At 62.8% G+C, this 55,984-nt stretch carries 57 protein-coding genes and 1 pseudogene (2 of these 58 only partly in view); 24 read left to right on the top strand and 34 right to left on the bottom strand.

Annotated features, from left to right (window positions below):
- A protein-coding gene (locus CO664_RS12295; RefSeq protein ID WP_097538904.1) for an NAD(P)/FAD-dependent oxidoreductase crosses the window boundary here: on the top strand, positions 1–83 show its final stretch. The gene continues 826 nt to the left of window position 1, outside the view; only the last 83 of its 909 coding nucleotides appear in the window; the start codon falls outside the window, past its left edge; it ends in the stop codon at positions 81–83.
- Between the two features lie 26 nt (positions 84–109).
- On the opposite strand, the gene CO664_RS12290 is transcribed toward CO664_RS12295, so the two are convergent.
- The 8 genes from CO664_RS12290 to CO664_RS12255 form a co-directional block, all read right to left on the bottom strand.
- On the bottom strand, positions 110–595 hold the full coding sequence (locus CO664_RS12290) for a GNAT family N-acetyltransferase (protein WP_097538903.1): 486 nt from the start codon (positions 593–595) through the stop codon (positions 110–112).
- 36 nt (positions 596–631) lie between these two features.
- A complete protein-coding gene (locus tag CO664_RS12285) occupies positions 632–1,105 on the bottom strand; it encodes a DUF2269 family protein (protein ID WP_037425522.1) in 474 nt (157 codons plus the stop codon).
- Positions 1,105–2,388 (bottom strand): SDR family oxidoreductase, encoded by a 1,284-nt coding sequence (locus CO664_RS12280; protein ID WP_097538902.1) that lies wholly within the window; start codon positions 2,386–2,388, stop codon positions 1,105–1,107. Before CO664_RS12280 ends, CO664_RS12285 begins: the two co-directional genes overlap by 1 nt.
- A gap of 117 nt (positions 2,389–2,505) precedes the next feature.
- A complete protein-coding gene (locus tag CO664_RS12275; RefSeq protein ID WP_097538901.1) occupies positions 2,506–4,965 on the bottom strand; it encodes an adenylate/guanylate cyclase domain-containing protein in 2,460 nt (819 codons plus the stop codon).
- 84 nt (positions 4,966–5,049) lie between these two features.
- The gene (locus CO664_RS12270) at positions 5,050–6,144 is read right to left on the bottom strand and encodes a branched-chain amino acid ABC transporter substrate-binding protein (protein ID WP_037425513.1); all 1,095 of its coding nucleotides are present in this window, start codon (positions 6,142–6,144) and stop codon (positions 5,050–5,052) included.
- 91 nt (positions 6,145–6,235) lie between these two features.
- Complete coding sequence (locus CO664_RS12265; protein WP_097539187.1) at positions 6,236–6,670, bottom strand: GFA family protein; 435 nt, start codon at positions 6,668–6,670, stop codon at positions 6,236–6,238.
- A 5-nt stretch (positions 6,671–6,675) separates the two neighbouring features.
- Positions 6,676–7,083, bottom strand: a complete 408-nt coding sequence (locus tag CO664_RS12260) for a VOC family protein (RefSeq protein WP_037425510.1) — start codon at positions 7,081–7,083, stop codon at positions 6,676–6,678.
- A gap of 231 nt (positions 7,084–7,314) precedes the next feature.
- The gene (locus CO664_RS12255) at positions 7,315–7,794 is read right to left on the bottom strand and encodes a cupin domain-containing protein (protein WP_097538900.1); all 480 of its coding nucleotides are present in this window, start codon (positions 7,792–7,794) and stop codon (positions 7,315–7,317) included.
- A 103-nt stretch (positions 7,795–7,897) separates the two neighbouring features.
- Here CO664_RS12255 and CO664_RS12250 point away from each other — a divergent pair, with 103 nt between their 5' ends.
- Entirely contained in the window at positions 7,898–8,848 is a 951-nt protein-coding gene (locus tag CO664_RS12250; RefSeq protein ID WP_097538899.1) for a LysR family transcriptional regulator, read from the top strand.
- Positions 8,849–8,850: 2 nt separating this feature from the next.
- Here the strand turns inward: CO664_RS12250 and CO664_RS12245 are convergent, their stop codons facing one another.
- On the bottom strand, positions 8,851–10,143 hold the full coding sequence (locus tag CO664_RS12245; protein ID WP_097524666.1) for a cation:proton antiporter: 1,293 nt from the start codon (positions 10,141–10,143) through the stop codon (positions 8,851–8,853).
- Between the two features lie 244 nt (positions 10,144–10,387).
- Between CO664_RS12245 and CO664_RS12240 the strand changes: the two genes are divergently transcribed.
- Both CO664_RS12240 and CO664_RS30950 read left to right on the top strand, forming a co-directional pair.
- Positions 10,388–10,615, top strand: a complete 228-nt coding sequence (locus CO664_RS12240; RefSeq protein WP_176536570.1) for a hypothetical protein — start codon at positions 10,388–10,390, stop codon at positions 10,613–10,615.
- Between the two features lie 446 nt (positions 10,616–11,061).
- Entirely contained in the window at positions 11,062–11,238 is a 177-nt protein-coding gene (locus CO664_RS30950; protein ID WP_245426450.1) for a GcrA cell cycle regulator, read from the top strand.
- 12 nt (positions 11,239–11,250) lie between these two features.
- Here CO664_RS30950 and CO664_RS12230 read toward each other — a convergent pair whose 3' ends face one another.
- The gene (locus CO664_RS12230; protein WP_037425494.1) at positions 11,251–11,451 is read right to left on the bottom strand and encodes a hypothetical protein; all 201 of its coding nucleotides are present in this window, start codon (positions 11,449–11,451) and stop codon (positions 11,251–11,253) included.
- Positions 11,452–11,611: 160 nt separating this feature from the next.
- Between CO664_RS12230 and CO664_RS12225 the strand changes: the two genes are divergently transcribed.
- Together CO664_RS12225 and CO664_RS12220 are read left to right on the top strand one after the other, a co-directional pair.
- Positions 11,612–12,604: a YihY/virulence factor BrkB family protein gene (locus CO664_RS12225; protein ID WP_037425491.1), complete on the top strand. Its 993-nt coding sequence runs from the start codon at positions 11,612–11,614 to the stop codon at positions 12,602–12,604.
- A 115-nt stretch (positions 12,605–12,719) separates the two neighbouring features.
- The gene (locus tag CO664_RS12220; protein WP_037425488.1) at positions 12,720–13,343 is read left to right on the top strand and encodes a hypothetical protein; all 624 of its coding nucleotides are present in this window, start codon (positions 12,720–12,722) and stop codon (positions 13,341–13,343) included.
- 180 nt (positions 13,344–13,523) lie between these two features.
- Here CO664_RS12220 and CO664_RS12215 read toward each other — a convergent pair whose 3' ends face one another.
- The 8 genes from CO664_RS12215 to uxaC are packed head-to-tail and all read right to left on the bottom strand — an operon-like array spanning position 13,524 to position 20,627.
- Positions 13,524–13,859, bottom strand: a complete 336-nt coding sequence (locus tag CO664_RS12215) for a cupin domain-containing protein (RefSeq protein ID WP_097538897.1) — start codon at positions 13,857–13,859, stop codon at positions 13,524–13,526.
- 9 nt (positions 13,860–13,868) lie between these two features.
- Positions 13,869–14,633, bottom strand: coding sequence for a 2-dehydro-3-deoxy-D-gluconate 5-dehydrogenase KduD (gene kduD, locus CO664_RS12210; protein ID WP_097538896.1), 765 nt, complete (start codon positions 14,631–14,633; stop codon positions 13,869–13,871).
- The gene (kduI, locus tag CO664_RS12205) at positions 14,630–15,478 is read right to left on the bottom strand and encodes a 5-dehydro-4-deoxy-D-glucuronate isomerase (protein ID WP_037425482.1); all 849 of its coding nucleotides are present in this window, start codon (positions 15,476–15,478) and stop codon (positions 14,630–14,632) included. Before kduI ends, kduD begins: the two co-directional genes overlap by 4 nt.
- Before the next feature lie 34 nt (positions 15,479–15,512).
- Complete coding sequence (locus CO664_RS12200) at positions 15,513–16,280, bottom strand: FadR/GntR family transcriptional regulator (protein ID WP_176536569.1); 768 nt, start codon at positions 16,278–16,280, stop codon at positions 15,513–15,515.
- Between the two features lie 7 nt (positions 16,281–16,287).
- A complete protein-coding gene (locus tag CO664_RS12195; RefSeq protein WP_097524657.1) occupies positions 16,288–17,571 on the bottom strand; it encodes a TRAP transporter large permease in 1,284 nt (427 codons plus the stop codon).
- 4 nt (positions 17,572–17,575) lie between these two features.
- Complete coding sequence (locus tag CO664_RS12190; RefSeq protein WP_097524656.1) at positions 17,576–18,136, bottom strand: TRAP transporter small permease; 561 nt, start codon at positions 18,134–18,136, stop codon at positions 17,576–17,578.
- A 53-nt stretch (positions 18,137–18,189) separates the two neighbouring features.
- On the bottom strand, positions 18,190–19,167 hold the full coding sequence (locus CO664_RS12185; RefSeq protein ID WP_037425474.1) for a TRAP transporter substrate-binding protein: 978 nt from the start codon (positions 19,165–19,167) through the stop codon (positions 18,190–18,192).
- 50 nt (positions 19,168–19,217) lie between these two features.
- Entirely contained in the window at positions 19,218–20,627 is a 1,410-nt protein-coding gene (uxaC, locus tag CO664_RS12180; RefSeq protein ID WP_097538895.1) for a glucuronate isomerase, read from the bottom strand.
- 194 nt (positions 20,628–20,821) lie between these two features.
- Between uxaC and CO664_RS12175 the strand changes: the two genes are divergently transcribed.
- Positions 20,822–21,841, top strand: coding sequence for a Gfo/Idh/MocA family oxidoreductase (locus CO664_RS12175; RefSeq protein WP_097524654.1), 1,020 nt, complete (start codon positions 20,822–20,824; stop codon positions 21,839–21,841).
- Between the two features lie 65 nt (positions 21,842–21,906).
- On the opposite strand, the gene CO664_RS12170 is transcribed toward CO664_RS12175, so the two are convergent.
- Positions 21,907–23,157, bottom strand: a complete 1,251-nt coding sequence (locus CO664_RS12170; RefSeq protein WP_037425465.1) for a D-amino acid dehydrogenase — start codon at positions 23,155–23,157, stop codon at positions 21,907–21,909.
- A gap of 21 nt (positions 23,158–23,178) precedes the next feature.
- Entirely contained in the window at positions 23,179–24,306 is a 1,128-nt protein-coding gene (gene alr / locus CO664_RS12165) for an alanine racemase (protein WP_097538894.1), read from the bottom strand.
- A 123-nt stretch (positions 24,307–24,429) separates the two neighbouring features.
- Between alr and CO664_RS12160 the strand changes: the two genes are divergently transcribed.
- Together CO664_RS12160 and CO664_RS12155 are read left to right on the top strand one after the other, a co-directional pair.
- A complete protein-coding gene (locus CO664_RS12160; protein ID WP_097538893.1) occupies positions 24,430–24,894 on the top strand; it encodes an Lrp/AsnC family transcriptional regulator in 465 nt (154 codons plus the stop codon).
- Between the two features lie 170 nt (positions 24,895–25,064).
- Positions 25,065–26,220, top strand: a pseudogene (locus CO664_RS12155) (ISNCY family transposase).
- 214 nt (positions 26,221–26,434) lie between these two features.
- Here the strand turns inward: CO664_RS12155 and CO664_RS12150 are convergent.
- Entirely contained in the window at positions 26,435–27,574 is a 1,140-nt protein-coding gene (locus tag CO664_RS12150; protein WP_176536584.1) for an NAD(P)/FAD-dependent oxidoreductase, read from the bottom strand.
- Positions 27,575–27,905: 331 nt separating this feature from the next.
- On the opposite strand from CO664_RS12150, the gene CO664_RS12145 reads away from it, so the two are divergent.
- A complete protein-coding gene (locus tag CO664_RS12145; RefSeq protein WP_097524651.1) occupies positions 27,906–28,103 on the top strand; it encodes a hypothetical protein in 198 nt (65 codons plus the stop codon).
- A 50-nt stretch (positions 28,104–28,153) separates the two neighbouring features.
- On the opposite strand, the gene CO664_RS12140 is transcribed toward CO664_RS12145, so the two are convergent.
- Positions 28,154–30,055, bottom strand: coding sequence for a potassium transporter Kup (locus CO664_RS12140; protein ID WP_097538892.1), 1,902 nt, complete (start codon positions 30,053–30,055; stop codon positions 28,154–28,156).
- A 222-nt stretch (positions 30,056–30,277) separates the two neighbouring features.
- Positions 30,278–31,198: a GGDEF domain-containing protein gene (locus CO664_RS12135; RefSeq protein ID WP_097538891.1), complete on the bottom strand. Its 921-nt coding sequence runs from the start codon at positions 31,196–31,198 to the stop codon at positions 30,278–30,280.
- A gap of 265 nt (positions 31,199–31,463) precedes the next feature.
- Between CO664_RS12135 and CO664_RS12130 the strand changes: the two genes are divergently transcribed.
- Positions 31,464–31,673, top strand: a complete 210-nt coding sequence (locus tag CO664_RS12130; RefSeq protein WP_037417303.1) for a hypothetical protein — start codon at positions 31,464–31,466, stop codon at positions 31,671–31,673.
- Positions 31,674–31,703: 30 nt separating this feature from the next.
- On the opposite strand, the gene CO664_RS12125 is transcribed toward CO664_RS12130, so the two are convergent.
- A complete protein-coding gene (locus CO664_RS12125) occupies positions 31,704–31,949 on the bottom strand; it encodes a hypothetical protein (protein WP_037417300.1) in 246 nt (81 codons plus the stop codon).
- A gap of 262 nt (positions 31,950–32,211) precedes the next feature.
- Here CO664_RS12125 and CO664_RS31200 point away from each other — a divergent pair, with 262 nt between their 5' ends.
- Both CO664_RS31200 and CO664_RS12115 read left to right on the top strand, forming a co-directional pair.
- Complete coding sequence (locus tag CO664_RS31200; RefSeq protein ID WP_234820242.1) at positions 32,212–32,655, top strand: hypothetical protein; 444 nt, start codon at positions 32,212–32,214, stop codon at positions 32,653–32,655.
- Between the two features lie 511 nt (positions 32,656–33,166).
- Positions 33,167–35,233, top strand: a complete 2,067-nt coding sequence (locus tag CO664_RS12115) for an ATP-dependent helicase (RefSeq protein WP_097524648.1) — start codon at positions 33,167–33,169, stop codon at positions 35,231–35,233.
- Between the two features lie 45 nt (positions 35,234–35,278).
- On the opposite strand, the gene CO664_RS12110 is transcribed toward CO664_RS12115, so the two are convergent.
- The 5 genes from CO664_RS12110 to CO664_RS12090 form a co-directional block, all read right to left on the bottom strand.
- Positions 35,279–35,902, bottom strand: coding sequence for an alpha/beta hydrolase (locus CO664_RS12110; protein WP_097538890.1), 624 nt, complete (start codon positions 35,900–35,902; stop codon positions 35,279–35,281).
- A 179-nt stretch (positions 35,903–36,081) separates the two neighbouring features.
- Positions 36,082–36,756 carry an HAD family hydrolase gene (locus CO664_RS12105; protein ID WP_037417295.1) on the bottom strand — a complete coding sequence of 225 codons (675 nt, stop codon included), beginning with the start codon at positions 36,754–36,756 and terminating at the stop codon, positions 36,082–36,084.
- Positions 36,757–36,845: 89 nt separating this feature from the next.
- Positions 36,846–37,505 carry a metallophosphoesterase family protein gene (locus CO664_RS12100; RefSeq protein WP_097538889.1) on the bottom strand — a complete coding sequence of 220 codons (660 nt, stop codon included), beginning with the start codon at positions 37,503–37,505 and terminating at the stop codon, positions 36,846–36,848.
- A 273-nt stretch (positions 37,506–37,778) separates the two neighbouring features.
- A complete protein-coding gene (locus CO664_RS12095) occupies positions 37,779–38,159 on the bottom strand; it encodes a hypothetical protein (protein ID WP_097538888.1) in 381 nt (126 codons plus the stop codon).
- A gap of 162 nt (positions 38,160–38,321) precedes the next feature.
- Positions 38,322–40,031, bottom strand: a complete 1,710-nt coding sequence (locus CO664_RS12090; protein ID WP_097538887.1) for a phosphoethanolamine--lipid A transferase — start codon at positions 40,029–40,031, stop codon at positions 38,322–38,324.
- 191 nt (positions 40,032–40,222) lie between these two features.
- Here CO664_RS12090 and CO664_RS12085 point away from each other — a divergent pair, with 191 nt between their 5' ends.
- From CO664_RS12085 to CO664_RS12050, 9 genes are all read left to right on the top strand, one after another.
- On the top strand, positions 40,223–40,897 hold the full coding sequence (locus CO664_RS12085; RefSeq protein WP_037417285.1) for a response regulator transcription factor: 675 nt from the start codon (positions 40,223–40,225) through the stop codon (positions 40,895–40,897).
- Positions 40,894–42,246 carry a HAMP domain-containing sensor histidine kinase gene (locus CO664_RS12080; protein ID WP_097538886.1) on the top strand — a complete coding sequence of 451 codons (1,353 nt, stop codon included), beginning with the start codon at positions 40,894–40,896 and terminating at the stop codon, positions 42,244–42,246. Before CO664_RS12085 ends, CO664_RS12080 begins: the two co-directional genes overlap by 4 nt.
- Before the next feature lie 162 nt (positions 42,247–42,408).
- A complete protein-coding gene (locus tag CO664_RS31195) occupies positions 42,409–42,909 on the top strand; it encodes an HPP family protein (RefSeq protein ID WP_234820240.1) in 501 nt (166 codons plus the stop codon).
- A 59-nt stretch (positions 42,910–42,968) separates the two neighbouring features.
- Positions 42,969–43,577 carry a CBS domain-containing protein gene (locus CO664_RS31190; protein WP_234820238.1) on the top strand — a complete coding sequence of 203 codons (609 nt, stop codon included), beginning with the start codon at positions 42,969–42,971 and terminating at the stop codon, positions 43,575–43,577.
- Positions 43,578–43,728: 151 nt separating this feature from the next.
- The gene (locus CO664_RS12070; RefSeq protein WP_097538885.1) at positions 43,729–44,433 is read left to right on the top strand and encodes a CerR family C-terminal domain-containing protein; all 705 of its coding nucleotides are present in this window, start codon (positions 43,729–43,731) and stop codon (positions 44,431–44,433) included.
- Positions 44,430–45,434, top strand: a complete 1,005-nt coding sequence (gene hlyD / locus CO664_RS12065; protein WP_097538884.1) for a secretion protein HlyD — start codon at positions 44,430–44,432, stop codon at positions 45,432–45,434. Before CO664_RS12070 ends, hlyD begins: the two co-directional genes overlap by 4 nt.
- Positions 45,431–47,176 (top strand): ATP-binding cassette domain-containing protein, encoded by a 1,746-nt coding sequence (locus CO664_RS12060; RefSeq protein ID WP_097538883.1) that lies wholly within the window; start codon positions 45,431–45,433, stop codon positions 47,174–47,176. The genes hlyD and CO664_RS12060 overlap by 4 nt, the downstream gene beginning before the upstream one ends.
- Entirely contained in the window at positions 47,173–48,324 is a 1,152-nt protein-coding gene (locus tag CO664_RS12055) for an ABC transporter permease (protein WP_097538882.1), read from the top strand. The genes CO664_RS12060 and CO664_RS12055 overlap by 4 nt, the downstream gene beginning before the upstream one ends.
- Positions 48,325–49,437, top strand: coding sequence for an ABC transporter permease (locus CO664_RS12050; RefSeq protein ID WP_037417267.1), 1,113 nt, complete (start codon positions 48,325–48,327; stop codon positions 49,435–49,437).
- A gap of 3 nt (positions 49,438–49,440) precedes the next feature.
- Here the strand turns inward: CO664_RS12050 and CO664_RS12045 are convergent, their stop codons facing one another.
- From CO664_RS12045 to CO664_RS12030, 4 genes are all read right to left on the bottom strand, one after another.
- Positions 49,441–49,827, bottom strand: coding sequence for a type II toxin-antitoxin system VapC family toxin (locus tag CO664_RS12045; protein ID WP_097538881.1), 387 nt, complete (start codon positions 49,825–49,827; stop codon positions 49,441–49,443).
- The gene (locus tag CO664_RS12040) at positions 49,824–50,063 is read right to left on the bottom strand and encodes a type II toxin-antitoxin system prevent-host-death family antitoxin (protein WP_097539185.1); all 240 of its coding nucleotides are present in this window, start codon (positions 50,061–50,063) and stop codon (positions 49,824–49,826) included. The genes CO664_RS12045 and CO664_RS12040 overlap by 4 nt, the downstream gene beginning before the upstream one ends.
- Before the next feature lie 74 nt (positions 50,064–50,137).
- Complete coding sequence (locus tag CO664_RS12035; protein WP_097538880.1) at positions 50,138–50,740, bottom strand: alpha/beta hydrolase; 603 nt, start codon at positions 50,738–50,740, stop codon at positions 50,138–50,140.
- Between the two features lie 112 nt (positions 50,741–50,852).
- Positions 50,853–51,785, bottom strand: coding sequence for a VOC family protein (locus tag CO664_RS12030; protein WP_097538879.1), 933 nt, complete (start codon positions 51,783–51,785; stop codon positions 50,853–50,855).
- 234 nt (positions 51,786–52,019) lie between these two features.
- Between CO664_RS12030 and CO664_RS12025 the strand changes: the two genes are divergently transcribed.
- Together CO664_RS12025 and CO664_RS12020 are read left to right on the top strand one after the other, a co-directional pair.
- Positions 52,020–53,840 (top strand): sensor histidine kinase, encoded by a 1,821-nt coding sequence (locus tag CO664_RS12025; protein ID WP_097538878.1) that lies wholly within the window; start codon positions 52,020–52,022, stop codon positions 53,838–53,840.
- Positions 53,837–55,180: a sigma-54 dependent transcriptional regulator gene (locus CO664_RS12020; protein ID WP_037417253.1), complete on the top strand. Its 1,344-nt coding sequence runs from the start codon at positions 53,837–53,839 to the stop codon at positions 55,178–55,180. Before CO664_RS12025 ends, CO664_RS12020 begins: the two co-directional genes overlap by 4 nt.
- A gap of 140 nt (positions 55,181–55,320) precedes the next feature.
- On the opposite strand, the gene CO664_RS12015 is transcribed toward CO664_RS12020, so the two are convergent.
- A protein-coding gene (locus CO664_RS12015; protein WP_097538877.1) for an AGE family epimerase/isomerase crosses the window boundary here: on the bottom strand, positions 55,321–55,984 show its 3' end. Its footprint extends 1,646 nt past the window's final position; only the last 664 of its 2,310 coding nucleotides appear in the window; its start codon lies beyond the right edge, outside the window; it ends in the stop codon at positions 55,321–55,323.

Raw genomic sequence — 55,984 nt, 5'->3', positions numbered from 1 at the left:
AGATGGGAGTCGCCATGGCGCAGGGAGAGATCGCCGCGGTCACCGCGCACAACGATCTGTCGGAGGCTTTCGGCAATCCTTGAGCGGGGTACTCGTCAGGGCCTCGCGCTCACGCGGGTGAAAGACGCCGCGCCAGGCCGATCTTCTCGAGTGTCGTTCGCAGCACCGCATCAAAGGCGACCTTCCTCCAAAGCTGCCGGTAACCGAGGCGTTGATAGAGTTCGAGCGCTCTCGCATTCGCAGCGGCCACTTCGATGTGCGCTTCGCAGTATCCGCGCTCCAGGATTTGTCTTTCGAGCGCTCTCACAAGCGCCGATCCGGCGCCTCGACCCTCGAATGCCGGAGCCACCCAGATGTCGCTGATCGTATTGTCCGCGTGTTCGCAGGCCCCGATGCCGGCAGCCTGGCCTTCGACCTCGGCTACCAGGACCTTTGACCGCATGTCCCGTAGAAATGGCAGGAACGGGTTATTCTGCTCGACCGCCAGCGCAACTTCCGGTGGGATGAGCGGCTTTATCCCCTTACACCAGGCCGAGAGCCCCAGCCGGGCAAGAGCCTCCACTTCGTCCGCTAAAGCCGGGCGCACGACAATCATGTGGTCTGTCCCTCCCGATAAGCGCCACGCCGCCGCTCACCACTCTATAGCGGGCCGGGCGATCATCAGCCAGAAAATCCCGAGGACCGCAGCAAAGGCCGGAAAACCGAAGGCGAACCACAGGTGAAAGAGCCGATAATAGCGTTTGGGCAATGGCTGCCCACCCTTGCTCGCGGCCTCGGCGAGCCTGCGCATCTCCATCTGCATCCAAACGACCGGCAGCCAGAATGCACCGGTGATCAGGTAGAGGAGGATCGACAGCAGGATCCAACCTTCCGTCAGGGAGTAACCGACATGCCAGGCGAGCGCCACCCCCGTTATCGGCTGCAGGACGACGGCGGTGGCGGTGAACAGGAAGTCGGCCAGGACAACGATGCGCGCAACCGAAGCGATCGTCTCGGCACGACCGGTGCGATGCGCCACCAGCATGAAAAACGCGATGCCCGCGCCCGTGCCCAACAGCACGGAGGCCCCGATGATGTGCAGGTACTTGAGAACGAAATAGAGCATCAGCGCTCCTCCAGGATCGCCAAGGCGGCGAGGTGCAGCACGATGATCGGCCAGATCTTCATCAGCGGGCCGAGCGGTTCATTCCACAACTCAGGGAGTAGTATCGTCCCGGCCAAGGCGTAGAAAAGGGAGAGGCCGATCGCACCGTAGAGCCCGGCGCGGCTCGTTCGACGAACCGCAATGGCAAGTCCGATGACGATGTCTGCGATCGCTCCGGCGACGACGCTGGGGCCAGCAAGCACCCCCGCGCCGGTGCGCTCCATCAGGTCGATGCCGATCTGGTAACCGGTCGTCAGCGATACGACGCCGGTAGCGATCCAGAACAAGGACAACACGACGAAGATGACCGGCTTCAGGAGGTAGAGCCTGGCAAACCATCTTTCCTGAACCGTAACCGGCGTTCTCGCCAGCGCCACCGAGAGCGCGGTCGGTTCTATCCCGGTATTCTCCGACCACGCCCGGATGTCGCCCACGGCACCGCGGGTGATCTCCTTCTGCGCCGTGCTGCGCGTCGGCGGAAGCCAGCCGAGTGCCCCGGCGAGATCGCTGAGCTTATAGAGGAGGCCTGCGAGCGGAGCGGGTACGTTGAGGATGCGGGCAGGGCTCCAGCCAAGCCAGTGCCGGTAGGTTCTCACGACATCTTCGAAGGAGAGGGGCTCCGGCCCTGCTATCTCCAGGATCAGTCGCTTGGGGGCACTCGGATGGACGAGCATCTCGACGGTGCGTGCCACGTCTTCGAGGCGCACGACCTGGAGCAGCCCGGTATTCGGCATGATCGGCAGGACGGGCAAAGCCGCCAGCCCACGGATGAGCGCACTGGCGCCAAAGGCGCCGGGGCCGAGCACAACGGAAGGGCGCAGAATGACCCAGTCGAGGTCCCTGGCCATCAGCGCCTCGTCGCCTTCGAGCTTGGTGCGCGAAAAGGGGGAAGGTTGCTGCTTTTCTACGCCCATGGCCGAGAAATGGATGACGCGGCGGACACCGGCCTGTTCGCAAGCTTGAAACAGGGCGGAGGGACCGCGGATATGGACGCCGGACGTATCGTGACCCGGCCCGTCCTGGAGTGTGCCTGCGCAATTTACAACGGCGGCTATGTTCAACAGATGCGGCAGCCAGTCTTCGGGCCGAACCGCTCGGGCAAGATCGAGTTCCACGGTTTCGCCGGGCTTTGACAGCGAAAAGCCCGGTCGAACCACGCGTACGACCGTCATGCCGCGCTCGAGAAGCTTCGCGCAGACGGCAGAGCCGATCAGCCCCGAAGCCCCTATCACAAGGACTCTCATCCTTCCCCCTTCTGTCGCCGGCGATTACCGTAATACCGCAGCCATTGCCGGCGCGTTGCACCTTACTGCTCCAACAGGCGCCGGGTGGAACATGTTCCGCGGATGGTGAACAGCGGATTATCGAGAGAGCCGGTTCAGTGCCTCGCGAAGCGTCGCGGCGGCCTCTTCCCGCTCGCCGGACGACATGAGGTCGGGCTCTGCATCAAGCTTCAGATGCGGGAGTTCCTTGTGAATCGCGTCGCAAGCGACGCTGAGATTGGCCCTGAAGTCGACGACTCGGAAGGTAGCGACCGGGTAGGCTAGGCCCTTGACCCGGACGCGTCCCACCTCCTCGCAATGGATCACATCCTGCACCTGCGCGAAGGTCTCGTAGGAAATCAGCACCGCGCCAGGCTCCGCTTCCTGCTCCAGCCGGGCGGTGAGATTCACGGCCCCGCCGATGATGGTATAGTCCATTCGATCTTCGCTGCCGAAATTGCCGACGGTGCAGTAGTCCGTGTGAATGCCGATTCGGCAGCGCAGGGGCGTCTCTATTCCGGCGCCGCGCCAGGCTTCGCCGAGTTCGGCCATCCGCTTCTGCATGGCAAGTGCCATCGAAACGCAGGCGATGGCGTCCTCCTTCACGCCGCTCGTCTCCGGATCGCCGAAGAACATCAGGATGGCGTCGCCGACATACTTGTCGATCGTGGCGCCGAAGGACAGGGCGATCTTCGACATTTCTGTCAGGTATTGATTGAGGAGCTGAGTGAGTTCCTCCGATTCCATCTTGTCGGTCGTCTCGGTGAAACCGGCGATGTCGGAGAAGCAGATCGTCAGTTTCTTGCGCTGGCTCGCGATGCTGACATCCTGCCGGCCGCTGAAGATCGAACTGTAGACCTGCGGGGCGAGGTATTTCGCCAGCTTGCTCGACAAGGCTTCGAGGGCGGCCGATTTTTCGGAAAGGTCCTGCTCGCGACGTTTCAGCTCCGTCACGTCGGAATAGACGGCGACCGTGCCGCCGCCCGAAATGCGGCGTTCGCTAATCTGCACCCAGCGATCCGGACCGCGCTGCTGCAGGATCGTTCCGACGGGATTGCGGTGCGCCGCGAGGCGCCGGGCGATCCACTCATCCTCCCGTCCGATGGCATCCTCGATCAGGCCGCGCTCCGCCGCGGCACGGATGATCGCCTCGAAATTCGTGCCGGAGACGACGGCGTCATCCATGCCCGGATAGAGTATCTCGCGATATCGGCTGTTGCAGAGGAGGAGCCGGTCCTCGCCATCATAGAGCGCGAAACCTTCGGAAATGCTCTCGATCGCGTCGATCAGGCGCTGGCGGGCTTCGGCGACGTCGCGCAGGTTCTTCTCTTCGACCTCGATCGCTGTGTCGCGGAAGACGCGCAACGCCTTGGCCATCCGGCCGATCTCGTCGCGCCCGGTATCCGGCAGCGTCACACGCAGGTTGCCGGCGGCAATGGCGAGCATGCTGTGGCTGAGCCCGGCAAGACGGGCAAGCAGGTTACGGTCGACATAGAGCCAAACGATCATTACCGAACTCAGCAGGCTGAGCAGGGCGGAGCCGAGCACGATCGCGGTGCCATAGCGCCGCACGGTCGCGGCTTCGGCACCCGCTTCGGAAATATCCCGTTTCGCCGCCGCCACGAGGCGATCCACGGCAAGCGTCAGCTTGCGCGAAAGCTGATCGTTTTCCGCCACCAGCTTCTCGCCCTTTGCCAGGAGAGCAAGTTCTTCGCCGCGCGCGCCCGGAATGCTTGTTGGCCCGTCGATCAGCGCCTTGAACTCGTCGACGAGCTGACGGAAGCGCTTGCGCAATTGCTCGTCGAATTCGGGCGTGACGGCCTCCAGCGCGTTGACCGAGCGGTGCAGGGGAAACGAAAGCAGCGACAGGTCGCCCGGGGCCGGCACGACGGCAGCCTGCAAAAGCGTGTCGTTGATCGCCGCTATCTCGCGTTGCGCCGTTTGCTGCGGAATATAGGCGGCGATTGCCCGGGCGAGATCTCGCGTCGCCGCAGCTTCCGCTTCCGGCGACAGTGTCGGATCGACAGTCGCGGCCCGCCACCGCGGCACCTTGGAATTCATCACGAGAATGCCGGGCGCGACGAGCCGCTGGCTGGCATTGGTCGTCGCCGACAGGCGGCGCAGAAGCTCCTCCTTTCGGGCCACGGCGTCGAGACGCGCGGTCACGAGACCATTGAGGGCGTTCAGGTTGCGCCGCAGCCCCACTGCCGCCGCTTCGATTTCGGCAACGACCGCCGAGCTGAGCGCCGTTCCCCTCAAGGCGGCAAGCAATTCCTCCAGGCGCGTCATCTCGCTGCCGATCGCCGCCGATACCTCGGCGTGCCGGGCCTGGCTGCTCGATGCAAGCACGGCGGGAGCGGTGGCGGCGACGCGCTCGGCTTGGCGGGAGAGTTCGAGAGATAGAAGGGCGGACGGGGCCCGGCGCTCCGTTACCCGTTCGAGCACCTGGCCGAGCTGGAGAAAGGCGTATAGCGCGCCAGCGGTCGCAAGCACGGCGAAGGCACTGATGCCGAAGAAGGCGAGCAGCAGACGACCGCGAATGCCGAGACGATCAAACATCGCGGCCCCTCGCTCCGGCTGAGGCGGTCAACATCGTCCGCACGGATTTCTTCTCAGATGCGTGCTGCTGCGGTGAGCCGCCAGTTACTCCAGCGGCACGTACTCGCCACCCTTCCAAATATACCATACCCAGTTCTGAACGGTGAGGTCGCCCTTCTCGTCGAAATCGATCCGGCCGAGCACCGTATCGAACGCGTGGTTGCGCAGCGCCGCGATGACTTTCGGCGGTTTCAGCGACCCCGCTTTACGGACCGCCTGCGCCCAAACTTCGGCGGCGCCGTAGCTGTGCAACGTCCAGGAGTCGGGCTCGAAATTCTCCGCCCGGAAGCGCTCGACGACCTCAGCCGCCTCGGCATTGCGACGCGGGTCGGCGACGAAGGTAAAGAGTGTTCCTTCGGCAGCGGGGCCGGCGATCAGGCCGAAGGCCTCGGTTGCAGTGTCGTCACCGGAAATCACCTGCACCGGAAAGGCGCGCTCGCGCGCTGCACGAACCATGAGCGCCGCTTCCGTGTGATAACCGCCGAGATAGAGCACCGTGATACCTGCCCTTTGCAAATCCGCGATCTCGGCCGAGTAGTCGTCCTTCCCCGGTTCGTAGCTCTGATAGATCGCCTCGTTGACGCCGCGCTTATTCAACTGCTTCTTCGTCTCTTCGGCGAGACCCTTGCCGTAGGTCGTGTCGTCGTGAAGGATTGCGATCTTTTTGGTTCCCCACTGATCGGCCAGGTAGTTGCCGGCCTTCAAGCCCTGGGCATCGTCCCGACTGCAGACCCGGAAGACGTTGGCATGGCCTTGCTCGGTCAGGGCCGGATTGGTCGAGGACGGCGAAATCTGCAGCACGCCGGCCGCGGCGTAGATTTTGGAGGCGGGGATCGAAGCGCCCGAGCAGTAATGGCCGACGACGAAGACCGCACGGTCGGCGACGAGCTTCCGGGCGGCCGCAACGGCCTGCTGTGGATCGCAGAAATCATCCGCCACGATCAATCGAACCTGCTCGCCGAGGACGCCGCCGGCGGCATTGATCTCCGCGACTGCCATCTCCGCGCCGCGCTTCAACTGGGTGCCGGTCCAGGCGAGTTTGCCACTCATCGGGCCGGCAACACCGATCAGAACTTCCGCTTGAGCCGGAAAGCTGAGAGCAAGGGCAACGGCGGCAGCAAGGGCGAGAGGTCGGCGCATGAACACCTCCGCCTGCAATATACTCTTGATGCGCCGGTGCGGCTACGTGTGGTGGCGAAAGGTTGCGTGCCGCTTGAGCATGCCGGGACGTTCAGCAGTTGATCGGCGTCCCGTCCGCAACGTGAGCCCAATATTGCGGCAGCTCATCGTTGATCGTGTACCAGGGTGCCTTCGAGCCGACGAAAATGTGCTCGCTCGGCCGGATTGCCGGTTCGTCGGCGAGCGGACCGAGCGCGACATGCACATAGGCGCCATCGCGGACCACCGAATAGAGAAAGGAGCCGCATTTGCCACAGCGGGCGTTGTGCGCGTTCTCCTCGCCGTAGGTTTGGAGATGGTCTGCCCCTTTGGTGACGGTGAACTTCTCGCGTTCGATGCCGGCAAACGGCTTGAAGGCGGACCCGGTCGCCCGCCGGCAATCCGCGCAATGGCAGTTTGCGGCATAGCGGAATTCGTCGGCGACGACATAGTGGACGGCGCCGCAGAGGCACCGTCCGGCTAGCATACGAACGCTCTGGTCTGTCATGATGATCAAATGGCCTCCTGGCTCGACGCAAGTTCCTGAGCGATCTCCCAAATATGGCCCGACGGATCCGCAAAGGCGGCGGTGCGGCGTCCCCAAGGGCGATCGATCGGGCCGTTAAGCAGTCTCACGCCTCGACCCTCCAGGCTGGCGCAGGCGGCGTCTACATCAGCGACCTTGATCGTGAGCAGGATACGCGCGCCCGAATTCGCCGACGCCACCGGCAAAGGTTCGATCAGTTCCGGCGCCTGCGACACATGAAGCAGATTGATCATGGCGCCCCCGAACTTAAGGACGCAGGAGACGTCATCCTGGTACACGATTTCCGGCTCAAAAACCTTCCTGTAAAAGGCTTTTGCCTCGCCGAGATCATCCACAAACAGGGTTACGACTTCGAGCGCAACATGCAATGACAATTGTTCCTCCTTTCATGCACTTGGCAGCGCCGACCTGAATGTGATTGGTCGGCGGCTCCAAGACGCAGCCGCAGCATCCATTCCGACAAGGAGAGTGAAATCTTTCGCAAAGAAGGGCGGAGTTCAAGGCTGCAGATGTGAGGAAAACTTCGTCAGATCAGGACGCTTCGCGCGGGGCAGGGGTGCGCGGCCAGCCGAAGGACCGGTGCGAGGCGGATGCGACCTTTCCAATCAGACCAGCGGCGTTCCAATGATATCGATGCCGTTTTCGCTGCAGCACCGTGTCAGGGCCTCGATGATTTCCGGTGTCGGCGCCGACTGCGGCGGCAATTCCGGCCGATCGGCCGGGCGGCCCATCTGGCGCAGCAGTGTTTCGAAGTCCGAACCGCGCGTGATCGTCAGGCACCGCGCCCCACCACTCGATTCGACGCGGAAGGTGTGGGCGAGGCCCTTTGGCGCGACAACCGTTTCGCCGGTAACGGCAATCCGCTCGCGGCCATCGATATGGAAGCGCATCCTGCCTTCGAGGATGTGAAAGACTTCGTCTTCCCGGTGATGCACGTGCAGTGGCGGAGAATCCCAGTAGGGCATCTGGTGCTCGACCACGCAGATGCCGTCGCTCCCCTTGCTCGAGGAGACGTGGATCGCGACGAGCGTGTTGTTGAACCAGAAGAGTTCCTTGCTTTCTGTGATGTTGCTAGTGATGGTCATGGCGGGCGTGCTCCTTTGCCTTATGTGACGTGGCGTCGCGGGTGACTTACCGGCCGACCGGGTCGAGCGGAAATCGAATGATCGTATGGGGCGAATTGACGGGATGAATTTAAATGCTCTGGACCTCAATCTGGTGCGGGTGCTCGATGCCCTGCTGCGGGAAAGAAGCGTCACCCGCGCCGGCGATCGGATCGGCTTGAGCCAGCCTGCCGTCAGCGCGGCACTCAACCGCTTGCGTCACGCGCTCAATGATCAGTTGTTTGTCCGGCGCGGCAACGAGATGGTGCCGACGCCCCGGGCGGAGAGCCTGGCGGAGCCGGTGCGGGTGGCGCTGCGCGAAATCGAACGCGTTTTTCACGCAGCCAAGAGGTTCGAGCCTGCGGAGCTTGAGCGCACCTTCACGCTGATGGGGGCCGATTTCTTTTCGATGCTGCTGATGCCGTCCCTGGCAGCGCGCATCACGCACACGGCGCCTGCCGTGTCACTCCGTTTTCTCGACAGCGCGCGCGGCGATGTCGCACGGCTGCTTCAGGACGACGAGGTCGACGCGGCGCTGGAGCGGCCGCTGGAGGTGCCGGACTGGGTCTCGAGTGCCCTTCTCTTTCACTCTCCCTTTGCGATCATCGCAGCCAAGGACAATATTGCGATTGGCCGGGCTGGGATCGGCGAGAATGGACTTCTGCCGATCGAAATCTTCTGCGAACTGCCGCATGCCATCCGCTCGATCGACGGTTCGATGTCGGGCTTTACTGACGACGCCCTCGCCAAGATCGGGCGGATGCGCCGCGTGAGCCTGGCATTGCCGCACTTCCAGGCCGTGGCGTTGGCCGTGGCAAGCGGGAACTATCTTGCCGCTGTTCCTCGCCAATTCGCGGTTTCCGCCGCCCGGAGCCTGCCGATTGTCATCTATGAGCCGCCGCTTTCGATCCCCGTTCCCGAGATCAGGATGTATTGGCATGCCCGTCACGACGACGAGCCGCCCCATCGCTGGCTGCGCGGGCAGATCCTCGAGACCGTCGAGACCCTCGGATTCCCCGAAGCGGGAGTCGCGTGAGATCAATCGGATAGGGCTGCACTCCCGGACTTGGTCTTCGCACGCATTGCTTCGTCGGCCTTGCCGATGTTTTTGCGCCGCCTGTCGAGCCAGTGCATCGCCGGGGTGACAGTGAGCCCGTGCGTAACGATGGAAATCAGCACGATCAAGGCGACGGCGGACCACATGACGCCGACCTCTTCGAAACGCGCCACCCCGGTGGCAAAGGCGAGATAGTAGATCGAGCCCAGGCCGCGGATCCCGAAGACGGCGATCGCCGCCCTTTCACCCTTTGGCAAGGTCGATGGCAGGCTCACCCATCCGGTGGCCGGCCGGGCAATGGCCAGGACGAAGAGGGCAAAGGCGACCACGCGCCAATCGAGGTCGACAATGAAGTGTCCGAGGCTGACGGCGGCGCCGAAGCAGACGAGAAGCACCATCATCAGGAGCCTTTCGATCTGCTCGGAGAAGTCGTGCAGTTCCTTGTGAAATTCGTGGTGTCGCTCGACGGTGCGGAAGGAGAGCGCGGCCACGAACACGGCGACGAATCCATAGCCGTGGACGAGTTCCGTCAGGCTGTAGGCGAGGCAGGTGATCCCCAAGGCGACGAAACCGTCGCCCGTGCGCACGAGCGCAGCGCCCTTCGGAAGGCGAAACGTGGCAAAGCCGAGCGCCTTGCCGACAATCCATCCCATCACGATGCCGGCGAAGAGCCGCCAGGTGACATCCAGCAGCAGCCACCCGGCGAACCAGTCCGGCTCATCGGAGGCGAGTGCGATCGCAATTGCCAAATACACGAACGGAAAGCTCAGGCCGTCGTTCAAGCCGGCTTCGGACGTCAGCGCGAACCGAACTTCGTCCTCGGTTCCCGTCTCCGGCGGTCCTACCTGGACATCGCTCGCCAGGACCGGGTCGGTCGGTGCCAGGCAGGCGGCGAGCAGAATGGCGGAAGCTGCTCCAAGACCGAGTATCAGCGAGGCGCCGGCGGCCATCACGGCGATCCCCAGCGGCATCGCAATGCCCAGGAGCCGCCAGGTGAGAGCCCAGTTGCGCAGGCCGATCGGCCGGTCGATCTTCAGTCCGGCACCCATCAGCGCGACGATGACGGTGAACTCCGTCATATGCTCGATGACGAGCCGACTGTCGAACGAGCCGAGATCGACGACCGGTCTGAGTATAGTGTGTCCGGCCAGGGCGCCGATGGCGATGCAGAAGATGGGCAGTGAAAGCGGCAGGCGGCGAAACGCCATAGGAATCCAGGCGGTCAGCAGGATGACCAGCCCAAACAGCCCAAGCGTTATGTCGTAGTGCTCCATCCGCGGTACCTCTCAGTCGATCAACGCTGGGGCTGGATCGAGATCGAAGGTCACGAGGGGATTTATGGACATGATAGCTCCGAAAGACGCGCAGCAAGATCGTAAAAAACGCGTCTGCCGCGTCTGACGTTCCCGTCGACCACGATCAACGGTCATTGATGCGCAACATCTGGAATCCGAAGCTTGGCGCACCAATATCATTGCATGAGCAACAAACTTGCTTTGATCGGAGGGTCAAAGGGAAATGCATATGCGCTTTTCGGATCTCGCCATTGACGACCTTGAAATCTCGATGCTCAGGCGCGTTCATGTCTATGCTTGCTCCTCCAGGGAGCTGGAGCCGGAAAGTGAAGAGGGTGCTAAAATAGGCAGGATGCTTTTTCACCTATACCAGCAAGGCGTAAGGAGCGAAATCGCCCTGATGCGGATGTTAACGACGGGCGACGCGACACCCGAAATGATCAACGACTAGCGGTTGATCTTCGCCTTGTTCGGGCGCTCGACCGAAGGGGCGAGACATCTCGTTGCCTGCATTCGGGAACCTGCTGCGGCCTTGCGTGAACAATTGTGGTGTTGAAGCGTTTTTCTTGAACCTCGCAACGATGTGGAGGATCGGGCATGCGTCGCGATATGCAGCGTTACATGATGATCGAACTGATCGCCCTTTTCGCTGCGCTTGCCGTGGTCGCGGCGGTGATGGTGGTCACCCTGCTTCCGGGCTGACGCCTGTCGATGGGCGGGCGGAAGGTTGGCCGGCGGAGGCTTGGACTTGTCGACTGAGCCGCACCGTTGGCAAGATCGCCCTTCCGATCAAGTGAGCCTCTAGAAACCCCTGAGTTGGGCCAGAGGAAAAGAAGGCAACGCCAAATACCGATGACTGAGCACCAGAGAGAGTTTTCCCCTGCGAACGAGTATGACGTGCGGCGACTGCCATTCGCAAAGCGCCTCGAGGATCTATTGCCCGGCGATTGCATCTGGCCCATCAACAGCGGTGGACCCTATCTCTTCTGCGCCGCCAAGGCCGTCGGCAAATACTGTCCCCATCACAAGACAAGGCTGATACAGAAGCGCGGCAGCGGTCATGCCCACGAATGAACCGCAAACCCGTTAGGATGGATTATTCTTGTCTCCGCTGGCGCTTGGCGGGTTCGGGTCGATCGTCTTCACGCCGTCGGCATTGACTTTCGTGTCTTCGATACGCGTCGCATTGCTTGTCGGAAAGCGGTCGACGTAGAAATAGAACAGTGCGCTGGAGAGGATGATGATGGCGGCGCCGATCAGCGCCAAACGCTCCCAATTTCTGTTCATGTCTGCATCTCCCGTCCAGTATCGAACAAAACTGCGGCAGGGGGCGATTGTTCCGGGACGGCGCGCGGCGACTGGTCAAATCCTCGGCGCGCTGGAACAAGGAAGTTCCCCGAAAGTTGGGCGCTAGCTTAGGATCGAGAGTAACACCGGACATGCCTCGATGAACGCTAAGGACGTCGATCTTACGAAGGCAATGGAGACCGCCGATCCGGGCAGGGGGCGCAGTGCAGCCACGCCGGGAGAGATACCGGCGAAAGGGTTGCGCGACGTGTTCTGGCGGGTGATGTCCGAGATCTCCGAGGAGCGCGTCTTCCTGATCGCGGCAGGGGTAAGCTTTTACCTGCTGCTGGCGCTGTTTCCGGCTCTGGGCGCGCTCGTCTCGCTTTACGGGTTTATCGCAAATCCCTCCGATATAGGCGCGCATATGGCCGTATTGGACGAGCTCCTGCCGCCCGGCTCGTACAGTATGATTACGGATCAGCTGACGTCTCTTGCCACGCAGAAGACGTCGACCCTCAGCCTTGGCTTCATCGGCGGACTGTTGGTCTCGCTCTGGAGTGCGGCCAACGGCATTGCTGCACTCTTCGACGCCATGAACGTCGCTTATGGGGAAAAGGAGAAGAGAGGGATCGTTTCTAGAACGCTCCTGTGCCTTGCCTTCACCTTTGCCGCATTGCTTTTTGCCGTCGTCCTCATCGTGGCGATCGGCGTCATTCCGGCCTTGCTCGCCTATCTATGGCTGGATCGCTGGATTGAGGTCCTGACGAGAGTGGCGCGGTGGCCGGCCATTCTGCTGCTCGGGACCCTCGGCACCGTGCTCATCTATCGTTATGGACCGAGCCGCGAGCGGGCCAAGCTGCGGTGGCTGAACTGGGGCGCCGTATTCAGCACATTGCTGTGGCTCGCCGCCTCATGGGTATATTCCTACTATCTGGAAAATTTCGCGAACTACAACGCGACCTATGGCGCACTCGGCGCGCTGATTGGCTTCATGATGTGGGTCTGGATTTCCATGGTCATCCTGATCACCGGCGCTCTCCTTAACGCCGAGCTCGAGCATCAGACGGCGGTCGATTCCACCACTGGAGAGCCGATGCCGATGGGCGAACGCGGGGCTTTTGTCGCCGATACGCTCGGAAAGGCTGCGGATTAGCCGTCGAGGGCGCCTGAGCGACGGCCGGCGCGCCCTCTACCTCACGAGATTGAGATTTTACGCTGGCCTTTGCACGCAATACGCTCATAGCCTGGACATCCAAGGGAGGCATGCCATGAAACGCATGGCACTTATCGCGACGGTATTGGCCTGTTCGGTCGGCCCGGCTGTTGCTCAGGACACGTCGATGAGCTTCTTCGTCACCAGCTCCAATCCGGGCAAGGGCGGTGATCTCGGCGGACTTGCGGGCGCCGATGCCCATTGCGGCGCGCTGGCGGCGGCCAGCGGCTCGACCGGCAAGACCTGGAGGGCGTATCTGTCTACCGACACGGAGAACGCCAGGGACCGTATCGGGACAGGGCCCTGGTACAACGCCAAGGGCGAAAAGATCGCCGACGATGTCGCTGCGCTTCATGGCGAGACCAACAACCTGACCAAACAGACCGCGCTCAACGAGAAGGGCGAAGTCATCAATGGTCGGGGCGACACGCCGAACCGCCACGACATTCTGACCGGCACGAAGCCGGACGGAACCGCCGCCGCCGAAACCTGCGGCAACTGGACGATGGGCGGCGCGGAGGGTGCTGCAATTGTCGGCCACAGCGACCGCACCGGTACCGACGACTCGGCCGCGGCCAAATCCTGGAACTCTTCCCATTCGACGCGGGGCGGCTGCACGATTGAGGCCTTCAAGGGCACCGGAGGAGACGGCCTCTTCTATTGCTTCGCGACCGATTGAGGATCGGCTGAAGCTGCAGAGGCGACGTTACACGTAGCGGGCCAGCATTGAGCGTATGAAAGTCCTGCAGGCAAGGGAAAGAGCCTGCAGGAGCGGGCGGCGTCCGTCGACCAGAGCGTTGAACAGGCGGCGCACAAGGAGCTCGCGTGCCGGAGTGCTCTCCTCGACCGCCGCTCATCCTTAGTTGAGAAAATCGGCCCGATGTGGGGTAAAGCTATCGACGAGACGGCCTGGCTCCAGCGCCTTCACGCCATGGACCACCCCGGACGGCACGATGAAACTGTCGCCGGCGGAAAGAACCTGGGTCTGCCCGCCGACCGTCACCTCGAAGCTCCCCGCCGCGACATAGCTGGCCTGAACGTGCGGGTGAGAATGGGGAGCGCCGATGGCTCCCTCATCGAAGGCGAATTCCACCAGCATCAATTCGTCCGTCGAGAGGATCACCCGGCGCCGATTGCCCTCTCCGAGATCTGTCCATTCGCCTTCGTTACCGCGGGCGAAAAGTTTCCTATCCATGATCGTCTCCTATCTCGCGAGCCAGCCGCCGTCGACCGGAATGACGGCGCCGTGCATGTAGTCGGAAGCCGGGGCAAGCAGGAACACCGTCGCATCGCCGATGTCGTCCGGCGTGCCCCAGCGGCCGGCTGGGATGCGCTCCAGAATGGCCGCGCTTCGCTTTTCGTCGGCGCGGAGCGCCTCGGTGTTGTTGGTAACGATATAGCCGGGCGCCACGGCATTCACGTTGATGCCCTTCGCCGCCCATTCGCAGGCGAGAACCCTGGTGATGCCCAGCGCGCCATGCTTCGACGCGGTATAGGAGGCGACGCGGATACCTCCCTGGAAGGAAAGCAGCGAGGCAATATTGACGATCTTGCCGCGCCGTCCCTCGGCAAGCAGCCGGCGGCCATAGGCCTGGCTCAGGAAGAACAACGAACTGAGATTGATATCGATGACGTCGTCCCAGTCGGCTTCGCTGAAATCCACCGCGTAGGCGCGGCGGATGATTCCGGCATTGTTGACCAGGCCGTCAAGAAAACCATGCTCGCTCCACAAATCGTCGATCAGCGAACGGCTCGCTTCGCGGTCCGCAAGATCGGCATGCGCGGAAATGAAGCTTCCGCCTGCCTCCGAGATCTTCGTCTCGGTTTCGTCCATGGCGGAGCGGCCGACGCCGATCACTGTTCCGCCGGCGCGGGCGACCGCCACGGCCACGCCCTGGCCGATGCCGGTATTGGCGCCGGTGACGACGATGCGGCGGCCGGCGAGGCTGAAGGCCGACGGAACGCTCACTTCAGCGCCTCCATCGGCACCATCTCCACATCGGTATAATCGACATTGTCGCCGGCCATGGCCCAGATGAAGGCATAGCTGGACGTGCCGCAGCCGGAATGGATGGACCAGGGCGGCGAAATCACCGCCTCCTCCTTCGCCATCACGATATGGCGTGTTTCGCTCGGTTCGCCCATCAGATGCAGAATGCGTGCCCCGTCCGCTAGGTCGAAATAGAGATAGGCTTCCATGCGCCGATCGTGAACGTGGCAGGGCATGGTGTTCCAGACGGAGCCGGGCGCAAGTTGCGTCATGCCGACAACGAGTTGGCAGGTCTTCACACCTTCCGGGTGAATGAATTGGAAGATCGAGCGCTCGTTCGAGGTGGCCGCGCTGCCGAGATCGAGCCGTTTGGCATCGCCGATGCGGATATGGCGCGCCGGCAATGCCTGGTGGGCGGGCGCGCTGAGCAGATAGAATTTGGCGGGGGCGGCTGGATCTTCGGACGAGAAGGAGACGTCATCGCCCATGCCCGCATAGATCATGTCGCGCGGCTCGAGCCGGAAGCTTTCGCCACCGACCTCGACGTGGCCGGCACCGCCGATACTGACGGCAATGAGCTCGCGCCGGTCGAGGAAGCGGGGCGTGCCTGTCGGGCGAATGGTCTCCAGCGGCAGGGGTGCGTCGACCGGCATCGCGCCGCCGACGATCATCCGGTCGTAATGGGTATAGGTCAGTGAAATGCGGCCCGGCCTGAACAGCCCCGAAATGTGGAAATTCGCGCGAAGCGCATCGGTATCCATGCGCGCGGCGGCTTCGGGGTCGATGGCGTGACGGATGGCATAGTCGATATGGGTTGCGGTCATCGGCGTGTTGTCCTCGGATTTGCAAGAAAGGAAGTCAGTCCCGGCGGGTTGTCGTGTCCAAAATCCATTTGGCCTGCTGACCGCTCAGCCGCACGCGATAGCGTTCCTGGCTGGCGGTAAGATGGGCGCGCATGGCGGCGCGGGCAGCGTCCGGATCGCTGGCGGAAATCGCCTTGAGGATCGCCAGATGCTCGCGCTGCAGGCCCTCCTGATATTCGCGCGACAGGATGCTGTCGGTGCCCCAGGGCGAGGCGATGTCGCAGGGGATCGCCCGCATGCCAAGCGCATCGAGAACTTCCACATAGTAGGGATTGTTGGTCGCAACGGCGATCGCCCGGTGGAAGGCGAAGTCGCTCTTGCCGGTCGCCTCGCCGCGCTCGAGCAGCCGTTCGAATTCAAAGAAGGCCTCCTGGATCTGCGCCTCCTGGGCGGCATTGCGCCGAAGCGCCGCAAGCCCGGCGCTCTCTATCTCAAGCCCCATCCGCACTTCGATGACGTTCAGGGCATGGGAGATCCGGTTGCCGACGTCGAGGCTGATCGAGCCGAAGGCAAGTGTCGGGTGATCCTTGACGAATACACCGGCTCCCTGTCGCGCCTCGACCAGGCCATCTGCGGCAAGGGTCGCGATCGCCTCGCGCACCACGGTCCGGCTGACGCCGTAAAACGCGCTCATCCGGCTCTCCGTCGGCAGCTTGTCGCCAGGCGGAATTTCGCCTTTCAGAACCTGCTCCCGGATCGCGCTGGCGACGCGTTCGGAAAGCTTCGGCTTGCGCTCCATCCTGGATTCGGCCGGGGAGTCCATGACGCTCTTACCCCTTGAAGACGCCCGGCAGCCAGAGCGAGAGGGCCGGAACATAGGTGACGAGCCCGAGGACGATCAAACCCGCCAGATAGAAGGGCCAGATGCTCCGCATCGCCTCCCATACGGTGATTTTCCCGACCGCGCAGGCGACGAACTGCACCGCGCCCACCGGCGGCGTATTGAGGCCGATCCCGAAGTTCAGGATCATGATCACCCCGAAATGGACCGGATCGACTCCGTAGGCCATCGCCACCGGCAGAAAGATCGGCGTGCAGATGATGATTGTCGGCCCCATGTCCATGAAGGTGCCGAGGAACAGCATCAGGACGTTGATCAGCAGCAGCACGATGATCGGGTTCTCCGAGATCGTGTTCATCCAGTCGATCAGTGCCGCGGGCACCTTGAGAAATGCCATCAGCCAGGAGAACGCCGCTGCCATTCCGATAATTAAGAGGACCATCGCCGTCGTGCGCACCGCGCCGAAGGTGGCGTGGACGAAGTCCTGCCAGTTCATCTGACGGTAGACGAAGACGGTCACGGCCAGCGCGTAGAGAACGGCGATGCATGAGCTTTCCGTCGCCGTGAACACGCCCGAGCGGACGCCGCCGAAGATGATGGCGATGAGCAGCAGGCCGGGGGTCGAAATGAGTAGGAAGCGGCCGACCCTCGCGAACCCTGGAAAAACCTCGGTGGGGTAGCCGCGGCTGCGCGCCACGAAATAGGCGGTCACCATCAGCGCGGCCGCATAAAGGAGGCCGGGGAGAATGCCGGCGGTGAAGAGATCCGCAATCGAGATCTTTCCACCCGCCGAGATCGAATAGATGATCATGTTGTGCGACGGCGGCAGCATCAGCGCGATCAAAGCCGCCATGGAGGTGACGTTGACGGCATAGTCGGCGCCATAGCCGCGCGCTTTCATTTGCGGGATCATCAGCCCGCCGACGGCTGCGGCCTCCGCGACGGCGGAGCCGGAAATGCCGCCGAACAGCGTCGCGGTGACGATGTTGACCTGCCCCAGTCCGCCGCGGATGTGCCCGACCAGCGAGGCGGCGAAGGCGACGATCTTCTGGGCGATGCCGCCGCGTACCATCAGGTCGCCGGCATAGATGAAGAACGGAATGGCGAGCAGAGAAAACACGCTCATGCCGGAATTCAGCCGCTGGAAGATGACGAGCGGCGGCAGCCCAAGATAGAGCACGGTCGCGAAAGAGGCGACGCCGAGGCAGAAGGCGATCGGCGTGCCGATCAGCATCAGCAGCGTAAATACGCCGAAGAGGATCATCATATCCATCCGATCACGCCTTTACATTCGCGGTGTCGAGTTCGGCGGCAGCCTCCGCCGGCGGCAATTCGTCGAGAAGATCGTCGATCGGTTCTCCTGCAAGCCGAAGAACGATGCGTTCCAGGGCGAACAGGCTGATCAGCACGCCGCCTGCAACCAGCGGCACATAGTTCCAGCCGCCGGAGATATGCAGCGACGGCAGAATGGTGTCCCAGGTGAGCCTGACAAGCTCGACCCCGTACCAGATCATGCCGCAGCCGAAGGCGAGCGCGACAAGGTCCGAGATCATCCGCAGCCACTTCTTCCCACCCTTGGGTACCACGTAGAGCAGGACGTCGAAGCCGAGATGGTAGTTTTCCCGCACGCCGACCGCGGCACCCAGGAAGATGAACCAGCTCATCAGCATGACGGCGCCGGGCTCGGTCCAGCTCGGCGAGTCGTTCAGCACATAGCGGCAGAACACCTGCCAAGCGACGATCGCCGTCATCACGACAAGGCCGATCCCCGCGAGCCAGAGCGAAAGCGTGCTCAACCCCGAGAGCGCGCGGCCCGTTTTCACCAGTCTGGTGGACATGGTCGTCATCCCTAGAAGGGATGGGCAGGGTCGGGCCTGCCCATCAAATGGCGTCATTGAACCGCCCGTACGTCCTCGACCATCTTCTTCAGGACCGGATCGGTGACGTGCTTCTCGTAAACCGGCTTCATCGCATCGATGAAACCCTGCTTGTCGGGCGTGGAAATCTTCGCGCCGGCCGCCTCGACCTTGGCGCGCGACTCGCTAACCTTGGCCGCCCAGAGCTCGCGCTGCTTGGCGACGCTGTCCTTGGCGGCCTGCTTGAAGATCTCCTGGTCTTCCGGCGTTAGCTTGTCGAAGGCGGCCTTGTTCATCACGAACACCTCCGGAAGAATGGTGTGCTCGTCGAGCGAGAAGTTCTTCGCCACCTCGAAATGCTTGGCGGTGTCGTAGCTCGGGAAATTGTTCTCCGCTCCGTCGATGACGCCCGTCTCGATCGCCGAATAGACCTCGCCATAGGGCATCGGCGTGGCGTTGGCGCCGAGCGCCGCCACCATGTCGACGAAGATGTCCGACTGGATGACGCGGAACTTCAGCCCCTTCATGTCGGCAACCGACGTGATCGGCTTCTGCTTGTTATAGAAGGAGCGCGAGCCCGCATCATAATAGGCAAGCACCACCAGTCCGGCGCCTTCGAATGCCTTTTTGATCTGGTCGCCGATCGCGCCATCCATGACCTTGTGCATGTGCTCTTCCGAGCGGAAGAGGTAGGGCAGGGCCGGGATGATCGACTCCTTCACCGTGCCGTTGAAGGGTGCCATCGACACGCGGTTCAGTTCGATCACGCCGGAGCGCACCTGCTCGATGGTGTCCTTTTCCTCGCCGAGTTGCGCCGAGTGGTAAACCTCGACAGCGTAGCGGCCGGCAGTACGCTCCTTGACCAGCTCGCCGAAATATTCGACGGCCTCAACCGTCGGATAGCCGTCCGGATGCGTATCCGATGAGCGCAGCACCGTCTGGGCGCTGGCCGCACCGGTCATGAATGCAGCGGCAAGCAGCAGGCCCGCCGTCAGTTTTCCAAGAATTCTCATGCTCTCCTCCCGTTTCGCATGATCAGATCGATGATCTCACTTTCACTGTTTCAAAGTTGGTACGCCTTCTTTGCGAGTCCGCAGGCAAGATCTCGGGCAAGCTCGCAGGCCTCGTCCTCTCTCAGCCGATGTTCGGCCACCAGGCGTGCCAAAAAAGCGCAGTCGACCCGGCGTGCGATATCGTGGCGCGCCGGGATCGACGGAAACGCCCTGGTGTCGTCGTTGAAGCCGACCGTGTTGTAGAACCCGGCCGTCTCGGTGGTCATCTCGCGGAAGCGGCGCATGCCTTCCGGGCTGTCGTGGAACCACCAGGCGGGCCCGAGTCTGAGCGCCGGGTAGACGCCGGCGAGCGGCGCAAGCTCGCGCGCATAGCTCGTCTCGTCCAAGGTAAAGAGAATGACGGTCAGGTCGGGCTCGAGTCCGACGGCGTCAAGCAGCGGCTTCAAGGCCGTCACGTAATCCGTGCGGGTCGGAATATCGAAACCCTTGTCGCGGCCGAACTTTGCCAGCATCGACGGGGAATGATTGCGGAAGGAGCCCGGATGGATCTGCAGCACCAATCCGTCATCGAGGCTCATCTTTGCCATTTCGGTCAGCATCTGAGCACGGAAGAGTCGGCTCGCGTCCGCATCCGCCTTGCCAGAGCGCACCTTGTCGAAGAGCGCCATCGCCGCCGCCTCGGAAAGGTTCGCCGTATCCGCCGTGGCATGGCCGTGATCCGTGGAAGTTGCGCCGAACTGCTTGAAATAGGCGCGCCGGGCCCGATGCGCGTCAAGATAGCCCTTCCATGTTCCGGTGTCGGCGCCGGTGATCTCACCCAGCCTGTCAAGATTGGCGGAAAAGCCGGCGAACTCCGGATCCACGACCGAGTCGGGTCTGTATGCGGGAACGACGCGGCCCTTCCAGCCGCTTTCGCGGATTTTCGCGTGCCAATGCAGATCGTCGAGCGCCCCGTCGGTCGTCGAGATTACCTCGATATTGAAGCGTTCATAGAGGGCGCGGGGGCGGTAGTCCGGCTTGTCGAGGCAAGCGGAGATGCGGTCGTACAGGCGATCGGCGTTTTCCGCCGAGGGCAACTCCTCAATGCCGAAGAGGTTGGAAAGCGTGTAGTCGAACCAGAGGCGCGTCGGCGTGCCGCGAAACAGATGATAGCGCTCGCAGAAAAGTCGCCAGATCGCGCGTCCGTTCGTCTCGACCGGCGCGCCGTCAAGGGTCGGCACGCCGAGCTCTTCCAGTTTCACACCCTGGCTGAACAGCATGCGGAATACATAGTGGTCCGGTACGATGAGAAGCTGTGCCGGATCGGGGAAGGGCTCGTCGAGCGCATACCACCGCGGTTCCGTGTGACCGTGCGGGCTGACGATCGGCAGTCCGCGCACCTCGGCATAGAGGTCCCGCGCGAGCCGCCGCGTGCCCTCGTCCGCCGGAAACAGAAGATCTGGGTCGATCAGCCCCTTCATGTAGCCCGCTCCTCCTATAGGCTCGCTATGGCTAGAGCCTGTAAAATAAAATGTCAACATACAAATTTTTTTACTTGTATGATGAATTTGGTTGTGCACGTTCTTACGTTGAGCAAGTCGCGTTCGGCCCCGTCGCGGCAGCGGTGCGGGTTTGCCCAAGCGGTCGCCGATCACCGGGTGATGGAGAGAGCGAGATGGCAAGGATACGCGTCGGTCTGATCGGCCTCGGCATGGCCGCAGCGCCACATGCCAAAAGTCTGCTCGATTTACAGGAGAGGGCCGAGGTTGCCGCTGCCTTCAGTCCTACGCCGGCGCGGCGCGAAGCATTTACGCAGATTTACGGATTTCCCACTTGCGACGATGCCGAGACCATCTTCGCCGATCCGTCGATAGCAGCCGTCATGGTGCTGACGCCGCCCAATACACATCTTGACCTCGTCCGGCGGGCGGCCGCAGCGAACAAGCATGTGCTTCTCGAAAAGCCGCTGGAGATATCGCCGGCGCGCGCCGAGGCATTGGTGGAACTTGCCGAAAAAGCAGGAATCGTACTCGGCATCGTGCTTCAGCACCGCTTTCGCCCGGTCAGCGAGGCACTTGCCGAACTGATCGAGGAGGGGCGTCTCGGCGAGATCGTCAGCGCTTCGGCGCGCCTCCACAACTGGCGCCCGCAGAGCTATTACGACCAGCCGGGACGCGGCACGCGGGCTCGCGACGGCGGCGGCGTGCTTCTCACCCAAGCGATCCACACGCTCGACCTCATGATTTCGCTCGCCGGCCTTCCGGAGGAGGTCAGAGCCCATGCGGCAACCAGCAAGGTGCACCGCATGGAAACGGAAGACCTCGCCATGGCGGCCATCCGCTTTGCAAACGGAGCGATCGGCACGGTGAGTGCTACCACCTGCGCCTATCCGGGCTTTCCCGACGAGATCGACGTCATCGGCACGCGCGGCATGGCGCGCCTCGGCGGAAGGAATTTGACCGTCTCCTTTCACGATGGAACGGAACTCACGATCGAGGACGAGGCGGCCGGAGGTGCCGGCGCCGATCCGATGGCCTTCCCGCACCACCATCACCGCGCGGTGCTCGCCGATTTCCTCGATGCCATCGAGACCGGACGAGAGCCGCGCGTCAACGGCCGCGAGGCGTTAAGGGTTCATCGCCTCATTGAGGCAATTCTCGTGGCCGCCGAGAGCGGCCGCCCGCAACGTTCTTAGGCCTCGTTGCGCCACCTACGACCAATCGGGGAGGCGGACATGGCTTTCTCAGTGAACATGACGGCTCACCTATAGCGACCGATCGCCAGATCCTTCGCGTCGATCTCTGGCTTGCGCCCGCCGACCAAATCGCTGATGAGACGGGCCGAACCGCAGCTCATCGTCCAGCCGAGCGTGCCGTGTCCGGTGTTGAGGTAGAGACCGGCAATCTTCGTCGGCCCAATCACCGGCGTCCCGTCCGGCGTCATCGGCCTGAGCCCGGACCAGAAGGATGCCTGTCGCAAATCGCCGCCTGGGAACAGATCTGTCACCGAATGGTCGAGGGTGCGCCGCCGGGCCGGGCCAAGATCATTGGTGTATCCAGAGATTTCCGCCATGCCACCGACACGGATCCGGTCGCCGAGGCGTGTGATGGCGATCTTGTAGGTCTCGTCCATCACGGTGGATTCCGGTGCGCGCGAAGCGTCGGTGATGGGAATCGTCAGTGAATATCCCTTGACGGGATAGACCGGCAGCTTGATGCCGAATGGTTTCAGCAGCAGCGGTGAATAGCTGCCGAGCGCGACGACGACCGCATCCGCGTTCAGCCGGTCGCGTTCGGTCAGGACGCCGCGCACCTGCCCGCCTTCAACATCCAGCCCCTTGATAAGCGTGCCATAGGCGAAGCGGACTCCGAGCGCCGCCGCCCTGGCGGCGAGCGCGTTCGTAAATTTGAAGCAGTCGCCGGTTTCGTCCTTCGGCGTCAGCAGACCGCCGACGATCTTTTCTCGGACATGCTTCAGAGCGGGCTCGACCCCAATGCAGCCGTCACGGTCGAGCACCTTGTAGGGCACGCCGTCGGCCGCCAGCGCCTTGACATCCTTGCCCGAAGCGTCCAGCTGCTGCTGCGTCCTGAAAAGCTGCAGCGTGCCCTGCATGCGTTCGTCATAGGCGATGCCGGTCTCCGCCCGGACCTCCGCCAGTGATGTCCGGCTGTAAGCCGCGAGGCGCAACATGCGGCTCTTGTTGATCGCGTAGCGCTCCGGGGTGCAGTTCCTCAGCATCTGGAACATCCAGGTGAGCATGGCGCGGTCGATCTTCGGCCGCAGGATGAGCGGCGCATGCTCCATGAAGAGCCATTTCAGCGCCTTCATTGGAATACCGGGTGCGGCCCAGGGCGAGCAGTAGCCGAAGGAGACTTCGCCGGCATTGGCGAAGCTGGTTTCCAGGGCCGGACCTTGCTGGCGGTCGATGACGGTGACCTCGTGTCCTGCCTTGGCGAGCTGGTAGGCACTGGTGACGCCGATCACACCGGCGCCGAGAACGATGACTTTCATGGTTTCCTCGATGATGGACGATCAGCGGTAGCGACGCTCGTAGCGGCGGCCGAGGCTAGTCAGAATTTCATAGGAGATGGTGCCGCCTGCTTCCGCCAGTTCTTCAAGCGTTTGGTGAGGGCCGAGAACCTCGACAAGGCTTCCCAGCGCAAGCGTGCCTTCGGGAAGGGCGGAAATATCGACGGTTATGCTGTCCATCGAGACGCGCCCGACGAACGGCAGGCGAACGCCGTCGTAGAAAACGGCGCCGCGATGGCTGAGACTGCGCGGCAGGCCGTCGGCATAGCCTGCGGCGATCGTGGCAAGCCTGGTCTCGGCGGAAGTCACATGCGCACCGCCATATCCGACCCGCGTGCCGGCCGGCACCGTTCTCGTCTGAATGACGGCAACGTCGAGCCGCACGACCGGCTCCATTGGATTGGGCTTGCCCGCTGTGGGTGCTCCCCCGTAGAGGGCGATGCCGGGACGAGACAGCACACCGTGATAGTCGTCGCCCATGAATATGCCGCCGGAATTGGCTAGGCAGACGCTCAAGCCTGGAAACTCGGCGGCGATCCGACCGATCTCGGCGAGCTGCTCTGCATTCTGGCCATTGTCCAGCTCGTCGGCGCAGGCGAGGTGGCTCATGATGAACAGAATTTCGATATTGCCGCAGCCCTCGAGATCAGCCGCAAGCGGGGTTCGTTCCTCCGGGGGAACCCCCAAGCGCGACATGCCCGTGTCGAACTGCAAGACACCGGGAAGAACGCGCCCGAGCTTCCGCGCCGTCAGCGACCAGCGGCGGAATTGCTCGAGAGAGTTGAGAACCGGAACGATGCGGGCCTTGGCGCAGGTGATCTCCGTTCCGGGCTGCAGCCCGTTGAGCACGAATATCTGCGTGTCGTTCGGCAAAAGCGGTCCGAGCTTCACCGCCTCGGGGAGATGCGCAACAAAGAAATGCCGGCAGCCTTCCGCATGCAGGGCGTCGGAGACCTGCTCGGCGCCAAGGCCATAGGCGTCGGCCTTGACCACCGCGGCGGCGGTTGCCGGTGCGACCCTTGTCGAAAGCTTTCGATAATTCCGCCGCAAGGCGGCAAGATCGATCGTCAGGTAGCCCGAAGCGCCACCCACCGTTTGTCGATCTGGAACATGCAAGGCATGACGGTTCATGTGCAACCCTCTCGTTGCGCAAAACATATTGAAACGATCGTCGAATATCTTATCTGGTGTTGATTGATTGTATCAAAGTATGGGCAATACCTGCACATACTGCACAAAAACGGAGCTTTATGCATGACAGCGCTTGACGCGATCGATCGAAATATCCTGCGTCTGCTCCGCGTCAACGCGCGCATGAGCAATGCCCGCATGGCGAAGGAGGTTGGCCTGTCGCCGTCGGCTTGTCTGCGCCGGATAAGATTGCTCGAAGGGGCCGGCGTCATACGCGGCTACACCGCGCTGGTGGAAAGCGGCAGTTCCGAGGACACGATCGCGGTGATCATCAATATCACGCTGGAGCGACAGACGGAGGATCATCTCGACCGTTTCGAAGCGGCGGTGCGCAAGCATCCGGAAATACGCGAATGCTTCCTCATGACGGGCGGATCGGATTATCTGCTGCGGGTAGAAGTCGCGGGCGCCGGCGAGTTCGAGCGGATCCACAAGGACATTCTCTCGACGCTGCCCGGCGTCCTGCGCATCCATTCGAGCTTTTCAATCCGCAACGTTCTCGCCACCCGAACCAAGCCCCGGCGGTGACGGGTCTGTCGAAGGTTTCGGGGCAAATAATCCAGTGGGTGGCTTCATTGTCCGAAGTTCCATAAGATAGATTACGCGATTTTGCATTGTAGCCGCAAAGTTAAAGTGTCCTGATCCTGCAAAGTAAGAATGTCACTCTCCCCGCGTTTTGATGACGTGGGAGATTGCGGATGGGATTGATTGCGATGAGCGAGCGCGACCTGCAGCGGATCGAGGTTTTGTCGAAGGTGGTCGACGGCCGGATGACGATGGTGTCGGCTGGACATGTGCTTGATCTGAGCACCCGCCAGGTTCGCCGGCTCCTGGAGCGGATCCGGACAGATGGTGCGGCATCGATCCGCCACAAGGCGATCGGTCGCCCATCGAACAACCGGATTTGCGACGGCGTGCGCGACTATGCCGTGGCGATCGTGCGCGAGCGTTATGCGGACTTCGGTCCGACGCTGGCGGCCGAGAAGCTTGCCGAGCTTGATGGTCTAACCGTGTCGCGCGAGACCTTGCGCAAATGGATGTCGGAGGCCGGCCTGTGGCTGTCACGCAAACAGCGCCGGACGTTCCATCAGCCGCGGCTGCGCCGTGAAGCCTTGGGCGAGCTGGTGCAGATCGACGGCTCCGAGCATCGCTGGTTCGAGGATCGCGGGCCGCCGTGCTCGCTTTTGGTGTTCGTCGATGATGCGACCGGCAAGTTGATGCAGTTGCGGTTCGTGCGCTCGGAAAGTGCGTTCAGCTATTTCGAGGCGCTGGAGCTCTATCTGCAGGCGCATGGTGCTCCAGTCGCCTTCTATTCCGACAAGCATTCGGTGTTCCGGGTGGCGAAGAAGGATGCCAAGGGCGGTCAGGGCATGACGCAGTTCGGCCGCGCGGTCGCTGAATCTTGCCCCGGATCGGCTGCGCGACGTCCTGTGCAAACGTGAGCAGCGCTATGTCGGATCGCAGCTGACGTTTTCGTTCGAGCGCCAGCGGATCATGCTTGAGGAGACCGAGGTGACGCGCGGTTTGGCTGGTCGCTATGTCGAGACCTATGCCTATGCCGATGGTCGATTGGATGTGCGGTGGAAAGGCCATTCCCTACCCTACCGGGTGTTCGATAAGGACCAGCGGGTGACGCATGCGGCGATCACCGAGAACAAGCGGCTTTCCGATGTGCTGGCCTACATCAAGGAGCGCCAGGACGAGCGGCCGATGCCGAAGGTGAAGACCAATAGCGAGAGGATCGGTTACAAACCGAGTGGGCGCAAGCCGGGCAAACGGACGGATTTTATCAACGATCCCGCGGTCATCGCCCGCCGGCAGCAAGCGCTCTCTCGCCTTGATGCCGCAGAATAATCAGCGGTCTGGCTGTCAAAGCTAAAGCCGATCAGTGGATAATTCACCCGCCCCGATCTCACCTTGCAACCCGGACCAGCCGGTCAGATCGGGGCTGGTCCTCGTGCCGTGTGGCAGCGCTGCAAGTGACATTTCTACTTTGCGCCGGAGCGGACATTTCAACCTGGCCGCCACATCATGTAGCGGCATTTTAGAGATGCGACATATGAGCCAGTTAGAGATGCGACAGTCGTCGCCTCTTGGGATGCTGGTCAAACGCTTCCGCCACCAACTTCGCCAAGGCCAAAGAGGCGGTGAGGCCCGGCGATTCTATGCCGAACAGGTTGATCAGCCCGGGCACGCCATGCACGGTGGGGCCCTGTACGACGAAATCCTGATGGGCGACCTCCGGAGGCACGATCTTCGGCCGAATGCCGGAATAGGCCGGCAGCAATGCGCCATCCTTAAGGTCTGGGAAATAGCGGCGTACGCCGGCATAAAAGAGCGCCGCCTTTGCCGGGTCGACATCGTATCGAAGCGTGTCGACCCATTCGATGTCGGGGCCGAACCGCGCCTGGCCGGTCAGGTCGAGGGTCAGGTGGATTCCGAGGCCTCCCTTGACGGGGACGGGATAGATCAGGCGCGAGAACGGCGCCTTTCCGACGAGCGAGAAATAGTCTCCCTTTGCGAAGTATTCCTTCGGCACCAGCGCCGGCGGCATGCCGTCGATCAGGCGTGCCAGCTTGGGTGCGGCAAGCCCGGCGGCATTGACGAACAGACGGCAGCCGAGACGTGTCGGTGCGGCGCCGCCGACATCGACCACAATGCCGCGCGCGGTTGCCCTACCCCGCTCGACCGGGCTGTTGCAGACGAGGACTGCGCCGGCATTTTCGGCATCGCCGAGCAGCGACAGCATATAGGCGTGACTGTCGACAATGCCGGTCGAAGGCGACAGGAGCGCGCCGGTCGCGGCAAGTGCCGGTTCGAGGGAGCGCGCCTGCCCGGCAGAGATTTGCCTGACATTCGTCACCCCGTTGTGCGCCGCCCCGGCGGCGATCGCCGGCAGCTGTTTCAGCTCCGCTTCTGAAGTTGCGACGATCAGCTTGCCGCACCGCTGGTGTGGAAGCCCGCGCTCGCGGCAATAGGCATAAAGCAGGTTTCGGCCGTCGACGCATAGACGCGCCATCAGGCTGCCTGCCGGATAGTAGATGCCGGCATGGACGACTTCGCTGTTGCGCGACGAGGTCTCGCTTCCGATGCGATCGGCCGCTTCGAGGATGAGCACCTCGCGGCCGGCCAGCGCAAGGGCGCGGGCAACGGCAAGCCCGATGACGCCGGCTCCCGCGACGATGCATTCCACTTGCTCCAGCGACATGGCAGGCCCTGACATCATTTCATTGCTTCACCGAATCTATGAAAGCAACGAAGTGCGCTAACTCTCTGAAATTATGACTTTTGGACGGAGGACCGCTACATGCCTGTTCTAGAAATTGCTCTAGCACAGGAGAGCGGGACGCGCCAACGACCCGTTAGATCGATGCTCCCTCGCCCATTCGGGTCATGGTCTAATTCTTGACTGCAGACCTCGTTGTGCGAGCCTTGAGACGGAGGTCGCCGAGCGGCAAAACGCTCTTATGTAAATCCAATGAATTCCATCCCCATCCAACCGTCACATTTCATACTTTCCCATTCAATGGGAGGTTCCCATGTTCAGCAGGAAGGAATGGCACGCTCACGAAACCGAGACTTCACCGGCTTTTGCCGTTGGCGTCTTGCTCTTGTCGATCGGCCTCATCGTCGCTTACCTCGTGCTGGCGACCGGCGTCGCAGACGATAGGCGATCCGGAGCCAAGGTCTACGCACCGCTGACCCAAGAGAGGCTGAGCGCGCCCGGGAGGTTATGACAGTTTCTTGCGAACGGCTCCGCAAGGTCTCGGCGCTGAGTGCCTTTTCGCTAAATGATCACTTGTTCCCCCAACTCGACGACGCGGTTGGCGGGCAGATGGAAGTAGTCGGTCGGGTCAATTGCCGAGTCAGCCATCGCTATGAACAGCCTGTCCTGCCATCTCGGCATACCCGAAGCGGGGTCCGGAACGAGCTTGCGCCGGCCGAGATAGAAGGACGTCGACATGATCTCGAATTTGAAACCTTCCTTGCGGCAGCGCGCCAGCGCCCGTGAGACATTCTGGTCATCCATGAAGCCGAACCTCAGCTCGAGCTTGCTGAACCGGTCGGAGAGCTTCGTCAGCGTGTAGCGATCCTTCTCCGCGACATAGGGCACCCTTGCCGTTTTGATGGTCAGGATGACGTTGTGCTCGTGAAGCACATGATTGTGCTTGATGTTGTGCAGGAGGACGGACGGCGTGGTCTCGGGCGTGGCGGTCAGGAAGATCGCCGTTCCCGGCACTTCGACCGGAGCGTGCTCGGATTTTCGTTCGACGGCAGCGATGAACTGGTCGAGCGGCACTTCCAGACGCGCAGTCTTCTCGCGCAGAAGCTGCACGCCTCGCCGCCAGGTCCACATGATCGTGATCAACGTTCCGGCGAAAAGGATGGGTACGAAGCCGCCATGGTGAATCTTGAAGAGGTTGGCGCCGAGAAAGACCATTTCCAGCAGGAACAAGGGGAGCAGGACTGCAATGGCAGTCAGCACAGCCCAGCCCCACTGACGGCGAACGAACTCGAACGCGAGAATCGTGTCGATCAGCATGGCACCGGTGATCGAGACGCCATAGGCGGGCGCGAGGGATTCGGAACTGCCGAACACAAACAAAAGGACGAGCACCCCGATGAGGAGCGCCGTGTTGACCAAGGGCAGGTAGATCTGGCCAGTATGGGTTTCCGAGGTGTAGCAGATCTCGAAGCGAGGCAGGAAGCCGAGGTGGATGGCTTGCCGCACGAGCGAGAACGCGCCGGTGATTACCGACTGGCTGGCAATGATGGTCGCGAGCGTCGCAAGGAGCACCACCGGCAACAGGGCCCAGCTCGGAAACATCAGGAAAAACGGGTCGGAGATCGCCTCCGGATGCGACAGGATCAGCGCGCCTTGTCCGAGATAGTTCAAGGTCAGCGCCGGGAATACGACCGCAATCCAGGCCGCCTGGATCGGGGCGCGGCCGAAATGCCCCAGATCGGCGTAGAGAGCTTCCGCTCCCGTGACCGTCAGAAACACGGCCCCAAGAACGATGAAGCCAACGAGGCCGGCATTCCATAGGAAAACGACGGCGTGCACGGGATTGAAGGCTCCGAGGATCGCCAGATCGTCGCCGATATGGGCCACGCCCGCCGCGCCGAGGACGATAAACCAGATGAGCGTGATCGGCCCGAAGAAGATCGAGACGGCGCCGGTGCCACGCGACTGAACGGCAAACAACAACACCATGATCCCGACCGAGATCGGCAGCACATAGTCGTGCAAAGCCGGCGTCACGAGCTTCAGCCCCTCCACGGCGGAGAGCACCGAGAGCGCCGGTGTGATCATTGCGTCGCCGATGAAGAGCGACGCACCGAAAATGCCGGTGAAGAACATCAGTACCGGATACCTGGTGCCCTTCTTCATCAGCAGGGCAAGCAGGGCCAAGGTGCCGCCCTCGCCATTGTTGTCGGCGCGAAGCAGCAGGATCACGTATTTAATTGTCACGATGATCGTTAGCGTCCAGATGACCAGCGAGATGAGGCCGATGATCTCTGCCCGCTCGACACCGCCCGGCGCAAAGGGCCGCAATGCCTCACGAAACGCATAGAGGGGGCTGGTGCCGATGTCGCCATAGACCACTCCCACGGATCCGAGCATCAGGGCGAGAAACTGGCGCAGGCCACGGCCCTGTGCCGGTGCATGGTCGACGGAGGCGGTCATGGGTTCTCCACGTCAGAAAATCCCCGAAGTGACGGACGCGCATGATGCTGGGCCAAAAATGGAGGCAGGGCGCCAACTTCTCTGCAACGCGCGGAAATCGGAGAAGTTTCTATCTTCGTACAGGACTGTACCGCCGACTTCCATGACCCAGAAAGGGAATCCAGCAGAAATCCGCTCTGGCAGAAGCTTGACCTCTGGCCGTCCGGGGGCTGGTCGCCTGAGCTATCCGGCAACCGCCGGTCGGTCGGAATCGGTTTCATCCACGTGAATGCGGTCCCGGCCGGCGAGCTTGGCCATGTAGAGGGCCCGGTCCGCACGGGCATAGAGGCTGATCGCAGTGTCGCCCGGCTGAGCACCCGCGATGCCGGCCGAAAACGTGTATCCGAAATCGGGCCGCTCCTGAAGCGGACGGGACTTGCGCACGGAGGCGAGCATTCTTTCGAGAATCAATTTAGCCTGCTCGACGGGCGTGGCCGGTAGGGTAAGCACGAATTCCTCGCCGCCGACCCTCCCGAAGCAGTCGGTGCGCCGCACCAGGCGGTGAATGCGCGTCGCGAAATCCCTCAGGATTGCATCACCGGTCTGATGGCCGAACTGGTCGTTGATGCTCTTGAAACGGTCGATGTCCAGCACGCAGAGGCAGCCTGGCGAGCTCTGCTGCAGCATGTCCTCGATTCTCGCCGTCACGAAACGGCGGTTGGCGACGCCGGTTAGTTCGTCGGTATAGGAGGCCTTGATGGCCAGATCACGATCCTGTCGCACCGTGCGCGCCTTCACCCTGAGACCGGTCACATCGGTGGCCACGCAAAGCATCCAGCCATCCTTCTCGACGGTTTCGGTCATCCAAAGCCAGCGCCCGTCGAACAGATCGGTTTCAAAAGACCTGAAGCCGACCTTGCCGCGGCGCGACTGGGTCGATCGCAGCCATTTTTCGAAATCTCCCGCGCGAATGACGGTTCCGCGTTGGGCATGAAAGTTCCGCCGCATCAAGTCCGGCCATAGCGGCGTCTCATCCGGTGCGACGAAATAGGCTGACCGGAATGCCTCGTTGGCGTAGCGCAGCCTGTCGAACTCGTCATAGGCGGCGACGAGAACCGGAGAGCTCTCGAAGAGTTCAAAGAGTCGACTGGTATCCTTCGCCATATGTCGACGTTAGACGGTCTTCGTTAAAGGAAGCAATAAGCCAGCGGTGCGAATGCAAGCGCTTGGCGAATGGCCGCCGCTCCGTCGTGGCCGATATTCCTCTCCGGCAACGGTCCCAAAGGGCAAACCAGCACTTGCACAGAGATTCGGGGCCGCTACCTGCAGTGACTCGTCATCGTCCCAATCAGGCATACACTGAACGTTTCCGGCACACGCTCGGGCGCCACGGATGTGCGAATCCGCCCCCGTCGAGAGGAGATGAACCATGGTGCCATCTCGCGACCGGTGCAGCACTTTCGGCCCCACAGAGGTGGATCTGCTGCACAGCATTTTCGAACAGATCCTGGAGGAAAAGGGTGTGGAGAGCAGCGGCGAGAGAGCGAATGAAATCGCCGCACGGTTGATTCGCATTTATCAGTCCGGCGTGCGCGACGTCGCAATGCTGAAAAAACTGTCCGTGCGTCCGCGGGAGTGATCCCACGACGCGAGGTCGGGCCGCCTGCCATCAGTGCAACGTCTTGTTTCCTGGGAAGGGAACGGGAGTGGCTTCGGCCATTTTCGCGGCCATTCGCATCGCGATCACATAGTCTTCGGTGAGCTCCATCAGCGCGAGCGCGATCTCCTGCCACGTCCAGCCGGCGCTTTCGGCCAGACTCGTGAAAATCTGAAAATCCTCTTCCAGCGCGCGCTCGCACTCGACCCGGCGGTCCGGGGGCTGGGGCTGGGTGATCGTGTCGGTGACCTTAGGCATCGTTCCTCCTAGTGAAGAGGGAAACTCGCAGACGAGGAGACCGGTTCCATCGCGCCGTTCCGAAAAGCATCTGGCTGCGGGAGGCTCGATCGAGACGAAGAAAGCGACCGCGCGCAGCGTTACTCCTGAAGGGCGTGGAGACGGTCATGGTTCCGCACAATCAGTGGAAGCGCGACGTTGAGGCTCGGCAAGGTGAGTTCGCGTCCTTTCCCTATGATCGAGCGACCGTCGAGCGATTTCGCGAGGAGTTCCCACGGTCCCGGTGGAACACGAACGCAAGAGCTGGTTCGTGCCGGGAACGACGGCCGCCGGTCGTATCGAGCGGTGGCTGGCACGGGAAGCAGAGCGCGCCGACATCCATGGTGACGCCAAAGGCCGCGACGCCTATGATTTCGAGCCCATCGTCAGCCCATATCTAGAGGTCCGCGACGACCTGCGCATCCGAACGCCCTATTCCAGATCGGTGATCGAATTGCTGCGCGGAATTCCCTGGGCGCATTGGGACGAGGATGGGCGTGTCTGGCGCGTACCCTTCCGGTCCTACGAGGAACTGCAGCGACACTGGCCACGGATCGAGGAGGCCGCTCGACGAAGCGAACCGGGAAAGAAAGCGCCGCCGAGATGCGGAAAAAGATTCCGAGGCAGAGAGAGCGGCGAGAGCGCGGGCCGCGGAAAGGCGTCGCCGCCGCTATCCCCTCCCCGCTGACGATCCGCCGCCCTTGGGCCGCCCGGTTGCGACCGTTCAGTATGGGAGCGTCGTCTTTGTGGATCTCTCCGGCGAAGTCGCCGAGCCGGCGCCGCTGGCGCAATACTATCCGCAAGCGGATCACACCGCTGACCACTTCTGGGGGAGATGGCGCCCACCGACCCTTGCCGAACTCGTCGCGACATGGCCGGCCCGCCGAGAGCCCGGGCCTGAGGCGTTTTCCAGGGGATGGTGGCAGCCGACACTCTCCGAGTTGAGGATCGCCCGCAGAAAAGCCCGATCCATGGCGCGGCGCCAGCAGGCGCGAAAGCCGGTGGGTGCCGACGCGCAGCGAACGCGAGTCGAATAGCGAAGCGACCATCCGTTCAGGCCGAAATTGATCATCCAGACCGCTGGCGGCTTTGCGGCATGTCGAACTGCGGCTATGTTCCTTTTCCGTTCACGCGCGATTCGCGGCAATCCCGCCGCCTTCACAGGACGCGCCTGTTCAACTGGAGGCGGGACGAGCCGGATGAGCGTCGCATATCTGGAAAAGCTGAACGAGCGCCAGCGCAGTGCCGTCTCACACGGTGTCGGACCGGACGCCCATATCGGTGGTCCGCTTCTCATCATCGCCGGCGCCGGCTCCGGCAAGACCAACACGCTTGCCCACCGGGTGGCGCATCTCATCGTCAACGGTGCGGACCCCCGACGTATCCTGCTGATGACCTTCTCGCGCCGGGCGGCCGCCGAGATGGGCCGAAGGGTCGAACGCATCTGCGGCCAGGTGCTCGGCGGCAAGGCCGGGACGATCTCCGACGCGCTTGCCTGGGCGGGAACCTTTCACGGCATCGGCGCGCGGCTCCTGCGCGACCATGCGGGGGAAATCGGTATCGATCCGGATTTCACCATCCACGACCGGGAAGACAGCGCCGATCTCATGAACATCGTGCGGCACGAACTTGGTTTGTCGAAAAGCGAGAACCGTTTCCCCACCAAGGCGACCTGTCTTGCCATCTATTCGCGCACCGTCAATGCGGAACAGCCGCTCGACGAGGTCCTGCGCGATAATTTTCCCTGGTGTTCTGCCTGGGAAAAGCAACTGCGCGAACTTTTCGGCGCCTATGTCGAAGCCAAGCAGGCGCAGAACGTCCTCGATTACGACGACCTGCTGCTCTACTGGGCGCAGATGATGGGCGACGCCGTCCTCGCCGAGGACGTCGGCGGCCGGTTCGACCACGTGCTTGTCGACGAATATCAGGATACCAACCGGCTGCAGGCTTCGATCCTCCTTGCGTTGAAGCCGAATGGTCGGGGCCTCACCGTGGTGGGCGACGACGCCCAGTCGATCTACGCGTTCCGCGCCGCGACGGTGCGCAACATTCTGGATTTTCCGGCAAGCTTCACGCCGGCGGCGGAGATCATCACGCTCGATCGGAACTATCGCTCGACACAGCCGATCCTCGCTGCCGCAAACGGCGTCATCGAGCTGGCCCGCGAACGCTTCACCAAGAACCTCTGGACCGAGCGGGAATCGGCCGAGCGGCCGCGGCTCGTGACCGTGCGCGACGAGGCCGATCAGGCCAACTACGTCGTCGAACTGGTTCTGGAGAACCGCGAAGGCGGAATGCTGCTGAAGCAGCAGGCGGTGCTCTTCCGCACTTCGCACCACAGCGGTGCCCTCGAGGTGGAACTGACCCGCCGCAACATCCCCTTCGTAAAGTTCGGCGGGCTCAAATTCCTGGACAGCGCGCATGTGAAGGACATGCTGGCGGCGCTACGCTTTGCGCATAATCCGCGCGACCGGGTCGCGGGTTTTCGGCTGATGCAATTGCTGCCCGGAGTCGGTCCGCAGACGGCGGGGCGCGTCCTCGAGGCGATCGCCGCCGATCCGGAACCGTTGGCGGCGCTTGCGGAGATCCCTGCCCCGCCGCGCTCCGGCGATGCCTGGACGGCCTTCGCCGGCATGCTGCAGAGCTTGCGATCCGGCCGGACCGGCTGGCCGGGGGAAATCGGCACGGCCCGCGCCTGGTACGAACCGCATCTGGAGCGGATCCATGAGGACGCCGAGGTCCGCAGGGCCGACCTTTTGCAGCTCGAGCAGATCGCCAGCGGCTATCCGTCGCGCGAGCGCTTTCTGACCGAGCTCACCCTTGATCCGCCGGACGCCACCAGCGACCATGCGGGCGTGCCGCTGCTCGACGAGGACTATCTCATCCTCTCGACCATCCACTCGGCCAAGGGGCAGGAATGGAAATCGGTTTTCGTGCTGAATTGCGTCGACGGCTGCATTCCGTCCGATCTCGGTGTCGGCAGCACGGCGGAGGTCGAGGAGGAGCGCCGTCTGCTTTACGTCGCCATGACGCGCGCCAAGGACAGCCTGCATCTGATCACCCCGCAGCGCTTTTTTACGCACGGTCAGCATGCCCAGGGCGACCGGCATGTCTACGCCTCGCGCAGCCGCTTCCTACCTGCAACGCTTCTGCAATTCTTCGAGTGCTCGGCCTGGCCCGTTGCCAAGCCGGCTGCGGCTGGCCAGCGTGATGCGCAGCAATTGCGCATCGATGTCCGGGCCCGCATGCGCGGTATGTGGCGTTAATGCATGTCGCCCAAAGTGTGCAGCGTGAATACGTTTGAACGCGCCTTAGGAAAATGATCGTTGCCGGCTCGCTGGAGCCGAACGCGCCAATTGACGGACGAGCATTGTCGGCGCAGTGATCGAGCGGTCGTCTTTAGCCACGCCGTTCAGAACCTGGAGCAGATCGTAGCCGGCCGGCCAGCGGCCGAAGCCGCTCGCGATGTTGATGTGGCCGGCATGGCCGAGATCGACGAGGCGGCCGCCCCATTCTTCACACAAGATCCGTAAGCGGTCGAAGCGCATATAGGGATCGTTAAGACTGCCGACGACGAGACTTGGAAAGCTAAGCCGCTGTCGCGGCATGCCCCCGAATGCGATCGCCCCCGGATGCAGTCGCTCCGTCTCCTCGAGATCACAGGGGCCGACCAGAAGCGCGCTTCGAATTCGCTCGACAATCGGGCGTCCGGCCAAGGCCGCGACCAACAGGCAGCCCAGACTGTGGGCGACGATGTCGACCGACGGATGCCTGTCGATTTCTGTCTCCAGAGCACTTCGCCAAGCCGCAAGCGCCGGTCGGTTCCAGTCGCCCTGCTCGACGAGCGTGGCCCCTGGTTGATCGATGAGCCAGTGGCGCTGCCAGTGCCCCTCGCCCGACCCGAACAAACCCGGAACGATCAGCGTCTTCACCATACGTTCGCTCCCCGGAACACCGGTTGCTGCAAATGAATAGGTTCATGCGGAGATTGTGCCCGGCAGCAAGAGCGACGGTAAGGAATGAAGGTCCATTCTCTACAAAGTTACTGGAAAAAAATGCCGGACAAGCGAAGCGCGCCGACCGACCGGCATCGCCTCATCCTACAGCGAGCAAATCAGCAATAGCGCCGGTGGAGCGAAAGCCAGCCGTCGCCGCCGATCCGGACCTCGATGTCGGCGTAGTGCTCCAAAGTCAGATGCGGCGTTCCCTCCGCTGCCGCGTGAGCACCGGTGATCACGGCCACCTCGGCGCCGGCGGAACTGCCCGCGAGTATCCCAGCCGGAGCATCTTCGAAGACCAAGCAGTCCTCGCCGCGAACACCGAGCCGGCTGGCGGCGAGAAGATAGCCCTGCGGATCGGGCTTGCCCGCCGTGACGTCCTCACCGGTGACCATGTGGCGCGGAACCGGAATGCAGGCCGCGGCAAGGCGGCGCCTGGCCAGCTCCAGCGGCGCCGACGTGACGATCGCCCAGCGCTCCGGCGGCAATGAATTAAGGAAGGCGACCGCCCCGGGTATCTCGACGATACCCTCCACATCGGCGATCTCTGCCAAGGCGAGCGCGTGCGCCTCGAGGTCGGGGTCGACGGCGAGCCCGAGCTTGCGGATCGTGTCCGACGCGCGCACGCCGTGCACCGATTTCATCAACTCATGGGGATCGAGCCCATTGCGGACCGCCCATGCCCCCCATACCCGTTCGACGACGGCCATGGAATTGAGCAAGGTGCCATCCATATCGAACAGCAGGGCAGCGAAGCTCTTTGGGAATATCGCGGTGGTCAGGGTATCCAAGCCGGCTCCTTGAAACGAGTGTCTCGCGCATTGCGCGATTGCACAACTATCCCTGGACGGGCCGGCGCACAACCTCCTTCTCGGCGCTCTCAGCGATGCCCGCCGGCAATAAGAAAATTGATCGGCCCGCCGGCGACGTCATCGTCGAAAACGGCGCAGGAAAGCACGCCGCCGAAGACGGCACCCGAATCGACATTGGTTCTGTTGCCGACAGTGCGGGGGTTGCCGCGGCTCGGCGTGTGCCCGTGGCAGACATGCTTGCCCCAGTAATGGCCGGAGTAGTTCGGATCGGTCCGCACCCAGAGCAGAATGTCGTCGCCCTGCTCCTCGAGCGGGATCGAATCATCTACGCCGGCATGGACGAAGATGCGATAGGGGTCGACAATGATCGACGGCAGTTCGGCCATCCAGACCAGATGGCTCAAGGGTATGGCGCCGCCGTAGGACTCCAGGGTCTCGCCGCCGCCGTTCATCAGCCACGAGCTCATCTCGGCGAGACCCTTGCGGGCCGAGAGCAGCATGTCTTCGTGGTTGCCCTTGAGCGTGAGCCATTGCCAACCGGCCTTGGTCGGTCCCGCCATGATCCGCTCGACGACGCCCCGGCTCTCCGGGCCCCGGTCGACGAGGTCGCCGAGAAAAATCACCCTCCCCTCCGGGGCGGAGGACTCGATGGCGGCCAACAGCGTTTCGAGTTCATCGAGACAGCCGTGAATGTCACCGACGGCAAATGTCAAACGAGGGCCATTCATGAAGCGGTGCTCCTGTCCCCGACCAAGACGGCTTTCTCCATGAGTCCGGACGAAATCGGTCGTTCCTCGCCGCCACACCGCCGCGCCTCCCGCTCGACGCGGAAGCTCGCTGTTGCACGTCGAATTGCCGCTGCGAACCCATGGTTCAACGAACAGCTCTATCGCATTATAAAATCGGGCGGAATCGCTTTCGACGCAAAAAAGCGGAAAATGCAACAGGTTGGTTAATCGGGCGATAGAGGCGAAGGAAACACGGCTCTTTCGCCGCACAGTTCAACGGCGCGGCGTCGCCCTCGGAATGGTTGAGCTGGTGATGGATACCGGGTCGCTGGCAGGAAACGTGTCCTCGAGCCCCTCCTCCAACTGCTCTTCCATCGCATCTGCGTCATGTGCCTGGCGGGCATTCGCGAGCGCGCCTTCCGGGATCGACGGGGATCGCCGCGCGCCTGTTATGCCGAGCAACTCGCCATCCGCCTCCATGGCGGCTCCAAGGATTTCCTTCGCGCGCGCCACGGCGTTGAGCCTGTTTAGGGTGCCGGCCGCGTTCTGCGGGCACAGGACGGAAACGACTTCACCCGTCGCACCGACGAACTCGACGGTGAACCCCGCCTTGCCGCCGCGCTCTGGGAAGACCTGGATTGCAACGAACTGCATCGCTTCCTCTTTCCATGATAGCGCCGCGCGTCCGGTTAGACGCGTAAAGATGGCTGTAGAGCATGGATGCTGCATGATCTTGTCCGATCGATGCCGATCTTGAAAATCATGCAGCGGACCGACGGCTGCCGTAACCGACCGGTTCAGGTACAAGCGTAGAGTCTACCAGATTTGACGAACGGCCGACAGCCGCCTTCGCGCCGCATTGTCCGCCGCATGGAAGCCCGGCGCCCCCTTCTTCTCCCGCTCCACCGGCCGGGTGCAGGCCGCGAAAGCGTCGAGGGCGCGGTTATAGACTCGCGTCTGCACGTCCATCATGCCAAGCACGGTGTGGAACAGGTTGTCGTGCGACCGTGGCTCGTCGGCATCCTTGGCAAGGCAGCCGGCGTCGACGCCCATCATCGCCTGGTAGGGCTTCGAGAACCAGGCGATGAAGGGGACCTGAGTTTGTTCCTTCGGTGCGATCGCATAGGGAGCGCCGTGCAGGTAAATGCCATTCTCGCCAAGCGATTCCCCATGGTCCGACATGTAGATCATCGCGCCGGCGATGCGGTCCTGATGCTTCTCGATGAGCCCGGCGACGCTCGCCAGAACATGGTCGGTATAGAGGATCGTGTTGTCATAGGCGTTGACGATTTCCTCTGTCGTACAGCTCATCAGCTCCGGCGTGCGACAGTCCGGCGTGAAGCGGCGGAACGCTTCGGGATAGCGCAGGTAATAGGACGGGCCGTGACTGCCGAGTTGATGCAGCACGATGACGCTGTTCTTCGTCGTCGCGGCGAGCTTCTTTTCCAGGTCGTCGAGGAAGATTTCGTCCAGGCATTCGCCATTCTTACAGAGCGGGCTGTTCTTCCGGTTCGTCATGCTGGCGAAACTGATGAGATTGGCGATGCCCTTGCTGCCGGTGTTGTTGTCCCACCAGGTGACCGAGACACCCGCATGCGTCAGTACGTTGACGAGGTTTTCGGTCGAGCGGGCCTTCCAGTCGCTGTACTCGCTGCGCGGATAGACGGAAAACATACAGGGCAGCGAGACGGCCGTCGCCGTGCCGCAACTCGTCGTGTCACGGTAGTTGACCACCCCGAGCGCCCTCAGTTCCGGATTTGTCTCGCGGTGATAACCATTGAGGGAGAAGTTCATCGCCCGCGCGGTCTCACCTGCGACCACCACCACGACGACAGGCTTGCTGGCTGCGGCGATGCGCGACCCTTCTTGGGCGTCGATCCCGAGCGGCTGCACGACCAAATTGCGCTCGCGATAGCTGGAAAGTCCGTAGCGGATCGCCGACGTGATCGGTCCGGCCGGATTGAACCGGACCATCAGATCCCGATGCTCCCTGAGTGCATAGGCGATGCCGGCAAAATTGGCGTAAATGAGCATGCCGCTCAGGAGAAGTGCCGGAGCAACGAAGAGGAAATTGATTGCAGCTTTTGAGAACAAGGGCCGATGCTTGATCTCAACCCAGGCGATGAGAAGCGATGGCAAGAGTGCGTAGAGCGCAAGATGAAGCGCCAAGCTGCCAGTCAGGAGGTGGCTCGCCTCCGGCACGGTGGTGACGACGGCATTTCCGATCATTTCCTTGTCGATGACAATGCCGAACGTCTCGGTGAAGTGCGACGCAGCCGCCGATATGGCGATCAGCAGGACCAACAGCGGCTTCATCACGTATTTCATCGACAGCATTGTCAGGACCGAAAAGGTGGTCAGACCGAGTGCCATGCCGAACGATAGGACAGCGATCCACGCGTGACCGAAAGAGGTTACCGCATGGCTCCAGAAGGAATTGTTGGTGATGAGCAGCAGATAAAGCGTGGCCGCCGCACTCAAAGCGACGCTGCCGATCTCCGGCCGGCGAATTCTGAAGACAGCCAAAACATTGTTCTCCGCAAAAATTTCCGCCGGCCGGCCATTTCCCGGACGCGGCGTGTCACGACACCTTCGCCAGTACCGGGGGCAAACTGTCGAGGTGCTGTCGGGGGCGCGCGCGGCTCGTTGGCATGTGACGGAAAACCTCCTATTGTCTGCCGCCGCCGATCCTGGAAGGCTTCAGATCAGGGAAACGCATGCGCCTGCTGCTTATCGAAGACAGTCCCCGCCTCATCGAACTCGTGGGCGAAACCATGCGCGATGCGGGCTGGCGGCTCGACGCCGTTTCGAGTGTCAGCGAAGCCGAGGCTGCCATTGTCGAACGGGAGCACGATCTTGTACTTCTCGACCTGGGCCTGCCGGATGGCGACGGCCTCGACCTTCTGAGATGGATAAGGCAGGAGCACGCCGGCTTGCCGGTGCTGGTCATCACCGCCCGCGGCTCCGTCGACGAGCGGGTCCAGGGTCTCGATGCCGGGGCGGACGACTATTTGGTGAAGCCCTTCCACCATCGCGAATTGCTTTCCCGCTGCCGGGCCATGCTGAGGCGCAATCCGCACGCGATACAGCCGGTGCTCGAAGCCGGGGCGCTGCGCTTCGATCCAGCCACCGCAGAGCTCAGCTGCGATGGGACGATCATCGCCCTTCCCCCGCGCGAGCGCTCCCTGATCGAGATATTGATGCGTGAGGTCGGGCGCGTCGTTCCAAAGCGACGGCTCGAGACAGCCCTCTCCGAATATGGCCAGGAGCTTAGTTCCAACGCGCTGGAGCTCGCCGTCTCCCGCGTTCGGAAGCGATTGCAGCCCCTCGCCACCGGTATCCGGATCGAAACGGTGCGCGGCATCGGCTATCTCCTGCGGACCGCTGCATGAGGAAAGGCAATCCGTCGCTGATCGGCATCGTTGCCGGGCGCATCATCGCCTTTTCGCTGCTCGCCATGGTGCTTGAGATCGGCGTGGTTTTCGCGGATTACTGGTTTGACGACGAAAAGCTCAGCGTCCTGGTGCTGCAGCAGGAAACGGAGATCCTGTCGCAAGGGATCACGACGGAGGGCGGGCTGCCGACATTCAGAGCCGATCGTGCGTTCCGTGAACGCTACGTCGAACTGGATGGGCGCGCAGGCGCGATCTATGTCCGGATTCGGACCGCTTCCGGCTCTATCCTCTTTTCCGATTGCACGACGGAATGCGCCGAGCATTTCCTGCCGTTGAGCATTAATGCGCCGCGCTTCTGGAAGCGGACAATCGAGGAGGGAAAGCCATTCAGCGTGGCGGGCGGCCAATCCTTCGAGCGCGGTGGTGAATCCGTGTTCGTCGAGCTGGCGATCCTGAAAGACCCGAACGGTTTCATGTACGGGGCGCTCCTGCGCGAGATGTTCGATTCAATGATCGTTCCGATGACGCTGATGTTTTGCCTCGTCATCGGCGCGACGATCTGGTCGATCCGAAGTGCGCTGAGGCCGGTGGCGATGGCGGTCAAGGCTGCGGATGCGATCGACCCGCGTGACAGCGGCGCCCGACTGCCGATAACCCGCATGCCGGAAGAGATCGAACGGCTGGTAAGCGCCGTCAACCGGCTGCTTGCCCGTGTCGCCGATCTCGTTGAATCGCAGAAGGTCTTCTCTTCCTCGATCGCCCATGAGATACGCACGCCGGTTTCGATCGCTAAGATGGAGTTGAGCCGGATCGACGATCCGCGGGCGCGCAATGCCGAGCGGGATCTCGACGCGCTGACGCACATTCTCGAGCAGCTGACGTCGCTGGCGCGGGCGGACGCAGTGGACCCTTCCGCCTATGAACAGGGCAATCTGTCCGAAATCGGAGCCGAGGTGGCGCAAGCCACGGCGCCGTTCGTCTTCGATCACGACAGGTCGATCGAGTTCGTCGACCGCGGGACGACGCCGGTAAGGATGATCCCCGCGCTCGTCGAGAACATGCTCAGGAACCTGATCGAGAATGCGGTAAAGCACAATCCGCCGGGCACACGCATTGTCCTGACCTGCGGACCCGGCCCTCAGGTCTCCGTCGAGGATGACGGCAAGGGCATGGTCGATCTGCCGGAACTGAATGAGGACCTCGGCTACGTCAAGCGCTCCGGCCAGCTCGGTCTCGGCCTGAAAATCGTTCATCGGATCGCCGAGCTTCACAAGGCGAAAATCTCATACGACACCGCTCCGAACCGGGGCACCAAGATCACGATCGATCTTGCCTCTGCGGCCTGAAATCGGCGTCGCGCCGCGTGTCGGGCATTTGTTGGGCATAGTGCATATTTTTTAATCCGACGCGATTTCTTGGATGCAGATTTCGTGCCCAATCCGCGCTCACATGCTATTGCGCTGTGCACTTCGTCCTCGTTTCTCCGTCCGCATCGCTCACGAACATCCATGTGCAAGGCCGCAGCCCTCCTTCGACGTTTCATGCCCTCGCTGGTACCGGTCAGCGGCTGGGAGCGCCTGCGGGCCTCCTGCGGCGCGCTCATCGGGGTCCTGTCGACAGGGTTCATTAGCACGGTTGCCGTCGGCGCCGACGCCAGCCTGCCGCTGCTCATCGCGCCGATGGGCGCCTCCGCGGTGCTGCTTTTCGCCGCGCCATCAAGCCCGCTCGCCCAGCCCTGGTCGATCGTGGGCGGCAATGTCGTCTCGGCAACGGTCGGCGTCACCTGCGCCTTGCTCATCCCCAACCCGGTGGTGGCAGCAGCCATCGCCATTGCCTTGGCGATCGGCGCCATGCTGCTCCTCGGCTGCCTGCACCCGCCGAGCGGCGCCGTCGCCCTGACTGCGGTTCTCGGCGGCCCGGTCATCCGCGAGGCCGGCTACGCTTTCGTCTTTTCCCCGGTCGCCATCAATTCGCTGGTTATCCTGCGGCGCTCATCTTCAACAATCTGACCGGCCGCCGCTATCCGCATCTTGCCCCTGCCCCTAACCCGCACCGGACCGAGGACCCCTTGCCGAGCCAGCGCCTCGGCGTCGTTCCGGACGACCTCCAGGCAGTGTTGGCGCAATATGGCGAGATCGTCGATATCAGTCCCGAAGAGCTGGACAGCTTCATCCATCAGGCACAGATACGCGCATTCACCCGCCGGTCGGGCGAAATCACCTGTGGCGAGATCATGTCCCGCGACGTGCTGACCGTTTCGCCAGACACGCCGCTGCGCAAGGCGTGGCGGATGCTTGTGGCGCATCGGATCCAGGCCTTGCCGGTGGTGACCGTAAAAGACGGGATGGTCGGCATGATCACTCAAACCGATTTCATGAAGCACACGACGCTGGCGGCGGACGGGCGGCTGCAGATCGGCCTTCGCGAGCGGATCGGCAATATCATCGGACTGCCGGCGAAATCGCCTCGTCTGGTTTCCGAAATCATGACGACCCGCGTCCAATCGGCCCTGCCGGAAACAATGATCGCCAAGCTGGTGCCGCCTATGACGGACATGGGTCTGCACCATATGCCGGTCGTGGACGCTGACAACCGCGTCGTCGGTATCGTCACCCAGTCGGATCTTATCGCGGCGCTGTTCCAGGGGCGGCTCGACGCGGTGCAGCAAGTCGCCTGAATCGCCGCAGTCCTGCTTCTTCATCGGCTTGGCCGCAAGCCGAGGCGCACAATTGTGTCCAAGGCCTCCCCGCGTGCCCGGCCACACACCGTGTGAATGCCATTTCATTCGATCGATTGACTTAGTCGATCGAATGATGTAATGTAAGCAAATGATGAAGAACGGCGATACTACGACACAGCTCAAGGCCGAGCGCGGCGACGCTACGCGGGAGAAGCTCCTCGCAACGGCGATCGACATCTTTGGCCGCTACGGTTTCGACGGCGCGACGACCCGGAAGCTCGCCGATGCGGCGGGCGTCAACCTGCAGGCCATCCCGTATTACTTCGGCGGCAAGGAGGGCCTCTATATCGCGTCGGCCGAGCACCTGGCAGCCCTGATCGGCAATCATGTCAGCGATTTACGCGCCATCATTCATGGACGCCTTGCCGAACTCGAAGAGATGGGCCAGCCGATGACCCCGGCCGAAGCGCGGGGCTTCCTCACCCAGATGGTTCAGAGGATGATCGTACTCTTCGTCAGCAAGCAATCGGAGAGCTGGGCGCGCTTCATCATCCGCGAGCAGATGGAGCCGACCGAGGCATTCACCCGTCTTTACGGCAACATCATGCGGCCGATGATCGAGATGGCGCGGCGGCTGATCGGCGCCATTCTCGAGGACGATCCGGCCTCGGAACACATCCGGCTCAGAACCCTCTCCTTCGTTGGCAGCGTGCTCGTGTTTCGCATGGCGCATGCAGCCGTCTATGCGCAGCTCGAATGGGAGACCGCCGGGCCGAAGGAGATCGAGACATTGCACCGGCACGCGGCCGAACTTGTCGCGATACTCGGTGCGGAGAAGGACCGTCAGCCATGAAGAGGACTGCACTTATCACCCTGGTTCTCGCGGCCGGAGCGGCCGGCGCCTGGTGGCTGGATCTGCCCGCCCGGATCGGTTGGGCGGAAGACCACAGGAACACGGTTCTCTACGGCAATGTCGATATCCGCCAGGTGTCGCTCGGCCTCCGCGTCAGCGGCCGTATCGCCGAACTGCACGTCGACGAGGGCGACGCCGTCAAGGCCGGCGACGTTATCGCCAAGCTGGATGCCGAACCGTTGCAGCAGGCGCTGGACGCCGCCGAGGCCGATGCCGAGGCGCTCCGCTCAACGCTCGCAAAGCTCAAGGCCGGCGCCAGGCCGACCGAGATCGCCCAGGCCCGCGCCGTCCATGAGGAACGCCTTGCCGAACTCCAGAATGCCGAGCTCGCGTTCCAGCGCGCGCAGCGACTGCGGCCGGCCGGGACGATTTCGCAGGCGGAACTCGACCAGGCGATCGCAAGCCGTGCCGCGGCCGCGGCCCGTGCGGCCTCCGCACGCGAGGCTCTGGCTCTCCTTGAAGAGGGAAGTCGCGTCGAAGACATAGCCACGGCCGAAGCGCAGGCGAATGCGGCGAACGCCAAGGCCGCGAGCGCCCGCACTGCACTCGAGGACGTCTCGCTGATCGCCCCGAGCGGCGGCGTCATTCTCTCTCGAGTCCGGGAGGTGGGCGCGGTCGTCTCACCGTCGGACACCGTTTATGTGCTCTCTCTGACCCAACCCGTCTGGGTCCGCGCCTATGTCGCTGAACCGGACCTCGGCCGCGTTCACCCGGGAATGAAGGTCAAGGTGACCTCTGATACCAATCCCCGGCAAGGCTATGAGGGGACGATCGGCTTCATCTCGCCGGTGGCGGAATTCACGCCGAAGTCGGTGGAAACGCCCGAGCTCAGAACCGATCTCGTCTACAGACTGAGGATCGTCGTCGACAAGCCGGGCACGGACCTGCTCCAGGGCATGCCGGTGACCGTGCACCTGCCGGGCCCGGAGGCCGGATCATGACATCCGCTCCCGACAACTCGGCCCCGGCCCCTTTCGTACGGCTGTCTTCCGTCTCCAAGCGTTTCGGCGGGGCGCCCCCTGCCCTCGACTCCATCGACGGCGTCATTGCGGGCAGCAGGATCACCGGGCTCGTCGGTCCGGATGGCGCCGGCAAGACGACGTTGATCCGGCTGATGACCGGGCTGATGTTGCCCGACCAGGGCACCGTCGAAGTGCTCGGCCATGACACGCGCAGGGATCCGGCGAGCATCCAGGCGGCGATCGGCTACATGCCGCAGCGCTTCGGGCTCTACGAGGATCTCTCGGTTCAGGAAAACCTCGATCTCTATGCCGACCTGCGCGGCCTGCCGCTCGCCGAACGCGGCCGGATATTCGCCGAGCTGCTTGAATTCACCGATCTTGCCCGCTTCACGGCGCGGCTCGCCGGCAAGCTCTCCGGCGGCATGAAGCAGAAGCTTGGCCTCGCCTGTGCGCTCTTGCGCAAGCCGCGGCTGCTGCTGCTCGACGAGCCCGGCGTCGGCGTCGATCCGATTTCGCGGCGCGACCTCTGGAGGATGGTCGAGAACCTGACGGCGGAAGGCATCGGCGTCCTCTGGTCGACGGCCTATCTCGACGAAGCGGAAGCCTGCGATCATGTCCTGCTGCTCAACCAGGGCAAGCTACTGTTTTCCGGTTCGCCGCACGAGATGACCGGGCGCGTCGAAAATCGAGTCTTCCGCCTCTCCGGCACGGTCGGGCGACGGCGCGAAAGACTGGCACGCCTGCTGGACCAGGAGGGCGTCGTCGACGGCGTCATCCAGGGCGAAGCGATACGCCTGGTGATGAGGCCAGGGCTCGCCCCTCCGTCTCTCGACGAGGCATCTTCCGGCCGCGCCACGACGACACCGCCGCGCTTCGAGGACGCTTTCGTCGACATGCTCGGCGGCGGTCCCGGCGGGCAGTCACGGCTCGCTGAGACCCAGCGGCCATTTACCACCGACGGCGGCCGGCCGGTGATCGAAGCGCGCGGGCTGACGAAGCGCTTCGGCGACTTCACCGCCGCCGACAGCATCACCTTCGAAATCCCGCGCGGCGAGATTTTCGGCCTGCTCGGTCCCAACGGCGCCGGCAAGTCCACCACCTTTAAGATGCTGTGCGGGCTCTTGAAACCCACCGCCGGCGAGGGTCGGGTCGCGGGCTTCGATCTCCGGCGCGACGCAGCCGAGGCGCGCAACCGGCTCGGCTACATGGCCCAGAAGTTCTCGCTCTACGGCGACCTCAGCGTCCTGCAGAACCTGAATTTCTTTGCCGGCGTCTACGGTCTCTCCGGCTTGAGGAAGCGCGAGCGGATCGACCTGATGACCGAGATCTTCGATTTCCGCGCGATCCGAGACATGTCGGCGAAGGACCTGCCGCTAGGCCTCAAGCAGCGGCTGGCGCTCGCCTGTGCCGTCTTGCACGAGCCGGAGGTGCTCTTTCTCGACGAACCGACGTCCGGCGTCGATCCGATCACCCGGCGCGAGTTCTGGACCCATATCAACGGGCTCGTCGAAAAGGGCGTCACCGTTCTCGTCACCACCCATTTCATGGACGAGGCCGAATATTGCGACCGCATTTCGCTCATCTATCGCGGCCGGTCGATCGCCCTCGGCTCGCCGGACGAGATGAAAGCGCGGGTCACCGGCAAGGACCTGCCGGATCCGACCATGGAAGACGCCTTCATCGCTCTAGTGCAGGGCTCGGAGGCAAGGGAGGCAGCATGAGTGCCGACCAGAAAAGGCGGGAGGCCGAAAGCTCTGGCCGCGGAAGGCGCTTCGCAGCCCTTGTGCGCAAGGAAACCTACCAGGTGGTGCGCGACCCGAGTAGCATCCTGATCGCCTTCGTGCTGCCGCTGATCCTGCTCTTCCTGTTCGGCTATGGCGTGTCGCTCGACACGACGCAGACGCGGATCGGCCTCGTCGTCGAGGAGGCGACGCCGCTGACGCGCGATCTTGCCGCGAGCTTTCAGGCTTCGCGTTTTTTCGCCGTCGTCAATGGCCGGGACCGCCGCGAGTTCGAGGACGACCTCGTCCTCGGACGAGTGCGGGGCATCGTCGTCATTCCGGCGCGCTTTGCGGCCGACCATGCGGCGGGACGAAATCCTGCGGTGCAGGTGATCGTCGACGGGTCCGATCCGAACACGGCGAATTTCGTGCAGAACTATGCGCAGGGAACGGTCGCCAATTGGGAGCGGCAGCTTGCGAGCGAAGGCCAAGGCCAGTTGCCGGCGATCGCCGCCGAACAGCGCTTCTGGTTCAATCCGGAACTGACGAGCCGCAACTTCTTGGTCCCTGGCTCGATCGCGATCGTCATGACGCTCGTCGGCACACTGCTTACCTCGCTCGTCGTCGCCCGCGAATGGGAACGCGGCACCATGGAAGCGATGATGGCAACCCCCGTCTCGGCTGCCGAACTGCTTGCCGGCAAGCTTCTGCCCTACTTCATTCTCGGCCTCACCTCGATGACGCTCTGCGTTCTTCTCGCCGTCTTTCTGTTCGGCGTCCCGTTCCGGGGGTCGGTGGTCGCGCTTTATGCGCTCTCCGCGGTCTTTTTGATGCCGGCACTCGGGCAGGGTCTGGTGATCTCTGCCGTCACCAAGAACCAGTTCCTGGCGTCGCAACTCGCACTGATCACCGCATTCCTGCCGGCCTTCCTGCTTTCGGGCTTCCTGTTCGAGATCAACTCGATGCCGACCGTCATCCAGTGGATCACCTACGTCGTGCCGGCGCGCTATCTCATCCCCAGCCTGCAAACAGTGTTTCTCGCCGGCGACATCTGGCCGATGTTCGCCCGGGCGATTGTGGTGATGTTCCTGATTGGCTGCGTTTTCTTCGCGCTCGCCGCACGCAGCACCAGAAAGAGGATCGGTTAGATGTGGTGGGGCAGACTGAAGGCGCTGATCGTCAAGGAACTGCTGGCCGTGCTGCGGGATCCGAAAGGCCGGACGATCCTGATTGGCCCGCCGATCATCCAATTGCTCGTCTTCTCCTACGCGGCGACGCTCGAGGTGAAGAATGTCGACCTCATGGTCTTGAGCCGCGACAACGGCCGCTGGAGCGAGGAGCTCGTGCAGCAGATCGGCGGCTCGCCGACCTTCCGTTCGATCCGGCTCGCCGACAGTCCCGCCGAGGTCCGCGCCGCGATCGATAACCAGCACGTGCTGGCCGCTCTGGAGATCGGCCCCACCTTTTCCCGCGACATCGAGGCGGGAAAGCCCGCCGAAGTGCAGATGATCCTGGACGGGCGGCGCTCCAACGCCTCGCAGATCGTGTCCGGCTATCTGAGCCGCATCGTCGGTGCGCTCGCAGCCGAGGCTCCGGCCGGCAAACGCGCCGCCTCCGAGGCGATCAGGGTCGAGGCGCGCAACTGGTTCAACCCCAATCTCACCTTTCAGTGGTTCATGGTGCCCAACCTCGTGGCGAGCATCGCTCTCCTGATCGGCCTGATCGTCACTGCGCTGTCGGTCGCTCGCGAGCGGGAACTCGGCACATTCGACCAGCTCATCGTCTCGCCGCTGCGGACGCACGAAATCCTGATCGGCAAGCTCATCCCGCCGATGATGATCGGGCTCTTCCACATCACCATCTATATTCTGGCCGCCGTCTTCGTCTTCGGCGTGCCGCTGCGCGGCTCGCTGCTGCTGCTTTACGGAAGTGCCATCTTCTACCTCGCCGCAGTCGTCGGACTCGGCCTCTTCATCTCGGCACTGTCGATGACCCAGCAGCAGGCCATCCTCGGAGCATTCCTGTTCATGGTTCCGGCCATGCTGCTATCAGGTTTTGCGACGCCGATCGAGAACATGCCGGCCTGGCTGCAGCCGGTGACGCTGATCAATCCGCTGCGCTATTTCCTGGTCATCGTGAAGGGCGTCTTTTTGAAGGATATTCCGCTCGCCGAGGTGGTGCACCAAACCTGGCCGCTGTGCCTGATCGCCGTCGTCACGCTTTCCTCCGCCGCCTGGCTTTTCCGCCGCCGACTGGAGTGAGGGTCAGAGGAGACGGACGGGACCGGGATAGCGGCCGACGATTTCGTCGGATGTCACGAGCACAAAACCTTCGACAATCGATTGGGCGACGAGGATGCGGTCAAATGGGTCCTTATGGATCGGAGGAAGCTGATCGACGGCCACCGCATGAGCGCAGTTTACCGGCAGTTCCGCATAGCCGTTGTCGAGCAGTCCGCGACGCAGTAGCCGAGGATCGGCCTGGAAGTCCGCCCGCCCGAGACCGCGCTTGATGGCGATTTCCCAAAGGCTCGCCGCGCTGAAATAGGGCGCGTTTGCACGGTCTTCGATGAGCGCACTCGCTCCTTTTGACAGGCGGCCGGGGCTGCCGGCCGCCCAAAGCAAGATTTGCGTATCCAGAAGAATGTTCATGCGCCGAAAAGGTCTTCGATTTCGTGACTGCCCATTCTGTCGAAGTCGTCTGGGACGATGATCTGGCCTATCATGAAGCCGAGCCTGCGCTGCTCTGCCTCTGCGGGTTGGTCGATCGGCACGACCTTCACCATAGGTTTTCCTGCCTTGGCGATAATGAAGGGCTCTCCCCGCGCGGCTTTTTCGATCAGGCGCGAGAGATGAGTCTTCGCCTCGTGAATGTTAATCGTTTCCACCGCTGCCTCTGACATTTGGACTTAGTTCACCAAACTTAGTCCATCGCATGCCCGTTTTCAAATCGACCAGGCAGCTAGGCTTTCAGGAACCGCTCGATCGCCGCAATCTCGTTCTGGCGGATGTCGTGTCCCCCGGAATGCCATTCGAGGTCTACTTCCGCGTTCTGCGCCTTGAAATAGACCGCGAGCGCTTGCGTCAGCGGCGCCGGGCAGATCGGATCGCGCTCGCCGGCGGTGATCAGCACCTTCCGGCCCGCCAGCGCGGCATTGTCCTTCGGACGGAACGGGATCAGCGGATGCATGAGCACCGCCCTGTCGAAGACACCATCTTCGATCAGCACATTGGCGAGGATATTGGCGCCGTTCGAATAGCCAAGACCGATGATCTCCGAGGCATCATGCTCGGCGGCAAGCGCTTTCACGAAGCTAGCCATCTTGTCGGTGGCGCGGGCGAGGTCCGCCATGTCATAAACCCCCTCGCCCGTGCGCCTGAAGAATCGAGCGGCCCCGTGCTCGGAAACGTCGCCGCGCGGCGAGACGATGGTCGCCTCGGGCAAGAGCTCGGCGCCGAAGCCGAAGAACTGGTTTTCGTCGCCCCCCGTTCCGTGCAGGACGAAGAGGATCGCTTTGCCGGGCTTGCTTGCCCTCAGCTTGTGAACATAGCCATGGTCGGCCATTGAATTCTCCTTTTCCGCCAACAGGTCGGCGGTCGTTTGTAGCACGGAACTTCAAGAGCGCTTGCGCCTCCCGCGCATCGACGAAGGAGGAGCGGAGCGCCGAAGGACACGTTTAGCCTTCCAGCTTTTGCAAGTGGCTCTCGAGGATCGGTCGCAGATGCTTGTGCTGCTGCGGCAGTTTCAGCGCCTCGCCGAGATGGGCGATCTCCTCGTCGCGGTCGAAGCCGGGTTCGTTGGTGGCGATCTCGAACAGCACACCGCCCGGGGTGCGGAAGTAGATCGCCCAGAAATAGTCGCGGTCGATCACCGGCGTCACATGGTAGCCGGTATCCATCAGCGCCTTGCGCACCTCCAACTGCTTTTCGCGATTGTCGACGGCAAAGGCGACGTGGTGCACCGAGCCGGCCCCTTGCGCGGCGCGGTTGATATTCGGCAATGTCTCGAGGTCGACAAGGCTTGCGCCATTGCCGCCCGGCACGATCAGCCGCGTGACGCCATCCCTGCGGTCGAGCTCTTCATAGCCCATGAACTTCAGCAATTCCGCGGTCGTGCCCTCGTCGCGCAGCCGCATGGAAACCGAGTGGAAGCCGCGAATCGCGTGATCCTCGAAAATTCCGCCTTCGGTCCAGGGCGTGCGCGAGTCGTCCTCGACCTCGACCAGGGCAAAGCCGTCGCCGTCCGGCCCTGTGAAATTCAGGCGTTTTCCGCCGAAGGCCTCCTCAGCCTTGACGCCGGTGACGCCGAGTTGCGTCAGGCGCTCCTGCCAGAAACCGAGAGACCCCTTCGGCACGGAGAAGGCAGTCGTTCCGACCTCCCCCGTCCCTGCGCGCCCTCGCGGCATCTGCGGAAAGGGGAAATAGGTCATCACCGTGCCGGGCGTTCCGGTTCTGTCGCCGTAATAGAGATGGTAGACGTCCGGCGAATCGAAGTTCACGGTCTTCTTGACGCGGCGCAGGCCAAGCGTGTTCGTGAAGAAGTGATTGTTGGCACGGGCATCGTCCGCCATTGACGTTACGTGATGCAGGCCTCTGATCTGGTCGAGCATTTGTCGCTGCCTTTCTGCCCGTCTATCCTCGGGCTTGTCGATGCCGGATAGATGCGCTCTTCCGCTCGAGCGCGAAAGACCAGTGGCAACAAACGCATTGTCAACGTTGTGTTGACGTACATCGAAGTTCGTCTATACCGCACGGTATCCAGCGATCGCTTGCCACCGGTCGAGCACGCTCCTACGATCCGGAACACTGTCTGAAATCCGCGGGAGGAGGAGCCCGGGCATGCCGTGAAACATCGCTTCCTGCTTCTGCTCCTGCCGGTCGCCGTCGTGACGCTTGCCGTACAAGGCAATGTCGTTGCGACCCGGAGCTACATGCAGGAAGCCTCGGCACAGGCGAATACGGCGCTGAGACTGGCGGTTGCCGCCCTCAGCGGCCATCTCAACCGCTATCAGGCTCTGCCCGCCTTGATCGCCGATCACGATGACATCAAGGAACTGGTGACGCGCCCGCGGGATCGCCGGCTGCGCGATTCCGTCAACGGTTATCTGAAAGAGATCAATGCGCTCCTGAAATCGTCCGACATCTACGTCATCACCCCCGACGGCGACACGATAGCCGCCAGCAATTACGACGGACCGGCAAGCTTCGTCGGCCAGAATTTCAGCTACCGCCCCTATTTCCAGGATGCGCTCAGGGGGGAGCAGTCCCGCTTCTATGCGCTCGGGACGACATCGCTGAAGCGCGGCTATTACTTCGGCTCGCCGATACGTATCGGCGAGGAGATCCGCGGCGTTATCGTCTTCAAGGTCGATATCGAGACCATCGAGGCCTCCTGGCAGGGCGGCGAGTACAGAATTTTCGTTTCCGATCCAGAAGGCATCATCTTCATGAGCGGGGATCCGGAATGGCTTTACGCGAGTATCCTTCCCCTGACGCCGGATCGGCTTTCCCGGACGGAAGCTTCCAGGCGCTATGCCAATGCTATCCTTCACCCCCTGCCGGTCGCTCGTAGCGAGGTCGACGGTCATGCATTGATTAAAGTCTCGGGAGCAGACAGCGCCCGGGAGTATCTTGTCCTCTCGCACTACATGCCGGAAGCGGACTGGACGGTGAACGTACTGACCGACACGGCTTCGGTCAGGACCCAGGCGCTGACCACGGTCGCAGCCGCCATCCTGTTGCTCTGTCTTGCCGGGTTGGCGGTCGCGATCCTCATCCAACGGCGGGCGCGGCTGCGCGAGCGCATGCTGATGCAGGCGCAGGCGCAGGAGGAACTCGAGCGCCGGGTCGAGGAACGCACCGCCGATCTCGCTCGCGTCAACGAGCAGATCGAGGCCGAGATCGCCGAACGGCGGCTTACCGAGCAGCAATTGCGCCAGACGCAGGCGGACCTCGTCCAGGCGGGCAAGCTCGCCGGGCTCGGCCAGATGTCGGCCGCCCTTTCGCACGAGTTCAACCAGCCGCTTGCCGCCGCCAAGACCTATGCCGACAGCGCGGCGCTGCTGATCGAGAGGGGGAGGACGACGGAAGCGAGCGACAATGTCAGGCGCATCTCCGGGCTCATCGACCGCATGGCGGCAATCAGCCGGCATCTGCGCAATTTCGCCCGTAAGCCGAATGAGAAGCTCGGCCCCGTTCCGCTCGAAGACGTGATACACGACACGATGGAGATCGTCGCGACACGCCTGAAGACGGCGCAGGCTGCAATCGACATCGACCTCGGCCCCGAAGCGCTGGTCGTCCGCGCCGGATCGGTGCGGCTGCAGCAGGTGCTCGTCAACGTGATCTCCAATGCGGCCGATGCGGTCGAAGGGCTTGATGACCGCACGATATCGCTGCGCGCCTGGCGCGAAGGCGACATGGCGGTGCTGACCATCCGCGATCGCGGGCCTGGCGTCGCCCCCGCCATCGCCGAGCGCATCTTCGATCCTTTCTATACGACCAAGGGTGTCGGCAAGGGTCTCGGCCTTGGCCTCTCCATTTCCTACAATATCGTCAAGGATTTCGGCGGCAGCCTGACTGTGTCGAACCATGGCGAGGGAGGAGCCGTGTTCCGTATCGTGCTTGCCGTCGTTCCCGAAGCCGAGAGGGAGGCGGCAGAATGAGCGAAAGCCGCGTGCTGCTCGTCGACGACGAAGAGGAGTTGCGCCGTTCGAGCGCGCAGGCGCTGGAACTCGCGGGCTTCCGGGTCGATACCTTTGCCGGCGCCGAGCGAGCGCTCGAGTTCATCAGCTTCAGTTTTCCGGGCGTCGTCATCAGCGATATCCGCATGCCGGGAATGGACGGCATGACATTCCTGCAGCGCATCCGCGAGATCGATCCGGAAGTGCCGGTGATCCTGGTCACCGGCCATGGCGACGTGCAACTGGCGGTCCGGGCGATGCGGGAGGGAGCCTATGACTTCGTCGAGAAGCCATTCACGGCGCAGACACTTGCAGGCACGATCCGCCGGGCGCTTGATTGGCGCGGCCTGGTGCTCGAGAACCGGCGCTTGCGGGCCGTCGCTGGCAAGCGCGACGATATCGAACAGCGCCTGCCCGGGCGAAGCCAGGGCATGGTCGACCTGCGCTACCGGGTGCGCGCCATCGGCGCGTCGGACGCCGATACGTTGATCATCGGCGAGACCGGCGTCGGCAAGGAGGTGGTGGCCCGGGCGCTGCATGATCTGAGCAGCCGGGCCAACAGCCCCTTCATCGCCATCAATTGCGCCGCCCTGCCGCAAAACCTGATCGAAAGCGAGCTCTTCGGCCACGAGCCGGGGGCATTCCCCGGGGCGCTCAGGCCGCGTTACGGCAAGTTCGAGCACGGGCGCGGCGGCACGATCCTGCTCGACGAAATCGGCTCCATGCCGTTCGATCTGCAGGCGAAATTCCTGCGCGTACTGCAGGAAAGGGTGATAACCCGGCTGGGCTCCAACGAGACAGTGCCGCTCGACGTGCGCTTCATTGCCACCAGCAAGCTGGAGCTCGAGCCGGAGGTCGCCGCCGGGCGCTTCCGCGCCGACCTGCTCTATCGGCTGAACGTCGCGACCTTGCGCGTCCCGCCGCTTGCGGAACGCCGCTCCGATATTCCGCTGCTTTTCATGCAGCTCGTCCGGGAATCGGCCGCCCGCTACGGCCGCGACGACATCGAGATCTCGCCCTCGCTCGCCTCAGAAATGGCAGCGCGGGACTGGCCGGGAAATGTCCGCGAACTGCGTAATGCCGCCGAACGGCTGGTGCTGGGCCTCGAAACGGACCGCGACGAAGCAGCCTCGCCCGCCAACGGGTCTCGCCTTGCCGACCGGGTCGCCGCCTTCGAAAAGAGCGTCATCGCCAGCGCCCTCGCAGCACACGGCGGCGCGCTGAAGCCGGTCTATGAATCGCTCGGCATCTCGCGCAAGACGCTCTACGAGAAAATGCAGAAGCTCGGCCTCGACAAGCGGGCCCTGACGGACGAGCCGTAGACGCGAAGCCTTACAGCGCCGCGCGTCATATCAGACGCGCAGGTCGCTGTAGCACTTTGAATTGCTGCATGTCTTTTGTCCTCAAATCGAGATCGATCCAAGGAGACATGCAGTAGGCGCGTGCTCCGCTCCATCTCGTCTCACGCTGTTGCCTTGCCAAGCGCGGTAGAGGGATCCACGGCGGCGCTGCTTTGCGGGGAGGCAGGCAATTGGTAGATGACTGCCGTCCCTTCCGTCTTGTCGAGATACTGCATGAGAGCGGTGACGAGGTGGTAGAAGATCGAGGCCGGAACTTCGTTAGCGACGACCCTTCCCTTCTCGTCGATGCGGTCGATCCACATTCCGAGGGGGGCGGGGTCGATATGCCAGCGGAACAGGTGGCCGACGCGCGCCTCGATCTCCGGCTTGAGGTCCGGTCCGCCGGTTCCTTCAAGCGCGATCGCGGCCTTTATAGCCTCGGCCTGCGGCCAACTGCGCGAGATGACGTCGAGCGGCAGGCCGGATCGCGAGACGGCGCCATAGGCCAGCCCGGTCGAGCGGTTGAGGCCGTTGGCGATTGCGGATGCATAGAGTTTCCGGGCAAAGGGGATCAAATCCGTCTGCCTGCTCTTGGAGACGAAATCGACCAGAAGAGATGCCCATTCGAAGTGATGGCCGGGCTCGGTCCACTGGCCCTGCTCGCCGGCGGCCGGCCGCCAGGAATCGTCGAAATATTCTCCGAGCGTCCAGCTTTCGACATCGAAGAAGTGACTGCGGAACAGATCGATGATGCGGGCAGCGCGCCGAAGGTAGCTGCGCTCGCCG

Source organism: Sinorhizobium sp. NG07B (genome assembly GCF_002532005.1).
Taxonomy (GTDB): Bacteria; Pseudomonadota; Alphaproteobacteria; order Rhizobiales; family Rhizobiaceae; genus Sinorhizobium; species Sinorhizobium fredii_C.
Note: the sequence above shows the minus strand (reverse complement) of the source record. Positions and strands in the feature narration are given on the sequence as shown.

Bases quoted from the DNA above. Each gene is read 5' to 3' on its own strand.
- uxaC (WP_097538895.1), bottom strand. From the start codon at position 20,627: ATGAAGGGGCTGATCGACCCAGATCTTCTGTTTCCGGCGGACGAGGGC.
- CO664_RS12225 (WP_037425491.1), top strand. From the start codon at position 11,612: ATGAACGCTAAGGACGTCGATCTTACGAAGGCAATGGAGACCGCCGAT.
- hlyD (WP_097538884.1), top strand. From the start codon at position 44,430: ATGAAGAGGACTGCACTTATCACCCTGGTTCTCGCGGCCGGAGCGGCC.
- CO664_RS12250 (WP_097538899.1), top strand. From the start codon at position 7,898: ATGAATTTAAATGCTCTGGACCTCAATCTGGTGCGGGTGCTCGATGCC.
- alr (WP_097538894.1), bottom strand. From the start codon at position 24,306: ATGAACCGTCATGCCTTGCATGTTCCAGATCGACAAACGGTGGGTGGC.
- CO664_RS12085 (WP_037417285.1), top strand. From the start codon at position 40,223: ATGCGCCTGCTGCTTATCGAAGACAGTCCCCGCCTCATCGAACTCGTG.
- CO664_RS12230 (WP_037425494.1), bottom strand. From the start codon at position 11,451: ATGAACAGAAATTGGGAGCGTTTGGCGCTGATCGGCGCCGCCATCATC.
- CO664_RS12095 (WP_097538888.1), bottom strand. From the start codon at position 38,159: ATGCAGTTCGTTGCAATCCAGGTCTTCCCAGAGCGCGGCGGCAAGGCG.
- CO664_RS12215 (WP_097538897.1), bottom strand. From the start codon at position 13,859: ATGGATAGGAAACTTTTCGCCCGCGGTAACGAAGGCGAATGGACAGAT.
- CO664_RS12170 (WP_037425465.1), bottom strand. From the start codon at position 23,157: ATGAAAGTCATCGTTCTCGGCGCCGGTGTGATCGGCGTCACCAGTGCC.
- CO664_RS12255 (WP_097538900.1), bottom strand. From the start codon at position 7,794: ATGACCATCACTAGCAACATCACAGAAAGCAAGGAACTCTTCTGGTTC.
- CO664_RS12145 (WP_097524651.1), top strand. From the start codon at position 27,906: ATGTTCAGCAGGAAGGAATGGCACGCTCACGAAACCGAGACTTCACCG.
- CO664_RS12055 (WP_097538882.1), top strand. From the start codon at position 47,173: ATGAGTGCCGACCAGAAAAGGCGGGAGGCCGAAAGCTCTGGCCGCGGA.
- CO664_RS12080 (WP_097538886.1), top strand. From the start codon at position 40,894: ATGAGGAAAGGCAATCCGTCGCTGATCGGCATCGTTGCCGGGCGCATC.
- CO664_RS12050 (WP_037417267.1), top strand. From the start codon at position 48,325: ATGTGGTGGGGCAGACTGAAGGCGCTGATCGTCAAGGAACTGCTGGCC.
- CO664_RS12275 (WP_097538901.1), bottom strand. From the start codon at position 4,965: ATGTTTGATCGTCTCGGCATTCGCGGTCGTCTGCTGCTCGCCTTCTTC.
- CO664_RS12100 (WP_097538889.1), bottom strand. From the start codon at position 37,505: ATGAATGGCCCTCGTTTGACATTTGCCGTCGGTGACATTCACGGCTGT.
- CO664_RS12130 (WP_037417303.1), top strand. From the start codon at position 31,464: ATGGTGCCATCTCGCGACCGGTGCAGCACTTTCGGCCCCACAGAGGTG.
- CO664_RS12035 (WP_097538880.1), bottom strand. From the start codon at position 50,740: ATGGCCGACCATGGCTATGTTCACAAGCTGAGGGCAAGCAAGCCCGGC.
- CO664_RS12240 (WP_176536570.1), top strand. From the start codon at position 10,388: ATGCATATGCGCTTTTCGGATCTCGCCATTGACGACCTTGAAATCTCG.
- CO664_RS12200 (WP_176536569.1), bottom strand. From the start codon at position 16,280: ATGGACTCCCCGGCCGAATCCAGGATGGAGCGCAAGCCGAAGCTTTCC.
- CO664_RS12160 (WP_097538893.1), top strand. From the start codon at position 24,430: ATGACAGCGCTTGACGCGATCGATCGAAATATCCTGCGTCTGCTCCGC.
- CO664_RS12195 (WP_097524657.1), bottom strand. From the start codon at position 17,571: ATGGATATGATGATCCTCTTCGGCGTATTTACGCTGCTGATGCTGATC.
- CO664_RS12030 (WP_097538879.1), bottom strand. From the start codon at position 51,785: ATGCTCGACCAGATCAGAGGCCTGCATCACGTAACGTCAATGGCGGAC.
- CO664_RS12125 (WP_037417300.1), bottom strand. From the start codon at position 31,949: ATGCCTAAGGTCACCGACACGATCACCCAGCCCCAGCCCCCGGACCGC.
- CO664_RS12190 (WP_097524656.1), bottom strand. From the start codon at position 18,136: ATGTCCACCAGACTGGTGAAAACGGGCCGCGCGCTCTCGGGGTTGAGC.
- CO664_RS12265 (WP_097539187.1), bottom strand. From the start codon at position 6,670: ATGACAGACCAGAGCGTTCGTATGCTAGCCGGACGGTGCCTCTGCGGC.
- CO664_RS12020 (WP_037417253.1), top strand. From the start codon at position 53,837: ATGAGCGAAAGCCGCGTGCTGCTCGTCGACGACGAAGAGGAGTTGCGC.
- CO664_RS12110 (WP_097538890.1), bottom strand. From the start codon at position 35,902: ATGGTGAAGACGCTGATCGTTCCGGGTTTGTTCGGGTCGGGCGAGGGG.
- kduI (WP_037425482.1), bottom strand. From the start codon at position 15,478: ATGACCGCAACCCATATCGACTATGCCATCCGTCACGCCATCGACCCC.
- CO664_RS12060 (WP_097538883.1), top strand. From the start codon at position 45,431: ATGACATCCGCTCCCGACAACTCGGCCCCGGCCCCTTTCGTACGGCTG.
- CO664_RS12140 (WP_097538892.1), bottom strand. From the start codon at position 30,055: ATGACCGCCTCCGTCGACCATGCACCGGCACAGGGCCGTGGCCTGCGC.
- CO664_RS12280 (WP_097538902.1), bottom strand. From the start codon at position 2,388: ATGAGAGTCCTTGTGATAGGGGCTTCGGGGCTGATCGGCTCTGCCGTC.
- CO664_RS12070 (WP_097538885.1), top strand. From the start codon at position 43,729: ATGATGAAGAACGGCGATACTACGACACAGCTCAAGGCCGAGCGCGGC.
- CO664_RS12270 (WP_037425513.1), bottom strand. From the start codon at position 6,144: ATGCGCCGACCTCTCGCCCTTGCTGCCGCCGTTGCCCTTGCTCTCAGC.
- CO664_RS12150 (WP_176536584.1), bottom strand. From the start codon at position 27,574: ATGTCGCTGGAGCAAGTGGAATGCATCGTCGCGGGAGCCGGCGTCATC.
- CO664_RS12290 (WP_097538903.1), bottom strand. From the start codon at position 595: ATGATTGTCGTGCGCCCGGCTTTAGCGGACGAAGTGGAGGCTCTTGCC.
- CO664_RS12185 (WP_037425474.1), bottom strand. From the start codon at position 19,167: ATGAGAATTCTTGGAAAACTGACGGCGGGCCTGCTGCTTGCCGCTGCA.
- CO664_RS12175 (WP_097524654.1), top strand. From the start codon at position 20,822: ATGGCAAGGATACGCGTCGGTCTGATCGGCCTCGGCATGGCCGCAGCG.
- CO664_RS12045 (WP_097538881.1), bottom strand. From the start codon at position 49,827: ATGAACATTCTTCTGGATACGCAAATCTTGCTTTGGGCGGCCGGCAGC.
- CO664_RS31195 (WP_234820240.1), top strand. From the start codon at position 42,409: ATGTGCAAGGCCGCAGCCCTCCTTCGACGTTTCATGCCCTCGCTGGTA.
- CO664_RS12220 (WP_037425488.1), top strand. From the start codon at position 12,720: ATGAAACGCATGGCACTTATCGCGACGGTATTGGCCTGTTCGGTCGGC.
- CO664_RS12285 (WP_037425522.1), bottom strand. From the start codon at position 1,105: ATGCTCTATTTCGTTCTCAAGTACCTGCACATCATCGGGGCCTCCGTG.
- CO664_RS12135 (WP_097538891.1), bottom strand. From the start codon at position 31,198: ATGGCGAAGGATACCAGTCGACTCTTTGAACTCTTCGAGAGCTCTCCG.
- CO664_RS12115 (WP_097524648.1), top strand. From the start codon at position 33,167: ATGAGCGTCGCATATCTGGAAAAGCTGAACGAGCGCCAGCGCAGTGCC.
- CO664_RS12245 (WP_097524666.1), bottom strand. From the start codon at position 10,143: ATGGAGCACTACGACATAACGCTTGGGCTGTTTGGGCTGGTCATCCTG.